General features: G+C 71.7%; 61 protein-coding genes (2 of these 61 cut by a window edge). 37 read left to right on the top strand and 24 right to left on the bottom strand.

Annotation, left to right across the window (positions count from 1 at the left end):
• The 5 genes in view from glgX to ABD285_RS14100 are tightly spaced (at most 52 nt apart) and all read left to right on the top strand, a layout consistent with a single transcriptional unit that may run on beyond the window.
• A protein-coding gene (gene glgX / locus ABD285_RS14080; RefSeq protein WP_284255732.1) for a glycogen debranching protein GlgX crosses the window boundary here: on the top strand, positions 1–684 show its 3' end. 1,515 nt of this gene lie to the left of the window's left edge; 684 of the gene's 2,199 nt are visible here — the last part of the coding sequence; its start codon lies beyond the left edge, outside the window; its stop codon occupies positions 682–684.
• 4 nt (positions 685–688) lie between these two features.
• Positions 689–3,046: a malto-oligosyltrehalose synthase gene (treY, locus tag ABD285_RS14085; RefSeq protein ID WP_344203098.1), complete on the top strand. Its 2,358-nt coding sequence runs from the start codon at positions 689–691 to the stop codon at positions 3,044–3,046.
• Complete coding sequence (gene treZ / locus ABD285_RS14090) at positions 3,043–4,743, top strand: malto-oligosyltrehalose trehalohydrolase (protein WP_425565040.1); 1,701 nt, start codon at positions 3,043–3,045, stop codon at positions 4,741–4,743. The genes treY and treZ overlap by 4 nt, the downstream gene beginning before the upstream one ends.
• A 52-nt stretch (positions 4,744–4,795) precedes the next feature.
• Complete coding sequence (locus ABD285_RS14095; RefSeq protein ID WP_284254988.1) at positions 4,796–5,005, top strand: hypothetical protein; 210 nt, start codon at positions 4,796–4,798, stop codon at positions 5,003–5,005.
• Between the two features lie 19 nt (positions 5,006–5,024).
• Positions 5,025–6,377 (top strand): acyltransferase family protein, encoded by a 1,353-nt coding sequence (locus tag ABD285_RS14100; RefSeq protein WP_284254987.1) that lies wholly within the window; start codon positions 5,025–5,027, stop codon positions 6,375–6,377.
• Here ABD285_RS14100 and ABD285_RS14105 read toward each other — a convergent pair.
• The 5 genes from ABD285_RS14105 to ABD285_RS14125 all read right to left on the bottom strand — a co-directional run bounded on the left by ABD285_RS14105 (position 6,320) and on the right by ABD285_RS14125 (position 10,663).
• Positions 6,320–6,784, bottom strand: coding sequence for a hypothetical protein (locus ABD285_RS14105; RefSeq protein WP_284254986.1), 465 nt, complete (start codon positions 6,782–6,784; stop codon positions 6,320–6,322). The genes ABD285_RS14100 and ABD285_RS14105 overlap by 58 nt on opposite strands.
• A 9-nt stretch (positions 6,785–6,793) precedes the next feature.
• Entirely contained in the window at positions 6,794–7,039 is a 246-nt protein-coding gene (locus tag ABD285_RS14110; protein WP_284254985.1) for a PspC domain-containing protein, read from the bottom strand.
• A gap of 40 nt (positions 7,040–7,079) precedes the next feature.
• Positions 7,080–8,627 (bottom strand): MFS transporter, encoded by a 1,548-nt coding sequence (locus ABD285_RS14115; protein WP_344203101.1) that lies wholly within the window; start codon positions 8,625–8,627, stop codon positions 7,080–7,082.
• Positions 8,628–8,703: 76 nt separating this feature from the next.
• Positions 8,704–10,242: a DUF7059 domain-containing protein gene (locus ABD285_RS14120; RefSeq protein WP_425565041.1), complete on the bottom strand. Its 1,539-nt coding sequence runs from the start codon at positions 10,240–10,242 to the stop codon at positions 8,704–8,706.
• Between the two features lie 43 nt (positions 10,243–10,285).
• Entirely contained in the window at positions 10,286–10,663 is a 378-nt protein-coding gene (locus ABD285_RS14125) for a VOC family protein (RefSeq protein ID WP_284254983.1), read from the bottom strand.
• A gap of 38 nt (positions 10,664–10,701) precedes the next feature.
• Here ABD285_RS14125 and ABD285_RS14130 point away from each other — a divergent pair, with 38 nt between their 5' ends.
• Positions 10,702–11,364, top strand: a complete 663-nt coding sequence (locus ABD285_RS14130) for a TetR/AcrR family transcriptional regulator (protein WP_344203105.1) — start codon at positions 10,702–10,704, stop codon at positions 11,362–11,364.
• Positions 11,365–11,368: 4 nt separating this feature from the next.
• Here ABD285_RS14130 and ABD285_RS14135 read toward each other — a convergent pair whose 3' ends face one another.
• Positions 11,369–12,205: an SDR family oxidoreductase gene (locus tag ABD285_RS14135; protein ID WP_344203107.1), complete on the bottom strand. Its 837-nt coding sequence runs from the start codon at positions 12,203–12,205 to the stop codon at positions 11,369–11,371.
• Between the two features lie 83 nt (positions 12,206–12,288).
• On the opposite strand from ABD285_RS14135, the gene ABD285_RS14140 reads away from it, so the two are divergent.
• Positions 12,289–12,783 carry an FBP domain-containing protein gene (locus ABD285_RS14140; RefSeq protein ID WP_284254979.1) on the top strand — a complete coding sequence of 165 codons (495 nt, stop codon included), beginning with the start codon at positions 12,289–12,291 and terminating at the stop codon, positions 12,781–12,783.
• Here ABD285_RS14140 and ABD285_RS14145 read toward each other — a convergent pair.
• The gene (locus ABD285_RS14145; protein WP_284254978.1) at positions 12,780–13,262 is read right to left on the bottom strand and encodes an SRPBCC family protein; all 483 of its coding nucleotides are present in this window, start codon (positions 13,260–13,262) and stop codon (positions 12,780–12,782) included. The genes ABD285_RS14140 and ABD285_RS14145 overlap by 4 nt on opposite strands.
• A gap of 24 nt (positions 13,263–13,286) precedes the next feature.
• A complete protein-coding gene (locus ABD285_RS14150; protein WP_284254977.1) occupies positions 13,287–13,460 on the bottom strand; it encodes a hypothetical protein in 174 nt (57 codons plus the stop codon).
• A 61-nt stretch (positions 13,461–13,521) separates the two neighbouring features.
• Here ABD285_RS14150 and ABD285_RS14155 point away from each other — a divergent pair, with 61 nt between their 5' ends.
• Genes ABD285_RS14155 through ABD285_RS14170 form a run of 4 tightly spaced genes read left to right on the top strand, consistent with a single transcriptional unit; the run spans position 13,522 to position 15,564 of the window.
• Complete coding sequence (locus ABD285_RS14155; protein WP_284254976.1) at positions 13,522–13,791, top strand: ArsR/SmtB family transcription factor; 270 nt, start codon at positions 13,522–13,524, stop codon at positions 13,789–13,791.
• A gap of 59 nt (positions 13,792–13,850) precedes the next feature.
• On the top strand, positions 13,851–14,315 hold the full coding sequence (locus tag ABD285_RS14160; protein WP_284254975.1) for an SRPBCC family protein: 465 nt from the start codon (positions 13,851–13,853) through the stop codon (positions 14,313–14,315).
• Positions 14,315–15,118, top strand: coding sequence for an alpha/beta fold hydrolase (locus ABD285_RS14165; RefSeq protein WP_284254974.1), 804 nt, complete (start codon positions 14,315–14,317; stop codon positions 15,116–15,118). Before ABD285_RS14160 ends, ABD285_RS14165 begins: the two co-directional genes overlap by 1 nt.
• A gap of 5 nt (positions 15,119–15,123) precedes the next feature.
• On the top strand, positions 15,124–15,564 hold the full coding sequence (locus ABD285_RS14170) for a YdeI/OmpD-associated family protein (RefSeq protein ID WP_284254972.1): 441 nt from the start codon (positions 15,124–15,126) through the stop codon (positions 15,562–15,564).
• Here the strand turns inward: ABD285_RS14170 and ABD285_RS14175 are convergent.
• A complete protein-coding gene (locus tag ABD285_RS14175; protein ID WP_344203111.1) occupies positions 15,561–16,949 on the bottom strand; it encodes a glucose-6-phosphate dehydrogenase in 1,389 nt (462 codons plus the stop codon). The genes ABD285_RS14170 and ABD285_RS14175 overlap by 4 nt on opposite strands.
• A gap of 75 nt (positions 16,950–17,024) precedes the next feature.
• On the opposite strand from ABD285_RS14175, the gene ABD285_RS14180 reads away from it, so the two are divergent.
• The 3 genes from ABD285_RS14180 (at position 17,025) to ABD285_RS14190 (ending at position 19,965) form a co-directional block, all read left to right on the top strand.
• Positions 17,025–17,243, top strand: coding sequence for a KTSC domain-containing protein (locus ABD285_RS14180; protein WP_284254971.1), 219 nt, complete (start codon positions 17,025–17,027; stop codon positions 17,241–17,243).
• A 3-nt stretch (positions 17,244–17,246) separates the two neighbouring features.
• The gene (locus ABD285_RS14185) at positions 17,247–17,750 is read left to right on the top strand and encodes a metallophosphoesterase family protein (protein ID WP_284254970.1); all 504 of its coding nucleotides are present in this window, start codon (positions 17,247–17,249) and stop codon (positions 17,748–17,750) included.
• Between the two features lie 127 nt (positions 17,751–17,877).
• On the top strand, positions 17,878–19,965 hold the full coding sequence (locus ABD285_RS14190; protein WP_344203113.1) for a nuclease-related domain-containing DEAD/DEAH box helicase: 2,088 nt from the start codon (positions 17,878–17,880) through the stop codon (positions 19,963–19,965).
• Positions 19,966–19,983: 18 nt separating this feature from the next.
• Here ABD285_RS14190 and ABD285_RS14195 read toward each other — a convergent pair whose 3' ends face one another.
• Positions 19,984–21,549 (bottom strand): cation:proton antiporter, encoded by a 1,566-nt coding sequence (locus ABD285_RS14195; RefSeq protein ID WP_284254967.1) that lies wholly within the window; start codon positions 21,547–21,549, stop codon positions 19,984–19,986.
• Positions 21,550–21,590: 41 nt separating this feature from the next.
• Here ABD285_RS14195 and ABD285_RS14200 point away from each other — a divergent pair, with 41 nt between their 5' ends.
• Positions 21,591–22,748 (top strand): hypothetical protein, encoded by a 1,158-nt coding sequence (locus tag ABD285_RS14200; RefSeq protein ID WP_344203116.1) that lies wholly within the window; start codon positions 21,591–21,593, stop codon positions 22,746–22,748.
• A gap of 27 nt (positions 22,749–22,775) precedes the next feature.
• On the top strand, positions 22,776–23,642 hold the full coding sequence (locus tag ABD285_RS14205; RefSeq protein ID WP_344203118.1) for a transposase: 867 nt from the start codon (positions 22,776–22,778) through the stop codon (positions 23,640–23,642).
• Positions 23,643–23,671: 29 nt separating this feature from the next.
• Here ABD285_RS14205 and ABD285_RS14210 read toward each other — a convergent pair whose 3' ends face one another.
• Positions 23,672–24,658 carry a zinc-binding dehydrogenase gene (locus tag ABD285_RS14210; RefSeq protein WP_344203120.1) on the bottom strand — a complete coding sequence of 329 codons (987 nt, stop codon included), beginning with the start codon at positions 24,656–24,658 and terminating at the stop codon, positions 23,672–23,674.
• A gap of 59 nt (positions 24,659–24,717) precedes the next feature.
• Here ABD285_RS14210 and ABD285_RS14215 point away from each other — a divergent pair, with 59 nt between their 5' ends.
• From ABD285_RS14215 to ABD285_RS14225, 3 genes are read left to right on the top strand one after another with little or no spacing between them, the layout of a single operon-like run.
• A complete protein-coding gene (locus ABD285_RS14215) occupies positions 24,718–25,623 on the top strand; it encodes an NYN domain-containing protein (protein WP_344203122.1) in 906 nt (301 codons plus the stop codon).
• A gap of 57 nt (positions 25,624–25,680) precedes the next feature.
• On the top strand, positions 25,681–26,694 hold the full coding sequence (locus ABD285_RS14220; RefSeq protein WP_284254963.1) for an aldo/keto reductase: 1,014 nt from the start codon (positions 25,681–25,683) through the stop codon (positions 26,692–26,694).
• Positions 26,695–26,710: 16 nt separating this feature from the next.
• Entirely contained in the window at positions 26,711–27,481 is a 771-nt protein-coding gene (locus tag ABD285_RS14225) for an MBL fold metallo-hydrolase (protein WP_284254962.1), read from the top strand.
• Between the two features lie 40 nt (positions 27,482–27,521).
• Here ABD285_RS14225 and ABD285_RS14230 read toward each other — a convergent pair whose 3' ends face one another.
• Positions 27,522–27,974, bottom strand: a complete 453-nt coding sequence (locus ABD285_RS14230) for a winged helix-turn-helix transcriptional regulator (protein WP_284254961.1) — start codon at positions 27,972–27,974, stop codon at positions 27,522–27,524.
• Positions 27,975–28,027: 53 nt separating this feature from the next.
• Between ABD285_RS14230 and ABD285_RS14235 the strand changes: the two genes are divergently transcribed.
• Positions 28,028–29,227: an MFS transporter gene (locus ABD285_RS14235; protein ID WP_284254960.1), complete on the top strand. Its 1,200-nt coding sequence runs from the start codon at positions 28,028–28,030 to the stop codon at positions 29,225–29,227.
• 224 nt (positions 29,228–29,451) lie between these two features.
• On the opposite strand, the gene ABD285_RS14240 is transcribed toward ABD285_RS14235, so the two are convergent.
• Entirely contained in the window at positions 29,452–30,255 is an 804-nt protein-coding gene (locus tag ABD285_RS14240) for an SDR family NAD(P)-dependent oxidoreductase (RefSeq protein ID WP_344203125.1), read from the bottom strand.
• A 56-nt stretch (positions 30,256–30,311) separates the two neighbouring features.
• Between ABD285_RS14240 and ABD285_RS14245 the strand changes: the two genes are divergently transcribed.
• Entirely contained in the window at positions 30,312–31,091 is a 780-nt protein-coding gene (locus ABD285_RS14245; RefSeq protein WP_284254958.1) for an alpha/beta fold hydrolase, read from the top strand.
• Positions 31,091–31,879, top strand: a complete 789-nt coding sequence (locus ABD285_RS14250) for an alpha/beta fold hydrolase (RefSeq protein WP_344203127.1) — start codon at positions 31,091–31,093, stop codon at positions 31,877–31,879. The genes ABD285_RS14245 and ABD285_RS14250 overlap by 1 nt, the downstream gene beginning before the upstream one ends.
• 16 nt (positions 31,880–31,895) lie before the next feature.
• Here ABD285_RS14250 and ABD285_RS14255 read toward each other — a convergent pair whose 3' ends face one another.
• Positions 31,896–32,474, bottom strand: a complete 579-nt coding sequence (locus tag ABD285_RS14255; RefSeq protein ID WP_344203129.1) for a DUF3558 domain-containing protein — start codon at positions 32,472–32,474, stop codon at positions 31,896–31,898.
• Positions 32,475–32,550: 76 nt separating this feature from the next.
• Entirely contained in the window at positions 32,551–32,895 is a 345-nt protein-coding gene (locus ABD285_RS14260; RefSeq protein WP_284254956.1) for a nuclear transport factor 2 family protein, read from the bottom strand.
• Positions 32,896–33,008: 113 nt separating this feature from the next.
• On the opposite strand from ABD285_RS14260, the gene ABD285_RS14265 reads away from it, so the two are divergent.
• Positions 33,009–33,767, top strand: coding sequence for a GNAT family N-acetyltransferase (locus ABD285_RS14265; protein WP_284254955.1), 759 nt, complete (start codon positions 33,009–33,011; stop codon positions 33,765–33,767).
• A gap of 18 nt (positions 33,768–33,785) precedes the next feature.
• On the opposite strand, the gene ABD285_RS14270 is transcribed toward ABD285_RS14265, so the two are convergent.
• Positions 33,786–33,965: a hypothetical protein gene (locus ABD285_RS14270; protein WP_284254954.1), complete on the bottom strand. Its 180-nt coding sequence runs from the start codon at positions 33,963–33,965 to the stop codon at positions 33,786–33,788.
• 114 nt (positions 33,966–34,079) lie between these two features.
• On the opposite strand from ABD285_RS14270, the gene ABD285_RS14275 reads away from it, so the two are divergent.
• A complete protein-coding gene (locus ABD285_RS14275; protein WP_344203131.1) occupies positions 34,080–35,321 on the top strand; it encodes a hypothetical protein in 1,242 nt (413 codons plus the stop codon).
• A gap of 11 nt (positions 35,322–35,332) precedes the next feature.
• Here ABD285_RS14275 and ABD285_RS14280 read toward each other — a convergent pair whose 3' ends face one another.
• From ABD285_RS14280 to ABD285_RS14295, 4 genes are all read right to left on the bottom strand, one after another.
• Positions 35,333–36,958, bottom strand: coding sequence for an acyl-CoA dehydrogenase family protein (locus ABD285_RS14280; RefSeq protein WP_344203133.1), 1,626 nt, complete (start codon positions 36,956–36,958; stop codon positions 35,333–35,335).
• A 14-nt stretch (positions 36,959–36,972) separates the two neighbouring features.
• Positions 36,973–38,403, bottom strand: coding sequence for a hypothetical protein (locus tag ABD285_RS14285; protein WP_344203135.1), 1,431 nt, complete (start codon positions 38,401–38,403; stop codon positions 36,973–36,975).
• A 93-nt stretch (positions 38,404–38,496) separates the two neighbouring features.
• The gene (locus ABD285_RS14290) at positions 38,497–38,742 is read right to left on the bottom strand and encodes a hypothetical protein (protein WP_284254947.1); all 246 of its coding nucleotides are present in this window, start codon (positions 38,740–38,742) and stop codon (positions 38,497–38,499) included.
• Between the two features lie 58 nt (positions 38,743–38,800).
• On the bottom strand, positions 38,801–39,592 hold the full coding sequence (locus ABD285_RS14295) for an alpha/beta fold hydrolase (RefSeq protein WP_284254946.1): 792 nt from the start codon (positions 39,590–39,592) through the stop codon (positions 38,801–38,803).
• A 63-nt stretch (positions 39,593–39,655) separates the two neighbouring features.
• Here ABD285_RS14295 and ABD285_RS14300 point away from each other — a divergent pair, with 63 nt between their 5' ends.
• On the top strand, positions 39,656–40,066 hold the full coding sequence (locus ABD285_RS14300; protein ID WP_284254945.1) for a MarR family winged helix-turn-helix transcriptional regulator: 411 nt from the start codon (positions 39,656–39,658) through the stop codon (positions 40,064–40,066).
• Here the strand turns inward: ABD285_RS14300 and ABD285_RS14305 are convergent.
• Both ABD285_RS14305 and ABD285_RS14310 read right to left on the bottom strand, forming a co-directional pair.
• Positions 40,063–40,917: an LLM class F420-dependent oxidoreductase gene (locus ABD285_RS14305; RefSeq protein ID WP_284254944.1), complete on the bottom strand. Its 855-nt coding sequence runs from the start codon at positions 40,915–40,917 to the stop codon at positions 40,063–40,065. The two genes, ABD285_RS14300 and ABD285_RS14305, sit on opposite strands and share 4 nt — an antisense overlap.
• A 52-nt stretch (positions 40,918–40,969) precedes the next feature.
• Complete coding sequence (locus tag ABD285_RS14310; RefSeq protein ID WP_284254943.1) at positions 40,970–41,623, bottom strand: FMN-dependent NADH-azoreductase; 654 nt, start codon at positions 41,621–41,623, stop codon at positions 40,970–40,972.
• Between the two features lie 66 nt (positions 41,624–41,689).
• On the opposite strand from ABD285_RS14310, the gene ABD285_RS14315 reads away from it, so the two are divergent.
• A complete protein-coding gene (locus ABD285_RS14315) occupies positions 41,690–42,040 on the top strand; it encodes a winged helix-turn-helix transcriptional regulator (protein WP_284254941.1) in 351 nt (116 codons plus the stop codon).
• A 26-nt stretch (positions 42,041–42,066) separates the two neighbouring features.
• Here the strand turns inward: ABD285_RS14315 and gatB are convergent, their stop codons facing one another.
• The gene (gene gatB, locus ABD285_RS14320; protein ID WP_344203138.1) at positions 42,067–43,596 is read right to left on the bottom strand and encodes an Asp-tRNA(Asn)/Glu-tRNA(Gln) amidotransferase subunit GatB; all 1,530 of its coding nucleotides are present in this window, start codon (positions 43,594–43,596) and stop codon (positions 42,067–42,069) included.
• A gap of 87 nt (positions 43,597–43,683) precedes the next feature.
• Between gatB and ABD285_RS14325 the strand changes: the two genes are divergently transcribed.
• The 11 genes from ABD285_RS14325 (at position 43,684) to ABD285_RS14375 (ending at position 53,497) form a co-directional block, all read left to right on the top strand.
• A complete protein-coding gene (locus tag ABD285_RS14325; RefSeq protein WP_344203140.1) occupies positions 43,684–44,442 on the top strand; it encodes a class I SAM-dependent methyltransferase in 759 nt (252 codons plus the stop codon).
• An 89-nt stretch (positions 44,443–44,531) separates the two neighbouring features.
• The gene (locus ABD285_RS14330; protein WP_284254939.1) at positions 44,532–44,891 is read left to right on the top strand and encodes a YciI family protein; all 360 of its coding nucleotides are present in this window, start codon (positions 44,532–44,534) and stop codon (positions 44,889–44,891) included.
• Positions 44,892–45,007: 116 nt separating this feature from the next.
• A complete protein-coding gene (locus ABD285_RS14335; protein ID WP_344203142.1) occupies positions 45,008–46,219 on the top strand; it encodes an HNH endonuclease signature motif containing protein in 1,212 nt (403 codons plus the stop codon).
• A 129-nt stretch (positions 46,220–46,348) separates the two neighbouring features.
• Complete coding sequence (locus ABD285_RS14340) at positions 46,349–47,380, top strand: LacI family DNA-binding transcriptional regulator (RefSeq protein ID WP_344203144.1); 1,032 nt, start codon at positions 46,349–46,351, stop codon at positions 47,378–47,380.
• Positions 47,381–47,513: 133 nt separating this feature from the next.
• Entirely contained in the window at positions 47,514–48,845 is a 1,332-nt protein-coding gene (locus ABD285_RS14345; RefSeq protein ID WP_284254937.1) for an extracellular solute-binding protein, read from the top strand.
• A 4-nt stretch (positions 48,846–48,849) separates the two neighbouring features.
• On the top strand, positions 48,850–49,779 hold the full coding sequence (locus tag ABD285_RS14350) for a carbohydrate ABC transporter permease (RefSeq protein WP_284254936.1): 930 nt from the start codon (positions 48,850–48,852) through the stop codon (positions 49,777–49,779).
• Positions 49,776–50,663, top strand: coding sequence for a carbohydrate ABC transporter permease (locus ABD285_RS14355; RefSeq protein ID WP_425565069.1), 888 nt, complete (start codon positions 49,776–49,778; stop codon positions 50,661–50,663). Before ABD285_RS14350 ends, ABD285_RS14355 begins: the two co-directional genes overlap by 4 nt.
• 55 nt (positions 50,664–50,718) lie before the next feature.
• Positions 50,719–52,167 (top strand): glycoside hydrolase family 5 protein, encoded by a 1,449-nt coding sequence (locus ABD285_RS14360; protein ID WP_344203145.1) that lies wholly within the window; start codon positions 50,719–50,721, stop codon positions 52,165–52,167.
• A gap of 114 nt (positions 52,168–52,281) precedes the next feature.
• Entirely contained in the window at positions 52,282–52,671 is a 390-nt protein-coding gene (locus tag ABD285_RS14365) for a VOC family protein (protein ID WP_284254932.1), read from the top strand.
• A gap of 2 nt (positions 52,672–52,673) precedes the next feature.
• The gene (locus ABD285_RS14370; RefSeq protein ID WP_344203147.1) at positions 52,674–53,060 is read left to right on the top strand and encodes an ArsR/SmtB family transcription factor; all 387 of its coding nucleotides are present in this window, start codon (positions 52,674–52,676) and stop codon (positions 53,058–53,060) included.
• Positions 53,057–53,497, top strand: a complete 441-nt coding sequence (locus ABD285_RS14375) for an SRPBCC family protein (RefSeq protein WP_284255728.1) — start codon at positions 53,057–53,059, stop codon at positions 53,495–53,497. The genes ABD285_RS14370 and ABD285_RS14375 overlap by 4 nt, the downstream gene beginning before the upstream one ends.
• 21 nt (positions 53,498–53,518) lie before the next feature.
• On the opposite strand, the gene ABD285_RS14380 is transcribed toward ABD285_RS14375, so the two are convergent.
• Positions 53,519–54,437, bottom strand: partial view of a PfkB family carbohydrate kinase gene (locus tag ABD285_RS14380; RefSeq protein WP_344203149.1) — the 3' portion only. It continues 5 nt past the right edge of the window; 919 of the gene's 924 nt are visible here — the last part of the coding sequence; its start codon lies beyond the right edge, outside the window — the gene reads right to left on this strand; it ends in the stop codon at positions 53,519–53,521.

The following is a 54,437-nucleotide window of genomic DNA, read 5'->3' on the forward strand; positions in this document are numbered from 1 at the left end:
AATGCCCTCCGCGGCATGCAGCAGCGCAACTTCCTCGCCACGGTGCTGCTGAGCCAGGGCGTGCCGATGATCCTGCACGGCGACGAGCTCGGACGCACGCAGGGCGGCAACAACAACGGCTACGCGCAGGACAACCCGATCACCTGGGTCGACTGGGCGCACGCCGACCAGGCGCTCATCGAGTTCACCGCGGCCGTCGTGCGGCTGCGGCGGGAGCATCCGACGTTCCGGCGCAGCCGGTTCTTCGACGGACGGCCGGTGCGGCGCGGCGCGGGTGAGCCGGTGCCCGACATCGTGTGGCTGAAGCCGGATGCCGAGATGATGACGCCCGAGGACTGGGAGGCCGGGTTCGGGCGCACGATCGGGGTGTATCTGAACGGGCAGGGCATCCACGGGATGGACGTGCGCGGCCAGCGGATCAGCGACCGGCACTTCCTCGTCTACTTCTCCGCCCACGACGAGGACGTGCAGCTCACGCTGCCCGACGCCGATTACGCCGACGAATGGGACGTCATGATCGACACCTCGGGCGAGCGCGTGGGGGGCGACACGCTCATGGCGGGCGCGCCGTGCGCCGTCGGCGCGCACTCGCTGCTCGTGCTCTGCGAGCACCGACCCGATGCGCCGACCGACGATGCGGTGAGCCCGGAGCTCGCCGTGAGCACCCCGCAGCGCACGGCCTGATCCGATGCCCGGTTCGCCGATCTCCACCTACCGGCTGCAGGTGACCGCCGGGTTCACCCTCGCCGACGCCGCCGATGCCACCGGGTACCTGCGCGACCTCGGGGTGGACTGGGTCTACCTGTCGCCGCTGCTGGAGGCGACGCCGGGGTCGACGCACGGGTACGACGTCGTCGACCCCGCGAGGGTGGATCCGGAGCGCGGGGGCGTCGATGCGCTCGATTCGTTGTCGCGCGCGGCGCACGCGAACCGATTGGGGGTTCTGGTCGACATCGTGCCGAACCACGTGGGCGTGGCGCGGCCGGAGGTGAACGCCGCGTGGTGGGACGTGCTGCAGCACGGAGCGGACGCCGAGCACGCGGCGTGGTTCGACATCGACGGGGATCTCGGGGGCGGCCGGGTGCGCATCCCGGTGCTCGGCGAGTCCCTCGCCGACGCCGCCGCGAGCGGAGCGCTGCGCGTCGAGGACGGCGAGCTGCGCTACCACGAGCATCGCTATCCCCTGGCCCACGGCACCGAGGCGCCGGACGTGCTCGCGGTGCACGCGGCGCAGCACTACGAGCTCGTCGATTGGCGCCGCGCCGACGCCGAGCTCAACTACCGCCGCTTCTTCGCCGTGAGCGACCTCGCCGCCGTCCGCGTCGAGCTGCCGGAGGTCTTCGCGGCGACGCACCGCGAGATCCTGCGCTGGGTGCGCGAGGGGATCGCCGACGGCCTGCGCGTCGACCACCCCGACGGGCTCGCCGATCCGGGCGGGTACCTGGATGCCCTGGCCGCCGCGACGGGCGATGCCTACGTGCTCGTCGAGAAGATCCTCGAGCACGGCGAGCGGTTGCCCCCGTTCTGGGCGACGGCCGGAACCACCGGGTACGACGCGCTCGCCGAGTTCGACCGGGTGCTCGTCGACCCGGAGGGTCTCGCGGCCCTCGACCGGCTCGACCCGCCGGTCGCCTGGGACGACCTCGTGCACGACATGAAGCGCGAGGTCGCCGACGGCATCCTCCGCTCGGAGGTCGCCCGCCTCGCCCGCGAGGCCGCGGCCCGCGAAGCCGCGACTCCCTGGCCAAAAACGCCCAGTGCGGGCGGGAGCCCACTGGGCGTTTTTGGCCAGGAAGGGGATGGCGAGAGGGTCGAAGATGCGACTGCGGAGGTGCTCGCGTGCTTCCCCGTGTACCGGAGCTACCTGCCGTACGGGCGGGAGCACCTCGACGCGGCGATCGCCGAGGCGACGCGACGCCGGCCCGACCTCGCGAGCAGCATCGCTGCGCTCGCGCCGGTGCTGAGCGACCCGGCGCAGCCGGTCGCGATCCGGTTCCAGCAGACCAGCGGCATGGTCATGGCGAAGGGCGTCGAGGACCGCGCCTTCTACCGCGTCTCCCGGCTCGCGAGTCTCACCGAGGTCGGCGCCGACCCCTCGGAGTTCGCGATCGACGTCGATGAGTTCCACGCGCGCCAGGAGCGGCGGCTCGCCGAGCATCCGCTCGCGATGACGACGCTCTCCACGCACGACACCAAGCGCGGCGAGGACACCCGCGCGCGGATCACCGCGATCGCCGAGGCGCCGGGCGAGTGGGCGGCGTTCGTGGCGGGGATGCGGCAGCGCCATCCCCTCGGCGATCCGGTGTTCGAGAACCTGCTCTGGCAGTCCGTCGCGGGGTCGTGGCCGCGGGAGCGCGCGGCCCTGCACGGCTACGCCGAGAAGGCTGCGCGCGAGGCGGGCGCCCACACGAGCTGGCAGCACCCCGACGAGGAGTTCGAGCGGCGCATGCACGCGCTCGTCGACGCCTGCTTCGACGACGCCAGCACCGCGGCGGCCCTCGACGGGATCGTCGCCCTGCTCGAGCCGGCCGGGTGGTCCAACGGCCTCGCCGCCAAGCTCCTGCAGCTCACCGGCCCCGGTGTGCCCGACGTCTACCAGGGCAGCGAGCTCTGGGAGCGATCCCTCGTCGACCCCGACAACCGCCGGCCCGTCGACCTCGGCGAGCGCCGCGCACTGCTCGCCCGCCTCGACGCCGGATGGCGCCCCCCGCTGGACGCGACCGGCGCCGCGAAGCTCCTGGTCACCAGCCGCGCGCTGCGACTGCGCCGCGACCATCCGGAGCTCTTCGGCCGCTACCTGCCGATCCCCGCGATCGGCGCGGCTTCCCGCCACATCGTCGCGGTCGACCGCGGCGGCGTGACCGTGCTGGCGACCCGCCTGCCGCTGGGCCTCGCCCGCGCCGGCGGCTGGGGCGCCACGACGGTGCTGCTGCCGCACCGGCCTGTCGTCGACGAGCTGACCGGCGCCGAGCACGCCGGCGGCGAGACCCGCGTCGCCGACCTCCTCGACCGCTATCCCGTCGCGCTTCTCCGGAGTTCCTCGTGATCCCCGAGGTCTGGGCCCCGCGCCCCGGTCGAGTGCGGCTGTGGACTCCGGAGAAGCTGCACGAGATGCGCCGCGATCCGGATGCCTGGTGGCGCGCCGACGTCGACCTCGCGCCCGGCAGCCGCTACGGCTTCGTGCTCGACGACGACCCGGCCCCGGTCCCCGACCCGCGCGGCCGTGCGCTGCCCGACGGCGTCGACGGCCCGAGCGCCGTCGTCGACCCCGCGGTCTTCGAGAGCGCCGGCCGCTGGCCCGGGCGCGCTCTGCCGGGCTCGGTCGTCTACGAGCTGCACCTCGGCACCTTCACGCCCGGCGGCACCGCCGACTCCGCGATCGAGCGTCTCGACGACCTCGTCGCCCTCGGCATCGACCTCGTCGAGCTGCTGCCGGTCAACGCCTTCGACGGCGACTGGAACTGGGGCTACGACGGCGTCGCCTGGTTCACGGTCGACGAGAGCTACGGCGGCCCGAGCGCGTACCGCCGCCTCGTCGACGCGTGCCACGCGCGGGGGCTGGGCGTCATCCAGGACGTCGTCTACAACCACCTCGGCCCGGCGGGCAACCACCTGCCCCGGTTCGCGCCGTACCTGCGCACCGAGGGCGGCAACACCTGGGGCGACACGGTCGCGATCGAGGAGCCGGAGGTCTTCCGGTACGCGCTCGACAACGCCCGGATGTGGCTGGAGGACTACGGCGTCGACGGCCTGCGCCTGGATGCCGTGCACGCCCTCGCCGACGACCGTCGCGACGCGCTGCTGACCGCCCTCGCCGCGCAGGCCGACGAGCGCAGCGCCGCGCTCGGCCGTCCCCTCACGCTCATCGCCGAGTCGGACATGAACGACGCGCGGCTGATCACCCCGCGCGAGGCCGGCGGCGACGGGCTCACCGCGCAGTGGTGCGACGACTACCACCACGCCGTGCACGTCGCGCTGACCCGCGAGACGCAGGGCTATTACGCCGACTTCGACTCGCTCGCGGCGCTCGCGAAGGCCGCCACCCGCGGCTTCTTCCACGACGGCACGTACTCGTCGTTCCGGGGACGCCCCCACGGCGCTCCCATCCCGCCCGAGCTCGAGCCGTGGCGGCTCGTCACCTTCGCCCAGGATCACGACCAGATCGGCAACCGCGCCACCGGCGACCGGCTCGGGGCCACGCTCTCGCCCGACCGGCTCGCCATCGCGGCGGTGCTGACCCTGTGCTCGCCGTTCACCCCGATGCTGTTCATGGGCGAGGAGTGGGGCGCCTCGAGCCCCTGGCAGTTCTTCACCGCGCATCCCGACCCCGACCTCGGGCGGGCGACCGCCGAGGGGCGGATCGCCGAGTTCGAGCGGATGGGCTGGGATCCGGATGCCGTGCCGGATCCGCAGGACCCCGCCACCTTCGAGCGCTCGCACCTCGAGTGGGCCGAGCGCGAGCGCGACCCGCACGCCCGGCTGCTGCGCCTGCACCGGGACCTCATCGCCCTGCGTCGGCGCGAGAGCGCGTTCCGGGAGGCGACCTTCGACGAGCTGGCCGCGGACGTCGACGACGACGCGGGCCGGTTCCGGCTGCGCATCCGCGACCTCGAGCTGCGGGTGAACCTCGGCCGCGAGGCGTGGGCCGCGGGCACCGGCGAGCTGCTGCTCGGCACCCGCGCCGATGTCGCCGCCGACGCCATCCCGCCCGAGACGGCGGCGGTCGTGCGGATGCACACCTGACGCTCAGCGGCAACCCCTGGTACCCCCGATGAGGGGGTGGGATCATACACGCATGATCACTACCGCCGATGTCATCCACGCGGATGTCGTCGAAGCGCTGCCCGGGGTCTGGCGGGTGGTGAAGGCCGACATCGTCGTGGGCTACGTGATCGAGGCGGGCGACCGCTTCGTGAGTCTGTACGGGACCGTCTACAACACCTCGGTGGAGATCGCGCAGACCCGCGACCGCGACACCGCGGTGCGCATCCTCCTCGCGCACTGACGCCCGCTAGTGTCGGCGCGTGAGTGCGCGCCCGTCCTCGATCGACCTCTCGAAAAGGGACCTGACCCTCGACCTGGCGCGCGTGTTCTGCGTGCTGCTCGTGGTGGTGATCCACCTGCTCGAGGTCGGCGTCGGCGCGGGTCCGCACGGCATCGTCGTCACGCGGCCCCTCGAGCACCAATGGTGGTTCGACGGCGTCACCTGGGTGATGCAGATCATGCCGCTGTTCTTCGTCGTCGGCGGATTCGCCGGGATGACGGCCTGGCGCAACCTGCGTCGCCGCGGGGGAACGGCGGCCGACTTCGTGCGCAACCGCGTGCTGAGGTTGGCGCAGCCCGCCCTGCCGCTCTTCGTGTTCTACGTCGCCGCGCTCGGGATCGCGACACTGGTGGGGGCTCCGCCCGCCCTCGTCGCGAGCGTCGCGGTCGGCGCCGGGTCGCCGCTCTGGTTCATCGCCGCCTACACGCTCTGCCAGGCGCTCCTCCCGGCGCTCGCGACCTGGCACGAACGCAACCGCTGGGCGCCGCTGGCGGTGCTGCTGGCGGGCGTGATCATCGTCGACGTGCTGCGTTACACCGTGCCCGGTCACCTCGATTTCAGCTACGCCTATGCGGACGTGCACGTGACTCTCGACGGCGACACGATCGGCCTGCTCGACATGCTCTTCGTCTGGCCGCTCGTGCAGCAGCTGGGGTTCTGGTACGCCGACGGCTGGTTCGATCGGCGCCGCTGGTGGCAGCTCGCGCTGCTCGGTCTCGGCGCGTGGGCGACGCTCTTCCCGATGGTCTTCGCGGGTCCGTACTCCGCCGACATGCTGACGAATCTCAACCCGCCGACCCTGCCGCTGGTGGCGCTCGGCCTCGCGCAGGCCTGCACGCTGCGGCTGCTGAAGCCGGCGCTGACCGGCCTCATGCGCACCCGTGGCGCCCGCGGCATCGTCTTCCTGGCCGGCACCCGCCTCATGACGATCTACCTGTGGCACCTGCCGATCATCATCGCGCTCGCCGGGCTCGCCCTGCTGATCCCCGGCGCGAGCCCGACGCCCGGCTCGGCGGCGTGGTGGTGGTCGCGGATCGCGGTCTACGTGCTCGTGCTCGGCCTGCTGTTCGCGCTGTCGCTGCTCGTCGGGCGGTGGGAGGCGCCTCGTGAGCTCGGGCCGACGCCGCCGATCGGGGTGGTCGCGGTGTGCGCCGCTCTGACCTTCCTGCCGACGTTCCTGGAGATCGAGCTGTTCCTGAGCCTGCCGCTCGCGGTCTTCGGCGCCGTGTGCTTCGGGATCGCCGTGCTGCTGCTCGGCCGGTGGCGCGGCGCGCGTCAGACCGCCGCGTCGCCCCGGTCGTCGGCCGCGGTGGCGCCGGATCCCGCGTCCTGAGTCGCGGAGCCGCCCCACGGCAGGAACGCGCTCACGAGCGGAGACGCGACCACGTATCCGGCGACCGCGCCCAGGAGGGCCGGGCCCCCGGCGCCGACGACGCGCTCGAGCGCATCCGGGGTGCGGGACTGCGCCCGTGAGACCGACCGGGCGAGCGTCGCGGGCTCGCTCGAGAGCGGACGCTCCCCGGTGCCGGCGCCCCGGCTGAGCTCCTCGTAGATGACCGCGCGCTGCGCGTCGGTGAGTCGCGCGAAGGCCTCGGCGTGCACCTGCTCGATCGTCGCCGACGGCGCGGTGCGCACCACGAAGCGATAGCGCTCGATCGCCGCCGCGTCCTCCGGCGGCTCGGCGCCGCCGGCATCCGGCGACGCTCCGGAGAATCCGAAGAGGCGACCGAGGAATCCCACGCCCCGAAGCTAGGCGCTCGTGCTGGAGGGCTCCTGGGGCGAACCCGGGAACGGGCTCCGCGCGACCTCCGGATCCGACGGGATGACGATCCAGCAGATCGCGTAGGCCAGCAGCTGCGAGCCGGGCAGCACGAACGACAGCACGGCCAGCACGCGCACGACGGTGACGTTCCAGCCGAACCGTCGCGCCAGCCCGGCGCACACGCCGGCGATGATGCGCCCCTGACGGGGACGGGAGAGGGTGGGTCGGTTCATGACTCCACGCTCGCCCGTCGGTGCCCGGCGCGACAGGGGGTCAGCCCCCGGATCGTGATCCGGACGACCCCTTCTCGCCGGCGTTCGCCCCGGTGTCGCCCTTCGGGTCGGTCCAGCCCTCCCGGCGCTGCTGGCGGTTGGCGAGGCTCAGCGGGTCGGCGACCTCCTCGAGCGGCTTGCGCTCCGCGTTGACCCCCAGCACGAACGTGATGATGCCGCCCAGGATCATGACGCCGGCACCGATGTAGTAGCCGACGGCCATGCCGGTGCGGTTGTGGCCGTCGCCGATGAGGCCGCCGTAGATCACCGGGCCGAGGGCGCCGAAGATCTGCGCGATCGAGAAGAAGAACGAGATGCCGCGGCTGCGCACCTCGAGCGGGAACAGCTCGCTGACCGTCAGGTACGCGCTCGAGGCGCCCGCCGACGCGAGGAAGAAGGCCGCGCTCCAGAAGATCGCCTGCACGATCGCGGTGATGGCGTTCGCCTGGAACAGCAGCGACGACGCGAGCAGGATGACGCCTGCACCGCCGTAGGTGAGCAGCACCATCTTGCGCCGACCCCACGTGTCGAACAGGTGCCCGAGCAGGATGGGGCCGAGCAGGTTGCCGATCGCGAACGGGAAGAAGTACCACGAGGTCTGCTCCTTGGGCACGTGGTAGAAGTTCGTGAGCGCCAGCGCGTAGGTGAAGAAGATCGCGTTGTACAGGAACGACTGCGTGATCATCATCGTGAGACCGACGATCGTGCGCTTCGGGTACTCGAGCACGAACACCCGCAGCAGCTGCAGGATCGGCACCTTCGTCAGCGGCGAGATCTCGATCGCCTTCGAGTCGGGCACGGTCTTCACCGGTCCCGTGGTGCGCTCGACGCGATCCTCGATGCCCTGCACCGTGGATTCCGCCTCCTCCTGGCGGCCGTGCGTCATGAGCCAGCGCGGGCTCTCGGGCACCCCGCGCCGCAGGAAGATGATGATGATGCCGAGCACCGGCCCGACGAAGAAGCCGAGCCGCCAGCCGATGCCTTCGGCGAAGATGTGGTTGTCGAGGAAGAACAGGTTGCCGAAGGCGCCGAGCGCCGCGCCCGCCCAGTAGGTCCCGTTGATCGCGATGTCGACCCGCCCGCGGTAATGCGACGGGATCAGCTCGTCGATCGCCGAGTTGATGGCGGCGTACTCGCCCCCGATGCCCGACCCGGCGATGAACCGGAAGACGAAGAAGAACCAGATCCACTGCTCGCCCGGAGGGGTGAGGCCGGCGACGAGCGTGCCGCCGAGGTAGATCAGGAGCGTGAGGAAGAACAGCTTGCGGCGTCCGAGCCGGTCGGAGAGCCATCCGAACACCAGGGCGCCGGCGACCTGACCGATGAGGTAGATCGTGCCGGCCCAGCCGATGAGCGCGGCGTTCATGTGCAGCGTGGTCGCGTAGCCGTTCTGCGACACGATCTGCGCCTCGAGCCCGTCGAGGATCCACGAGACCCCGAGCCCCACGACGATGAGGGTGTGGAAGCGCGACCACGGCAGGCGGTCCATCCGGGCGGGAACGAGGCTGCGGACGTTCTGCCGGTTCGCGGGCGCGGTCGTCGATGACATGCCCCGGACGTTACGCCCGCGACGATTCCTCGCCGGTGGCTTGCAGCCCGCGTTCAGGAGGGTCGCGCCGGATGCCTCAGGCGAGGGTCAGGAGGCCGCCGACGAGCAGCTCGCGCAGCTGCGGAACGAGTTCCGCGCGCAGCGCGACGGCATCGACCTCGAGCAGGTGGGCGACCGCGTCGACGATGACGCCGAGGCTCAGTTCGCCATCGCAGGCCCCGACCACGGCGGCCAGGCCCGTGTCCGCGCGTACCTCGCGCCGGAACCCGCCGCCCTGCCGCAGCACGATCACGCTCGGGTCCGCATCCCCCGGCCAGTGGCTGCGCTCCTCGGTGACGTCCGGCGCGACGACGGCGCGGGATGCCAGCAGCGCCTCGTCGTCGAGCGCGGCCTGCGCGTCGAACGCGGCCAGCGTCGCCGCGAGGTGCCCGCCGAGGCCGGCCGCGCTCTGCCCGTCGGCCGAGCCGCCGCCGAGGGGAGCCGCCAGGCGTTCGAGGCGGCGCAGCTTCGCCCCGGCGTCCGGACGGCGCAGCAGGATGTAGCCGAACCCGACGCCCGCGACCCGGCGTTCGGCGAAGTCGTCGAGCCACGCCGCGACGAGCTCCTCGTATCCGGGGTCGGAGTCGCGCGTGCCGCCGTCCCGGATCCAGGTCTCCGCATAGCGCGCCGGGTCGAGCGTCTCGCGCTCGACGATCCACGCCTCGAGTCCCGCCGCATCGGCCCAGCCCGTCGCGCGCTCGAGTCCCGCGACACCGGGGCGCTCCTCCCAGTTGCCGAGCAGCTGCGCGACGCCCCCGGGTGCGAGATGCCCGGCCGCTCCCGTGACGACCGCCTCGACGATCGCGTCGCCGACCATCCCGCCGTCGCGGTATTCGTAGGCGGGCACGCCCGCCGTGCGCGGGGTGATGACGAACGGCGGGTTGGAGACGATCCGGTCGAACCGCTCCCCCGCGACCGGATCGTAGAGACTGCCGAGCCGGAACTCGATGTTCGCGACGCCGTTCAGAGCGGCGTTGAAGCGGGCATATCCGAGCGCCCGCTCCGAGATGTCGGTGGCGACCACCCGGCGGCTGCGGCGGGCCGCGTGCAGGGCCTGGATGCCGCATCCGGTGCCGAGATCGAGCGTCGCGTCGACGACGTCGGGCAGCTGCAGTCCCGCGAGCGTGGCCGACGCACCGCCGATCCCGAGCACGTGGTCGGTGCGCAGCGCCCCGCCGGTCGCGAGCTCGCCGCGGTCGCTCGCGATCCACCACGAGCCGGCGCCGTGCGCGTCGAGGAACGCGTACGGGCGAAGGTCCATCGCCGGCCGGCCCGCGGCGTCGAGGAGGCCGAGCCCGCGAGCGCCGTCGAGGCCGAGGGCGGGCAACGCGGCGGACAGCTCCGGGCCGGGCACCGGCATCCCGAGCAGGAACGCGGTCGCGAGAGTCGCCGCCGGCCGGCCTGCCTGGGCGGCGAGCGCCCGGAGCGCGGGCACGCGGTCGCCGCGCTCGAGCGCCGCCTCGGCCTCGGCGCCCCACAGCGCCTCGAGCTCGTCGACGGTGTACCGCGCGGCCCTCAGATCGCGTCGCAGGCGCTCGACGAGGTCCGGATCGGGGGTGGCGAGCACGCCTCCCATCCAACCCTGTCCGCGCGCGAGCACCCGACCCGACGCACGCGGGTCAGCTCTGCGTGATCGCCACCACGTTGCCCGACGGGTCGAGCACCCACGCGATGTCGGGCCCGCGGTCGGCGGCCCGTCCGCGCACCACGCCCCTCTCGTCCTGCGGGAATCCTTCGTAGCGCTCGGGTTCGATCCCGGCGGCCGCGAGCTCGTCCATCGCGCGGTCGATGTCGTCGACCTCGAGGTAGAACACCGAGAAGCCCGCGGGCTCGTGGTCGGGCTTCGAGTACACGAACGCGTGTCCTCCGCCGGGGAACGGGAGCAGGAGTCCCTGCGGCGTATCGACGACCTCGATGCCCAGGCGGCGGTAGAAGTCGGCGGTGGCCGTAAGGTCCTTCGCCGCGAATCCGGAGTACGCCCCGCTGATGGTGACCATGCCGATCCTCTCGCCCTGCAATGTGTACGCTGTCCACAATGGCACAGCAGGATGCGTCGGTCCAGGGCGGGCGGCCCGGTGCCGCGCGCGCCGGCTATCGGCACGGCGATCTCCGACAGGCGCTCATCGACGCGGGGCTCGAGATGGCCCGCGAGGGCGGCCCGGATGCGGTGGTGCTGCGCGAGGCGACGCGCCGCGCCGGCGTCTCACCGAACGCCGCGTACCGGCACTTCGCCGATCGCTCCGCGCTCGTGACGGCCGTGAGCGACGCGGCCTCCGGCGAGGTGGCGGCGGCCATCGAACGCGAGTGGGATGCCGTCCCCCCCGCCCTGGACCCGGTCGCCACCGCGCAGGAGCACCTCCGCGCCGTCGGCCGCGGCTACCTGGGCTTCGCGCGCGACGAGCCCGGGCTGTTCCGCGCCGCGTTCACGGTGCCCGCCGACCTCGACGAGGCGTTCGGCCGCTCCAAGGCCGGGCCGGGCGGCCGGACGCCGTTCGAGCTGCTCGCGTCGGCGCTCGACGAGCTCGTCGCCGCCGGGGCGCTGCCCGAGGAGCGCCGGCCGCTCTCCGAGGTCGCGTGCTGGTCGGCGGTGCACGGGCTCGCCATGCTCGTGCTCGAGGGCCCGCTGCGCGGCCTCCCGCGCGAACTGGGCCGGGTGGCGGCCCAGCGCGTCATCGAGATGGCGGTGCGCGGGGTCTGACCCGCTACGCGGGCGACTGTCGCCCGCTGGCCTTGATCGCGAGCGGCTGATACGCGTCCCAGTTGGCCAGGCGCGCCTCGTAGTCGGGCTTGACGATGTCGAGCGCGTTGATGCCGAAGAAGACACGCAGCGGCGGCTCGGCCATGTCGACGAGCTCGAGCAGGACCGCCGCCGTCGCCGCCGGGTCGCCGGACATCGAGGCCTGGAGGCCGCGCTGGCGGGCGCGCTCCTCTCGGATCTCGTCGTACGCGGCGATGGGCGTGGCGTGCCGCGACGACGGCCCCGCCCAGTCGGTGTCGAAACCGCCCGGCTCGACGAGGGTCACGTGGATGCCGAACCGGGCGACCTCGAGCGCGAGGGACTGGCTGAATCCCTCCAGCGCCCACTTCGAGGCGTGGTAAGCGCCGATGTTCATGAAGGCCGAGACCCCGCCGATGGACGACACCTGCAGGATCCGGCCGTGGCCCTGCTCGCGCATGATCGGCAGTGCGGCCTGGGTCACCCAGAAGGCGCCGAAGAAGTTGGTCTCGAGCTGGGCGCGGATCTCCTGTTCGCTGAGCTCCTCGATCATGCCGAACTGCCCGTAGCCCGCGTTGTTGATCACGACGTCGAGCGAGCCGAAGGCGGCCGCCGCCTGCTGCACGGCGGCGACGTCCGCATCGCGGTCGGTGACGTCGAGGGCGAGGGGCAGGATCGCGTCGCCGAAGCGGGCGACGAGGTCGTCGAGGCTCGAGACGTCGCGAGCGGTGGCCGCGACCCGATCGCCGCGCTCGAGGGCGGCGATCGTCCACTCGCGCCCGAATCCGCGGCTGGTGCCGGTGATGAACCAGTTCTGTGCCATGCGCGGCAGTCTACCGGAGGGCGCCTCCGGATGTGTGATCGCGTGAGCGATCCGCCGCGACGCCTGCGTAGGCTGTCGGCAGCATGAGACCGCTCACCATCCCCGAGATCCGCGACTCGATGGTCAACGCGACCGAGGCGGAGATCGAGCACATGCCGATGCCCGGTCTGCACGAGATGGTGTGGGAGGAGCGCGAGTACCTCGGCTGGCGCGACCCGTCGTCGGCCCACCGCGGGTATCTCGTCTACTGGCGCGGCGATCGCGCGGTCGGTCTCGTGCTGCGCGCGGCGACGTCGCCGCTGAGGGCCGGCGCCGCCATCTGCTCGCTGTGCAGCACGGGCCAGCCGGGCGGACAGGTCACCCTCTTCTCGGCACCGCGCGCGGGAGAGGCCGGCCGGCGCGGCGACTCGGTCGGCACGTACATCTGCGCCGATCTGTCGTGCTCGCTGCTGATCCGGATCGCGCCCCGCTCCTACGAGCAGCTGGGCCGGCCCGGCGAGGTGCTGGCCCGCAAGTCGCGGCAACTCGAGACGCGGCTCGATGCGTTCGTGAGCCGGGTGCTGGAGGACGCGCGCTAACCGTCGCGGCGGCGCACCTCGGCGGCGATGCCGGGGAGCACGCGCCGCATGTACGGCCCCCAGAACAGCCGCACGACGGCGGCGACGATCGCCCCGCGCGCGGGCTTCGCGAAGAACGTGTACGTCCATCGCACGCGGGTGCCGCCTGCCTCGGCGTCGAAGGTCCACTCGGCCCGCGCGCGATCGACGAGCACGCCGAAGACCTTGCGGAAGTCGGTGAGCTCGTAGGCGAACCGGCTCGGCCGCTGCACCGATGTGAGCGTCTCGACGACCGACCCGCCGTCGGAGAGCAGGAGTCGCCGGGAGCGGCCCTCGGCATCCCAGTCACCGGTCTGATCGCGCACGCCGACGGTGGCGGGGATCACGCCGTGCCGCGGATAGAACCGCGCCGGATCGACGGGCGTCATGATCGCGAACGCCCGGGAGGGCGGACCGGGCACGAGGGCACTGATCGTCGCGCCGGATCCGCGGATGCCCATGGCGACGCTCGGAGCCGGATGCCGTCAGTCGGTCTTACGCAGCAGGTGGAAGGGGATCGCGAGCGAGATGCAGATGGTCAGGATGCCGCCGAAGAACATCCAGGGCGCGATCTGCACCGGCGCCGAGAAGGCGTATCCGAACAGCACGAACGACGCGAGGAACACGACCAGCGCGATCAGGAAGACGACCACCTTCATGCCGCACAGCCTACCCTGAGCCCGGCTTGCATAACCCACAGGTTTTGATAACCTACGGGTTATGAAGGACGCGCTGAGCCCGATCTTCGCCGCGCTCGCCGATCCCACGCGCCGCGCGATCCTGGCCTCCCTCACGCACGGCGACGCGACCGTGGCCGAGCTCGCGCGCCCGTTCGCGATGAGTCAGCCCGCGATCTCCAAGCACCTGCGGGTGCTCGAGGCGGCCGGACTCATCTCGCGCTCCCGGGTCGCGACCGCCCGCTACAGCCACCTCGAGGCCGCCGGATTGCAGAAGGCGAGCGAGTGGATGACCGCATACCAGCGCTACTGAAGCGAGGGATTCGACAAGCTCGACACCGCCCTCGCCCGCTATCAGGAGGAGACGCCGTCATGACCGCCGAGATCCCCGTCGCCACCGAGCGCGACGTGCTCATCACCCGCGTCTTCGCGGCGCCCCGCGAAGTGGTGTGGCGCTTCTTCACCCAGAGCCCGCGCATCGCCGAGTGGTTCGGGCCGACCGGCGTGCACGTCGATCCGGCGTCGGTGCACGTCGACCTGCGGCTCGGCGGGCGGTGGGAGCTCGACATGATCGTCGACGAGGACTGCAAGCACTCCCCCATCGCGGGCGTCATCACCGCACTCGACCCGCCCGAGCATCTCGAGATCCGGATGAGGGCGCGGCCCGACCCGGGCATGGAGCTCGACGACATCGTGCTGCGGCTGTGGTTCCACGACCACGGCGACCGCACCCGGCTCACCCTGCACCAGGGTCCGTTCGAACCGGGGTTCCGGGATCGCACCGCCGATGGCTGGGAGCTGTCGTTCGGCAAGATCGATGCGCTGGTGGCCCGCTGATGGCCGCGACGATCACCCCCGCGACCGAGTTCGCGACCTCCTCCGACGGCACCCGCATCGCCTTCGACCGGGCGGGGACGGGTCCCGTGCTGGTCCTCACCGACGGCGCCCTCTGCTCGCGCGACTTCGGGCCCGCGCGAGCGCTGCAGCAGGCGATGAGTGCGCGCTTCACGGCGATCGCCTGGGATCGCCGAGGGCGCGGCGAGAGCGGGGACACCGCCGCGTACGCCGTGGAGCGCGAGCTGGAGGACCTGCATGCCGTGATCGACGCGTGCGGCGGCGACGCGTTCGTGTTCGGCCAGTCGTCCGGCGCGGCGCTCGCCTATCGTGCCGCCGCCGCCGGCATCCCGATGCGCAAGGTGGCCGGATTCGAGGCCCCGTGGGTCGGCCGGAAGCCCGGCGAGGACTACCTCGCGACGCTCGGCGACCTGATCGGCCGCGACGAGCGGGGCAAGGCGGTCGGCTACTTCCTCACGACGATGGTCGGCGGCCCCGCGTTCCTGCCGTTCATGCTGCGGCTCATGGGCAAGCCCTGGCGCGCGATGCGGGACGCGGCGCCGACGCTCGCGTACGACGCGCGCATCATCGGAGCCGCCTTCACGCCGCCGCTCGACGAGCTCGCACGCATCGGCGTTCCGGCCCTCGTGCTCGCGGGCGGCAAGAGCCCGGCGCGGATGACCGCGGCGCAGGAGGCGGTCGCCGCCGCCATCCCGGGCGCGCAGTACCGCGTGCTCGAGCGCCAGACGCACCAGGTCGGCGAACAGGCGCTGGAACCCGTTCTGACCGCGTTCTTCGGAGGATAGGACCGGTGCCCACCTTCACCTGGACGCTCGAATCGCAGGGCGGCAACAACACCGGCTTCATCGTCCCGGATGACGTGGTGCGGGGATTCGGACGCGGCCGTCGCGTGCCGATCGCCGTCCGGATCGGCGACTACCGCTACCGCACGACGATCGTCTCGATGGGCGGCCGGTTCCTGTTCGGGGTGAACGCGCAGCAGCGCAACGACACCGGACTGCGGGCGGGCGACGTCGTCGAGGTGACCATCGAGGTCGACGACGCACCGCGGGAGGTCGAGGTGCCGCCGGCGCTGCAGGCGGCGCTGGATGCCGATCCGGCTGCGAAGGCGGCCTGGGACCGGCTCTCGTACACCAACCGCAAGGAGCACGCCCGGTCGATCGCCGAGGCGAAGGCCGACCAGACCCGGGCACGCCGCCTCGAGAAGACGCTCGCGGCGCTGCGGTCCTAGCGGCGGACCTGCACGATGTCGGTGCTGCGCCAGCTGCGCGGACCATCGGTGCCGGCCGGGTAGCTGTCCAGCGGCACGGCGTTCTTGCGCCACGCGGAGAGCACCGGGGCGACGATGCGCCAGCAGTCCTCGGCGATGTCGCCGCGCACCGAGAGCGTCGGGTCGCCGGAGCACAGCTCCGCCAGCACCTCGCCGTAGGCCGTCATGCTGCTCGGCGCGAACTCGGCGGTCATCGTGTCCCACTCCAGGTCGAAGGGGTCGCCGCGCCCGTTCGTCACGACGTCGAGCGAGAGGACGGCGGGGTTGATCCCGATCCGCAGCTGCGCCTTGCGCGAGGGACCGCTGAAGCCGATCGGCAGGTGCGGCACGTCACGGAACGTCACCACGATCTCCTGACGTGCGTCGCCGATCGCCTTGCCGGAGCGCAGGGTGAACGGCACGCCCGCCCAGCGCCACGTGTCGATCGCGACCGTCATCTCGGCGAGCGTCTCGGTCTGCAGCTTCGGGTCCACCCCGCCCTCCGAGGCGTAGGACGGGAGGCTGCGGCGGCCGACCTTGCCGGCCGTGTAGCGCGCGCGGCGGCTCGCCGTGCCGTTGCGCAGCCACGGCCGCGTCGCCCGCAGCACCTGCGCCATCGCGCCGCGCAGGTCGTCCGATCCCACCGACGACGGGGCCTCCATCGCGGTGAGCGCGAGGATCTGGAGCAGGTGGCTCTGGATCATGTCGACGAGCGCGCCCGCCTTGTCGTAGTACCCGGCCCGGTTCTCGAGCCCGAGCGCCTCCTCGACGACGATCTCGACGCTCTCCACGTTCTCGTTGGAGAACAGCGGCTCGAAGATCCGGTTCGCGAAGCGCAGCCCGATGATGTCGAGCACGGTCGACTTGCCGAGGAAGTGGTCGACGCGGAAGATCTGCTCCTCCGGCACGAACTTCTGCAGCAGCCGGTTCAGGGCGCGGGCGGAGGCGAGGTCGGTGCCGAACGGCTTCTCGAGCGCGAGCACGATGCCCTTCGGAAGCTCGAGCTTCGCGAGCTGCTTGCACAGCAGCATGGTGATCGCCGGCGGGAGGGCGAAGTAGAGCGCGACACGACCCTGCGTGGCGGCGAGCACGCGCGCCAGCTCCTCGGCCTGCGTGGCATCCGCCTGGAGGTAGAGCGACTTCTCGACGACCGCCGTGCCGAGCGCCGACGGCGATGCCGAGAACGCCTTCGTGACCTGCGCACGCCAGCGCGCGTCGCTGATCGGGCGGCGGTCGACCCCGATGAGCAGCAACCGCTGCCCGCGGTCGGAGGCGAGGAACGACGCGAGCCCGGGCAGCAGCAGCCGCGACGTCAGGTCACCCCCCGCACCGAAGATGACGAGCGTTTCGATGGGGGCCCCGGGCATGATGCGAGGCTAGCGCGCGCCCACTGCCGGTACGCTCGGCCCATGACCGACCGCGTCGTCGTCCTGGGATGACCCATGGACCGCCGGCCCGTCACCTCCTCCGTCATCCGGTCGATCGGCTACGACCTCAGCACGGCTGAGCTCGAGATCGAGTTCCGCAGCGGCGACATCTACCGCTATTACGCCGTCCCGCCCTCCGTGCACCGCGAGCTGATGGCGGCCGAGAGCCCGGGCGCGTTCTTCAACCGGCACGTCAGCGACCGCTACCCCACCCGGCAGCAGTACGAGCGCTGAGCGATGCCGACGCGCCTGGTCATCGTCAGCGACACGCACGTGCCGCAGCGGGCGCGGGCGATCCCGGATGCGCTGTGGCGCGCGATCGAGGCCGCCGACGTCGTCGTGCACGCCGGGGACTGGAACGCCGTCCCGCTGCTGGACGAGGTCGAGGCCCGCGCGGCCCGCCTCATCGCGGTGCGCGGCAACAACGACGGGCCGGATTTCGCGGACCGACTCCCCGAGGTCGCCACCGCCGACCTCGACGGCGTCGCGCTCGCGCTCGTGCACGACAGCGGGCAGGCGGCCGGTCGCGAGCGGCGCATGGACGCGCGCTTCCCGAGCATGGATGTCGTGGTGTTCGGGCACTCGCACATCCCGTGGGACAGCACCACGGCATCCGGCACGCGCCTGCTGAATCCCGGATCGCCGACCGACAAGCGCCGCCAGCCCACCGGCACCTACCTCACCGCCGTCGCGGATGCGGGCGTGCTGCGCGACGTCGAGCTCGTCCCGCTGCCGCGCTGACCCGCGGATCCCGCCGCTGCGCACCGGCACCCGAAGGGGTGCCACCCGAAGACGCGCTAGAACGACACGGGGCCGCCCCCGCACACTGGCCTCAGGGCACGGGGGGTGCCCGTGAAGGGGGTGCATCGTGGCTGGCGGGGAATCCGCGGCCCACGAGGCCGATCGCCAGCGGGCGCTCGCGGACGAGCGCGCACGACTCGAGGGCATCGCCCATCAGCTCGTGCGCACCTTCGGCGCCGCGGCCCGCGACGAACGGCGGCTGGCCCGCACGCTCATCGAACTCGAACCGCTCGGCTGGACGCTGCTCGCCGACCGGCGGTGGCCGGGGTCGGCGCAGAACGTCGACCTCGTGCTCGTCGGCCCGGCGGGCGTGGTCATCGTCGACGCCCAGGACGGGCGCGACGTGCGCGTCGACGCGGACTCCGTGCGCCGCGGCGACGTCGACGTCACCGACGAGATCGCCCGCATCGCCGATCTCGTCTACCGGCTGCAGAAGCTGCTCGCCGAGGTGGGGCTCGCGCCGGGCGAGGTCTCCGGGGTGGTCGCCTTCTCCGGGGCACCCGTGCCGACCGCGCGGCTGTTCGGCCTCACCCTGCTCGGCGAGGCCGCGGCCGTCACCGAGATCGCACGCCGCGGGCGGCGCCTCGACGCGCGACGCGTGGCCGAGCTCCGGACCGTGGTCGAGCGACTGCTGCCCCCCGCCGAGGCGCCGGGGGATCTTCTTGCCGGGGTCGAAGCGGAGGAGCCCGACGCGGACGCAATCGACGCGGAGGAGTCCGAGGCGGGGCAGCCCGAAGCGCAGGAGCTCGACGTCGCCGAGCTCGAGGCGGCGCTGACCGAGGCGACCCACGAGCAGCCCATCGAGGACTGGATGACGCTCCTGTCCCCCGACCAGGCCCGCCTCGCGCGGCGCTCCTTCTCCGGCCCCGCCCGCGTGCGCGGCGCCGCCGGCACCGGCAAGACCGCGGTCGCCCTGCACCGGGCCGCCTACCTGGCCCGCACGACCCCCGGCCGGGTGCTCGTCACGAGCTACGTGCGCACCCTCCCCCGCGTGATGGCGGGCCTCATGCAGCGCCTCGCGCCCGACGTCGCCGACCGCATCGAGTTCGCCAGCGTGCACGCGATCGCGCGCCGCCTGCTCACCGAGCGGCGCGGTCCGGTGCCGGTCGATGCGCCCGCCGCCGACGACGTGTTCCGCGACCTCTGGGTCAAGCTCGGCGGCGCGACCCCGCTCGCCGCGATCGACCCCGCACCGCAGTACTGGCTCGAGGAGCTGCACCACGTCATCAAGGGGCGCGGGCTGACCGCCTTCGACGCCTACGAGACGCTCCCCCGCGCCGGGCGGCGGCGTCCGCTGAACCGCGACCAGCGTGCGGCGATGTGGCGGCTCTACGTCGCGTACGAGCAGGAGCTGCGCCGGCGCGGCATCCTCGACTGGGACGACCTCGTGCTCGAGGCGGAGGCGAGCCTGCAGGCCGAGCCGCTCGACCGCTACGACGCCGTCATCGTCGACGAGGCGCAGGACCTGTCGTGCGCCATGCTCCGGATGCTGCACCTGCTCGTCGGCGACCGTCCCGACGGCCTGCTGCTGGTCGCCGACGGCCGCCAGAGCATCTACCCCGGCGGCTACACGCTCGCCGAGGCCGGCATCTCCGTCGCGGGACGCGGGGCGGTGCTCACGACGAACTACCGCACGACCGCCGAGATCGCGGAGTTCGCGGCGACGATCCTGCAGGGCGAGACCTCGCTGGACATCGAGGGGGCGCCCGACGAGATCGCGGCGGCGACGCTGCGGCACGGACCCGAGCCGGTGCGCCAGAGTTTCGAGTCGAGGGCGCTGCACGACGAGTCCTTCGTGGAGCACGTGCGCGGCATCCGGGCGGCCGGCGGGCGGCTCGGGGACATCGGCGTGCTCGCACTGTCGAACCTGGTCGCGCAGGAGGCGGCGGCCGCGCTCGAGGAGGCGGGCATCCCGACCGTCGAGCTGGAGCGCTACGACGGGATGCCGGTCGACGCCGTCAAGGTCGGAACGATCAAGCGCGCCAAGGGCCTCGAGTTCACCGACGTGCTCGTCGTGCGCGCACCGCTGCACCTCGTGCGCCCGCTCTCGAGCGACGCGGATCCCGCCGTCATCGAGCGCCGCGACCTGCAGCGCCGCGAGCTCTACGTCGCCATGACCCGCGCCCGCGAGCACCTCTGGGTCGGCGTCGCGTAGCCTCCCGCGCCGGGGGCGCTACTTCTCGCCCATCCGCAGCGCCGTCTCCTCCGCGTCGATCGACGCGAGCACGGCGAGCACCGCGGGCTCCTGATAGCGGTTCTCGCGGCGGGCATCCAGCACCGCGGCGCGCTCCGCCTGGATCATCGCCATGCGCAGCCGCCGGTACGCCGTCGTCGGATGCTCAACCTCCGGCTCCACCGGCATCGCGTCGACCGCGCCGTGGAACTGCGCCACGCGCCGCAGGTGGTCCACGACCTCGTCCGGGTCGTTCTCCGCGACGACCCGGTCGAGCTCGGCCTCGCCCGCCGACCGCACCTCCGCCAGGAGGTTGCCGCGCTCCGCGAGCTCCTGCGCGATGTTGGGCGGCGGCAGCTTGAGCATGCGCAGGATCGGCGCGAGCGCCAGGCCCTCGAGCAGTGTGCCGAGCACGACGACGAACGCGAGGAACTGCAGGAAGGGTCGCTGCGGGATGTCGGGCAGCAGGAACGCGGCGACGAGCGTCACGACCCCGCGGATCCCCGCCGCCGACACCCCGGCCGCGTTGCGCCAGCTCCAGCTGCGGGCCCGGATGAACCGCGGCCCGTGCCGGTAGACGAGCGTGAGCGCGAAGACCCACACGACCCGCGCCACGACGAGGGAGAGCAGGATGCCGAGGCACGCCGCGATGGTGCCCCAGAGGCCAGGCCCGTGGTCCCATGCGGCGACCACGATGTGCCGGAGGCTGAGCCCGATGAACAGGAACACGGCGTTCTCGAGCAGGTACTCGATGGTGCGCCAGTTGATCCGCTCCGCGACCCGGGCCTCCGCCGACTGCACCGTGGGCGACCGGTAGCCGAGCAGCAACCCGGCGATGACGACGGCGAGCACGCCGGAGCCGAACAGCAGCTGCGCCGCGATGAAGGCGAGATACGGCGTGATGAGCGACAGGCTCGTGTCGAGCACGGGGGCCCGCAGCTGCCGGCGCACGAGCGAGACGAGCCAGCCGACGAGCAGGCCGACGCCGACCCCGACGACGATCTCGAGCGCGAACTCGCCGACCACGAGTCCGGGGTTGAGCACCGTCACGGTCGCCGCGATCGCCGCGTTGAGGGTGACGAGCGCGCTCGCGTCGTTGAGCAGGCTCTCCCCCTGCAGGATCGTCACGAGCCGCCGGGGCAGCGACGTCGAGCCGGTCACCGACGACACCGCCACGGCATCCGTCGGGGCGATGACGGCGCCGAACGCGACCGCCGCGGCCAGACCGAGCCCCGGGACGAGCAGCCAGGTCGCGACGCCGGCGACGAACGCCGTGAACACCACGAGACCCACCGACAGGGCCAGGATGCTGTCGCGTCTCGCGCGGACATCCCGGAACGAGGTCTGGATGGCGGCCGCGAACAGCAGCGGCGGCAGCACGCCGTAGAGGATCGCCTCCGGATCGATGGTGATGTCGGGCACGCCCGGCACGAACGAGGTGCCGGCGCCGACGACGACGAGTGCGATCGGGGCCGACCAGTTCACCCGCCCGGAGAGTCCGGTGACCGTGACCGTCAGCAGCACGAAGCCGACGATCCAGACGATCGTCGCGACGGTGGCGCTCACGGCCTTCACGGTAGCGGAGCCGGGCGTGTCAGGATCGGACCGTGCGCGTGCTGGGGCGGACGCTGCCGCTGGGTGCGGCGCTGGTCATCATGTACGCCCTCTCGCGCGTGCTGTCGACCGGATTCCTGCTGCTCGCGTGGGCGATTCCGCACCACCAGCCGCACGCCTACCTGGAGCCGGGCCCCGGTTTTTCGGGGTTCCTCACCTCGTGGGATGCGCTGTGGTACCGGCAGATTGCGTTGCACGGGTATCCGCCGCACCTGCCGCTCTTCCCGAACGGCGACGTCTCGTACAACGCGTGGGCGTTCTTCCCGGTGTACCCCGCGATCGTGCGCGGCGTGATGACCGTGACCACGCTGCCGTTCGAGATCGCGGGGCCGCTGGTCTCGACGATCGCGGGCGGTGCGGCCGTGTTCGCGGTGCACCGCGTCGTCCGGATGCGGTTCGGCACGCGGGCCGCGTGGTGGGCCGCGGTGTTCTTCGCATTCGGGCCGATGTCGTGGATCCTGCAACTGGCCTACGCCGAGTCGCTGTTCCTGTTCCTGCTGTTCTGGGCGATCGCCGCGATGATGCGGCGCCGGTACCTGGTCATGATCCCGTTCGCGGTGCTCGCGTCGTTCACGCATCCGGGGGCGCTCGCCCTCGGCGCGGCGCTCGTCATCAAGGCGATCGTGCGGCTCGCCCGACGGCAGCCGATCGGCGCGCGGCACTGGGCGGGCGCGCTCTCGGCGATCGTGGTCGTGCTCGCGGCGGGCATCGCGTGGCCGCTGATCGCCGCGGGCGTCACGGGCGACCCGAGCGCGTACTTCGACACCGAGTTCGCCTGGTGGCAGGACTTCATCGGACGCACCCTGCTGATCCCGTTCACCCCCGCGTTCGTGCTGTATCAGCGCCTGCTCGGGGTGTGGGGCGTCGTGCTCGTGGCGGCGGTGCTCATCGGGTTCGCGGCGCTCATGGTCAGCCGGACCGGGCGCCGGCTCGGCACCGACCTCTGGGCGTTCGTGTTCGGCTACGTCGGGTACCTGGCCGCGGTGTTCCTGCCGACGCAGAGCCTCATCCGGCTGCTCATGCCGCTCTCGCCGCTGTTCGGGCATCCGTTCTTCACGGGGTCGCCGCGCCGCCGCTGGATCTCGTTCGCCCTCGGCGTCGCCCTCCAGCTGCCCGCGATCGAACTGCTCTGGGTCGCCTTCCCCCCGTAGGCGCCCTCGCTGCGAGAACATGGGGGCATGGAGCTCGGCGACGTCGCGGACGAGCTCTACGCGCTCGCCCCGCAGGACTTCATCGCGGCGCGCGACGCCCGGGCGAAGGACCTGCGTGCTGACGACCGGGCGCTCGCGGATGCCGTGAAGGCGCTGCGCCGGCCCGCTCCCGTCGCGTGGGCGGTGAACCTCCTCGCGCGCGACGACGACCTCGACGAGCTCGAGGCCCTCGGCGAGAAGCTGCGTGCGGCGCAGCAGTCCGCCGACCGGCAGGCGATCACCACGCTCGGCAGGCAGCGCCGGGAGCTCGTGCGCACGCTCGCCGCGCGCGCGGGCGAGCTCGCCGACGCGGCCGGGCACGCCGTGTCGCAGACCGTGCTCGACGAGGTCGCCGAGACCCTGCAGGCGGCGATGGCCGATCCGGATGCCGCGGCCGCCGTGCGCTCCGGCCGCCTGCTGCGGGCGCTCGAGAGCGTCGGCTTCGAGCCGGTCGAGCTCGAGGGGGCGCTCGCGGTGCCCGAGGGCGTGGCGAGCGCGCCGAAGCCGGGGCGCAGAAAGGGCCCGCGAGCGGTCACCGACCCGGATGCCGAACTCCGGCGGGCGCGCGCCGACGCGGACGCCGCCGTGGCCGACGCGCGCCGCGCGGTCGAGCGGGCCGAGCAGGGCACGCACGAGCTGGCCGACCGGGCCGCCGAGGTCGACCGGCGGCGCGAGGAGCTGGAGACCGAGATCGACGATCTCGAGCGCAACCTCCGCGACGCGAAGAAGGGGCTCGCCCAGGCGGAGCGCGAGCTGCAGCGACTCGACCGCGACCGTGGTGGCGCCGAGCGCCGGGCCGACCAGGCGCGCACGGCGCTGCGCCGCGCCCAGGAGCGCCGCGACAGCCTCGACTGACCGGGCGTCAGGTCAGGGGGTCAGGGGGGTCAGGGGGTCAGGACGATGCGACCGATCGTGCCGTATCGCGTGCGCGGCAGGGCGCCCGCGTCGAGCAGCTCGTGGGCGCGGCGGGCGTCGGCGAAGGCCAGCACCTCCCCGATGTCGCAGGTGAGCGGGCGCGCGCGGTGCATCCCGTCGATCCAGGCGGCCGCCGCCGCGAGCTCCGGCGCGGTCATCGCGCTCATGATGAAGCCGGCGATGACGAGCTCCCGGGTCTCGACCTCCCACAGGTCGAGGTCGGCGCGGCTGCGCCCGGCCACGAGCACGACCCGTCCGCGCGGCGCGAGGTGCGCGAGCGCGGCGGCGGTGTCGATGCGGCCGGTGGTGTCGACGAGCACGTCGAGGGGGCCATCCGCGGCGGCGGCCGCCACGGCATCCGGAGCTCCGGCGACCACGACCGTGTGGGCGCCGAGCTCGCGCAGCCGGTCACTCGCCGCGTCGTCGCGCACCGTCGCCACCACGCGCGCGCCGACGGCCGCCCCGACCTGGATGAGCGCCTGCCCGATCGCGCCGGTGCCGCCGATCACCGTCAGCTTCTCGCCCGGCTGCAGCGCCGCGCGGCCCACGAGCACGCCGTGCGCGGTCGCCCCCGCATGCACGGCCGCCACGAACGCGACCGGATCGGCGCCCTCCGGCAGTGGATAGAGCCGGTCCTGTTCGACGGGCACGAGCTCCGCCGTCGCGCCGGCCCGTCCGCCGTAGCCGGCCGAGTTGGTCCAGACCGCATCGCCGACCGCGAACCCCGCCGCCCCCTCGCCGAGCGCGATCACCGTGCCGACGAGGTCGCGCCCGAGCACGGCGGGCGAACGCAGGGGCGTGGCCCAGCGTCCGGAGCGGACGATCGCGTCGACGGCATCGACGCCGACCGCCTCGGGGCGCACGAGGATCTCGCCGGGGCCGGCCACGGCATCCGGGATCTCGCCGTACCGGATGACGTCGGGCCCGCCCGTCGTCTCGAAGAACGCCGCACGCATGGCCTCATCCTGCCCCGCCGCGTCCGGCCGCTCCACGGGCGGGCCAGTAGGCTCGCCCCATGGCCGAACCCTCCGAAGGGCGCGTCGGCGTCTACCTCGACTTCGACAACGTCGTCATCTCCCGTTACGACCAGCTGTTCGGGCGCGGCGAGTTCTTCCGCGACGGCGCACGGCACGCGGCGAACGAGACGGCGACGAAGCGGCTCGCGGAGGCCACGGTCGACATCGGCGCGATCCTCGACTACGCGGCGTCGTTCGGCACGATCGTGGTCAGCCGCGCCTACGCCGACTGGTCCGACCCGGCGAACGCCGGCTACCGCACGCAGCTGATCAACCGCGCCGTGGATCTCGTGCAACTGTTCCGGGTGACGGCCGCGGGCAAGAACGGCGCCGACATCCGGCTCGCGGTCGACGTGCTGGAGGACCTGTTCCGGCTCGAGGATCTGACCCACGTCGTCATCATCGCGGGCGACTCCGACTACATCGCCCTCGCGCAGCGCAGCCGCAAGCTCGGCCGCTCGGTCATCGGCGTCGGGGTCGCGGGCTCCACGAGTCGCGCGCTCATCGCGGCGTGCGACGAGTTCACCGACTACGACGCGCTGCCCGGCGTCGAACCGCGCCCCCCGGCACCGAAGCGCACCCGGCGATCGGGGTCGGCCGCCGCGACCGAGGCGGCCGCGGCCGACGCCGCCACACCGGAGGAGGACGACGACGACACCGATGTCCACTCCCCGCAGGGGGCGACCGACCTGCTGCTGCGGGCGCTGCGCGTGGTCGAGTCGCGCGGCGATGAGGAGTGGATCAGCAACTCGCAGCTGAAGAACCAGATGCTGCGCATGGACCCCTCGTTCAAGGAGAAGTCGCTCGGCTTCAAGTCGTTCACCGACTTCCTGTCGTCGCGCACCGATGTGATCGAGATCAAGAAGGGCGCCGCGGCGAACGCGCCGCGCATCCGCACGCGTTAACCGGAGGCTGTCTCCTATAAGGTGGAGGTGCCCTCCACTTCTCGATAGGAGACCCCCATGACCTCGCCCCGCACCCTCGGCACGACCGGCATCTCGGTCGGCGACACCGCCCTCGGCACCATGATGTTCGGCCAATGGGGCAACCCGGATCACGCCGAGGCGGTGCGCATGATCCACCGCGCGATCGATGCCGGCGTGAACCTCATCGACACGGCCGACGTCTACGCGAACGGCGAGACCGAGGAGATCGTCGGCGAGGCGCTCGAGGGCCGGCGCGACGAGGTCGTGCTCGCCACCAAGTTCGGCATCCCCAACGCCGGCGACCCGAATCGGCAGGGCGCCTCGCCGCGCTGGATCCGGCTCGCCGTGGAGGCCAGCCTGCGTCGGCTCCGCACCGACTGGATCGACCTCTACCAGCTGCACCGCTACGACTGGACGACCGGCCTCGACGAGACGCTCGGCGCCCTGACCGACCTGCAGCGTGAGGGCAAGATCCGCGCGTTCGGGCACTCGTCGTTCCCCGCCGAGAAGATCGTCGAGGCGCAGTGGGTGTCCGAACGTCGCGGCCATGCCCGGTTCCAGACCGAGCAGCCGCGCTACTCGATCGTCAACCGGGCGATCGAGAACGCGGTGCTGCCCACCGTGCAGCGCTACGGGATGGGCGCCCTCAGCTACGGCCCGCTCGCCGCCGGCTGGCTGAGCGGGCGCCCGCTCGCCGAGAGCAACCGCGCCAAGCGCACCCCGCACGTCTTCGACACCGCCACGCCCGAGAACACACGCCGTGCCGAGATCGTCGAGCGGCTGCAGGCGGTCGCCGACGGGGCCGGGATGCCGCTCCCGCACCTCGCGACGGCGTTCGTGCGTGCGCACCCGGCGATCACCGCCGTGATCATCGGGCCGCGCACCCCCGAGCAGCTCGAGGACTCGCTCGCCGCGTCCGACGTCGTGCTCGGCGATGACGTGCTGGATGCGATCGACGCGATCGTGGCGCCGGGCACCGATGTCAACCCGGGCGACATGTACCACACCACGCCGCCGTCGATCGCCGACCCGCGCGCGCGGCGCCGCTGACCGCCAGACTGGATCGGTGAGCACCGACACCGTCACCGTCACCCTTATCGGCGGTCCCACCCTCCTCATCGAGGTCGCCGGCATCCGGATCCTCACCGATCCGACCTTCGACCCGCCCGGCGAGTACCCGAGCGGGCCGAGCGTGCTGGTGAAGACGACCGGGCCGGCGCTGACCCCCGAGCAGGTCGGGGCGGTCGACGTGGTGCTGCTCTCGCACGACCAGCATCCCGACAACCTCGACGCCGCCGGACGGGCGTTCCTCGCGACGGTGCCGCTCGTCGTCACGACCACGGCGGCGGCCGAGCGCCTCGGCGGCAGCGCGGTCGGCGTCGAACCGTGGCGGCGCACCGAGACGAGCCTGCCCGACGGGCGCACCCTCACGATCGGCGCGGTGCCCGCGCAGCACGGGCCCGATGGCTTCGCCGCGAGCTCCGGGCCCGTGATCGGGTTCGTGCTCTCGGGCGAGGGCATCCCGACGACGTACGTCAGCGGCGACAACGCCGCGGTGCGGGTCGTCGAGGAGGTCGTCGACAACCAGGGTCCGATCGAGGTGGCCGTGCTGTTCGGCGGGGGCGCCCGCACGAGGCGGCTGGACGCCTACCTCACCCTGCGCGCGGACCAGGCGGTGCGCGCCGCCCGGCTGCTCGACGCGCGGGCGATCGTGCTCGTGCATGCCGAGGGCTGGCGGCACTTCAGCCAGGGCCAGGCCGACTTCGCCGACGCGTTCGCGGCCGCGGGTCGCTCGGAGCTCGTGGTGCTGGCGCCCGGCGAGCGCCGGGTGCTGTAGCCCGCGGCGCTCCGACGGGGGCGCTCCCGCCCTGGATGCCCTAGCCGGCTTCGCTCGGCAGCACCGCGACGGCGGCGATGTCGACGCTCCGGCCGTCGTCGTCGACGAACGCGACGTGCAGCGGGCGACCCGTGGCGGCCTCCACGTATCGCGAGGCCGGCGACAGGTCAGTCGGCAGGTGCCGCGTGCCCCACTGGTGGAGGCCCGCGAGCACGGGGGCGAGGTCCTCGCCGGCGGGCGTCAGCACGTACTCCTCGCGCTCGCGCGCGCCGCCCTCGCGGTAGGTGCGGCGCTCGAGCACGCCGAGGTCGACGAGCTTGCCGAGCCGGTCCGCGAGCACATCGGGCGCGACGCCGAGCCGGCTCCGGATGTCGCTGAAGCGCGTGTGGCCGAGCCGCACGTCGCGCACGACGAGCAGCGTCCACTTCTCCCCCAGCACGACGAGCGACCGCGCGATCGAGCAGCGCTGGTTGACGAGAGTGGGCGACTTCATGGGTTCATGATAGCTCAGTTGTTTTTTCCTAGCCAGGGTGTATCGTCGTCCGCATGCCCACGCTCTCGCCCCGCGCCTCGTTCTGGACCGCCGCCGCCGTGGCGGGTCTCGCCCTCTGGGCGAGCGGTGCGCCGTCGATCGTCTACCCGCTCTACGAGTCGCAGTGGCACCTCAGCCCCGCCGTCGGCACGCTGATCTTCGCCGCCTACCCGATCGCACTCATCCCGACGCTGCTCCTGTTCGGCAACCTCTCCGACCACGTCGGCCGCCGGATCGCGATCCTCCTCGGGCTCGTCGCCCTCGGTCTCGGCTCGGTCGCCTTCGGGCTCGCGACCGGCCTGCCGGAGGTGCTCGTCGGCCGGGCGCTCATGGGCGTCGGCGTGGGGCTCTCGCTCGGCCCCGCCACCGCCGCGATGATCGAGTTCGGTGGACCGTCGCGCGCCCCGCGTGCCAGCTCCGTGACGACCGCGTCGACGGCGACCGGACTCGCCCTGGCCACCCTCGTCGGCGGCGCCCTCGTGCAGTACGCGCCCCTCCCCCTGCATCTGTCCTTCTGGGTTCTCGTGGCGGCGGTGCTCGTCGTGGGCGTGCTCGCGCTCTTCCTGCCGCGGGTGCGCGCCGCGGATGCCGGCCCCTGGCGCCCGCGCGCCCCGTACGTCCCGGCGGGTCTGGGTCGCATGTTCGCCGCCGGTGCTCTCGGCATCTCGGCCGCGTACGTGGTCGGTTCGGTCTTCCTCGCCCTCGGCGCGCAGGTCGCGCGAGAGCTGATCCAGTCGTCCGACGCGTTCGTCGACGGCGCGGTGCTCGCGGTCTCGGCGGTCTCGATCGGCGTCGTCGCGATCCTGGCCCGGCGGCTGCGACCGCGCCGCGCGCTCGGCGCCGCGCCGTTCGTGCTGCTGGTCGGCGTCGCCGCCCTCGTCGCGTCGGGCGCGACGCACTCGCTGATCCTGTTCGTCGCATCGTCGGTCGTCACGGGAGCCGGCTACAGCCTGCTGTTCGCGGGCGGCCTGGGCGTGATCGCCCGCTACGCCCCCGCGCACCACCGCGCCGCCATGATCTCGGCCGTCTACGCGATCGGCTACCTCGTGCAGGCCGGGTCGGCGGTCGCCCTCGGGTTCATCGCCACGGCATCCGGGCTCCTCGTCGCGATCGAGCTCGGCTCCATCGCCGTCGTGGCGCTCGGGGCCGCGGCCGCCATCGTCGCGAACGCCGGCCCGCGGGGTGCGCTCACCCGTCCCGTCACCATCCCCTGACCCGGCCCGGTCGCGGGCGCCCGGCCGGGCCTTGTCACCAGCCCGGCCCCGTCACCGGCTCGGTGCCGGGAGGCGCTGACTCCCACTTCGCCCCGTCGCGCACCGCGGAGGCTCGCGGGCGGGTGCCCTCCGAACGCCATGTGAACTGCGCCTCACTGTGAGGCGCAGTTCACATCGCGTTTCGAGTACGCACCACCCCCGGAGCGCCCCGCACTCCCGGCGGGCTATCGGCCGAGCGACGCCGCCTGCGCCTCGAGGGCGGCCCAGAGCCGGTCGCCCGCGGCGTCATCCAGGGCCTGGCGCGCGAGCCCCCGGTCCCAGTGCCGGCCCGCGAAGTAGGTGCCGGAGGGCGCGGTGACGTCGCTCGACGCCAGCATGACGAGAAGCCGCGCACCCTGCTCCGGGGTCAGGATCGCGCGCCGGATGAGCGGGGCGAGCGGTCCGCGGTCCAGCCCGCCGAACCGGGTGGCCACCGGCCCGGGATGGAACGAGAACGAGCGCAGCTCCGGCTCCCGCTTCGCGTACTGCCGGGCCAGCATGATGTCGGCGCGCTTGGCGGTGCCGTAGGCCGGCAGCCCCCGCAGCCAGGGCCGGCCGTCGCGGTTCGGATCGTCGGGAACGACGACGCCCCACCGGTTCGCGTTGCTGCCGGTGAAGATGACACGCGACCGCGACGCGCGCAGCCGCGGCAGCAGGGCATTGGTGAGCACGAACGGCGCGAGCACGTTGCTCTGCCAGGTGCGCTCGACGCCGTCCGCCGTCAGCTCGCGCCGCGCGACGACGCCGCCCGCGTTGTTGGCGAGCACGTCGATGCGCGGGTAGGCGTCGGTGAGCCTCGCCGCCAGCTCGCGCACGTCATCCAGCCGATCGAAGTCGGCCACGAACGACTCGCCACCGACCTCCGTCGCGACCGCGGCGGTGCGGGCGGGATCCCGCCCGACGACGACCACGTCGTGACCGAGCTCGTGCAGCATGACGGCGCCCGCGCGGCCGATGCCGGAGCTCGCTCCGGTGATGACGATGAGCACATCGTCCAGTCTGGCGCGCGGGAGACGCGCCGCGGCACACCGGCTACCGTCGAGGCATGGACTCGGCGTACGCCCCGAGCGGCGACCTCGGCATCTACTACGAACGCCATGGATCTCCGACCGCGCGACGCCCGCTGCTGCTCATCCACGGCGGCGGGTCGACGATCGACACCAACTGGGCCGCCCTCCTCCCGCACCTCGCCGCCACACGCGAGGTCGTGGCGCTCGAGGAGGAGGGCCACGGACGCACCCGCCCGACCGAGCGCCCGCTCACGGCCGAGAACGCGGCCGGCGACGCCCTGGCCGTGCTCGAGCACGCGGGCCTCGACCGGGTCGACATCCTGGCCTTCAGCGCCGGATGCCAGACCGCGATCGCGTTCGCCGTCGGGTTCCCGGACCGCGTCGGTCGCCTCATCCTCGCGTCGCCGCCCTGGCGCCGCGATGCCCTGATCCCCGGGTTCTGGGACGGCATGGCCGCCGCCTCGCTCGCCACCATGCCGCCGCTGTTCGTCGAGGAGCACCGCCGCCACAACGGTGACGAGCCGGCGCTGCTGCAACGCTTCTTCGACCTCGACCGGCAGCGGATGCTGACCTTCGAGGACTGGCCCGACGCCGCGATCGCCGGCATCGGGGCGCCCACGCTCGTCGTGGCGGCCGATCGCGACGTCGTGACCGTCGAGAGCGCGACCCTCCTGGCGCGCACCCTCGCCGACGGCCGGCTGCTCGTCGTACCGGGCATCCACGGCGACTACCTCGGCGAGGCGTTCGCGTCGGGCGGCGACACCCGCCTCATGGACCGCACCCTCCCCTTCCTGCTCGCGCACCTGGACGCCTGATGGCCCTGCTCACCGACGTCCCCGACCCGCAATGGGTCATGGCCGGCGACGGCGTGCGCATCGCGACGTACGCCTTCGGCGAGCCGTCCGCGCCGGTCGTGGTGGCGGTGCACGGGTTCTCGTCGAGCGCGGCCGACAACTGGGTCATCACCGGATGGGTGCGCGACCTGACCAACGCCGGATTCCGGGTGCTCGCCTACGACCAGCGCGGCCACGGCGCGAGCGGCAAGCCGCACGATCCCTCGGCCTACTCGATGGATCAGCTCGTGGCCGACCTCGAGACCGTCGTCGACACCTGGCTGCTCGACGACGTCGGGTACCTCGGCTACTCGCTCGGCGGGCGGGTCGGCTGGTTCGGCGCGATCGAGCTGCCGCACCACATCACCCGGGCCGTGCTCGGCGGGATCTCCGACGGCGACCGGCTCGCCGGCTTCGACCTGGATGCCGCCCGCCTCCACGCCGCCACCGGCGCCCCGATCGCCGATCGCCTCACGCACGCGTACGTGTCGGTCGCCGAACGCAACCCCGCCAACGACGTCGAGGCCCTCATCGCCCTCGTCGAGGGGATGCGCGGCGGCGCGCAGCCCGATCCCGCCGAGGCTCCGCAGCAGCCGGTGCTGTTCGCGACCGGCACCGAGGACTCGATCATCGACATCTCGCGCGAGCTTGCCGCCGCCACCCCGCACGGGCGGTTCCTGGAGATCCCGGGGCGCACCCACTTCAACGCGCCGCCGTCGCGCGAGTTCCGCCGCGCCGGCGTCGAGTTCCTCCGCGAGGGGCTCGAGTAGCCGGCCGACGGCATGCTCACCCGAGCAGGGCATCCACCGCCTTCGCCGCGTCGATGAGCGGCTGATCGAACTGGTGGTCGTCGTCGACGAGCCGCAGCATGTTGATCTCGGCCCAGACGCCGTGCGACTTCCAGAAGATGGCCTGCGGCTCGAGGTGCGCCTCGTCGCCGAGACCCGGCACGTCGACGAAGGCGTGCCCCTGGTTGACATCGATGGTGTAGAAGTTCTCCGCCCCGGGCCCGAGGCTCAGGGTCGCCTGCGCGGTCTCGCCGCCGTTCGGGTCGGGGTTGTAGGTGCAGCTCGGCTGCGACTGGTCTTTGGCGTCGATCGGCTCGGACAGCGTGGCGCCCACGAGCTTCTCGGCGGCATCCTTCGGGAACAGCACGCACGGGTCGAGCTTCGAGACGTCGACGCCGGCCGCGTCGCCGGAGCCGGCCTTCGGGGTCGAGCCGGAGCCGGCGGCCGGACTCCCGGATCGGGATGCGGCCGGGGGCTGAACGCCGGACGGAGTCCCGATTCCGAGTGAGCATCCACTCAGGAGGGCGAGGACGACGATCGTCCCGCCGGCGGCGGCACGGGTGCGGTTGGCGGACATCGCGGCTCCTGGGTCGGGGAACGAGCGGATCAGGCTCGTCCAGCTTCGGGGAGGCGCGTAACGCCGACGTAACGGGCTACTCGATGCGCCCGCCGAAGTAGACCTCGACCTCGTGCACCTGCCCGTCGTGCACGAGCGCGGCCTCCATATTGCGCCAGTGCGTGCCGTCGGCGAGCGTGTAGTCGTAGCGGCTGAAGACCAGGTCGCCGTGCGCACCCAGCTCGCTCAGGTGGCTCTGCACGAAGTGGCCGGCGCTGGGAAAGCAGGTGCGCATCCACGCCTCGCGATCGATGTGGTCGTCCTGCGGACTCGTGAAGCGGAAGTCGTCGGCGAGCAGGCGGCGGGCGGTGGCGGCATCCTGCTCGTCGAAGGCGGTGCGCAGCCGCCGGACGGTCTGAACGTTGTCGGTCGCGGTGCTCATGCCTGTGACCGTAGGCAGAGCGCGCGCGTGTCAGGACGCGCTGCCAGGAGGCTCCAAGGCCGGAAGGCTCCGGATGCCGTGAACCGTTCGCTGCTCCGCTGCGTATGCAGGGGGTGGCCATCACCGACCGAGACCTCGCCGCGCGCAACCGGCGCACGCTGCTCGCCTGCTTCGACCAGGACGCACGCGGATCCCGCGGCGCGCGGGTCGTGCGCGCGCCCGGCATCGCCGTGGCGGTCTTCGTCACGCCGCCCGAGGGCGCGTACCTCAACAACGCCGTGCTCGAGTCGAGCGTGAGCGACGCCGAGCGGGCGGCGGCCGTCGCGTTCGCCGAGCACGAGTACGCGAGCGCCGGGATCGCCGAGTTCGCGATCTGGATCGATGAGCACGACGATGCCGGCCAGCGCTTCCTCACCGATCGCGGCTACCGGCAGACCGAGAGCACGCTCGCGATGAGCATGGACCTGGGCGAGGTGCCGGCCCCGCCCGCCGGCCCAGCGGGGGTCGAGCTGGTATGGGACGACTGGGACGCCTACTGCGAGCTGCTCGAGCTGCCCGGATTCCTCGCCGACGCCGACCCCGCCGCCTACCGCGTCGTGACCGCGCGCGTCGAGGGCGGCGGCGCCGAGGCGATGGCGTTCCACCACGATGGCGACTGCGGCATCTTCAACGTGGGCACGACCGAGGCCGTGCGACGCCGGGGGCTCGGGGCGATGGTGACCCGCGCGTTGCTCGATGATGCGGTCGCGCGGGGGTGCGGCACGGCATCCCTGCAGTCGACGCCGGAGGCCGAGCGGCTCTACGCCCGGCTCGGGTTCCGGGCGCTGGGGCGCATCCGGGAGTTCTCGCGCAGCCGGCCCGAGCGCTCCTGACTCAGGGTCGCGGGCGCGTTACTCGGACGAGCGCCGACGCCGGCGCACGACGCCGGTCACGACGACCGCGACGATCCCGAGCACCACGACGGCGAGCGCGGGCCAGATGAGCCATGCGCTGTCGACTCCGGTCGCGGCGAGCCGACCGTCGTCCGAGCCGATGGGGCCCAGAGTCGCCGTCACGAGCACAGCTGTCACGAGATGCCTCCCTGCAGGTCTCCCGGAACTCTAGTCGCGAGCCGCGGCATCGCCGGCGCGGTCGCCACGACCGATAGGGTGCGGATACCCCTTGTCCGCTCCTGGAGGAGACCTGTGCGAAAGACAGCCCTGCTGACGATGGTCGGATTGGCCGCGGCAGCGGCCACGCTGATCCCCGCGATGTCGGCGACCGCCGCTCCGACCTGCGACACCGGCTGCGTGGTCAGCTTCACGCCGGGTGCGCAGACGACCTGGACCGTGCCCTCCGACGCGACGGACGTCACCGTGGTCGTCGCCGGCGGCGCGGGAGGCGCCAGTGTGTACGCCAGCACCCCCGGCGGCGCCGGAGGCAAGGTGACGGTCGATCTCGGAACGAGCTACAACGGCGAAACCCTCCACGTCCTCGCGGGCGACAAGGGCGCGGACATCGCGGTCGAGGGCCCCGGAGGCGGAGGCGGCGGAAGCTACGTCGCCGACGCGTCCGGGTTCATCGCCGTCGCGGGAGGCGGCGGCGGGACCGGTGCTCTCAGCACCCCGCCCGCTGCCGTTCCGGGTGGGATGGGCGGATACGCGAGCGCATCGGCGAACGGCGCCGACGGGGCGAGCGTCAACGGGTACGACATCAGTGGGCTCGGCGCCGTGGGCGCCACCCCGGGCGGCCCGACCAGCCAGGTGGGTCTTGTCGCGTACGGCGGAACGGGCGGCGTCGCGTCCGTCGCGGGCGACGGCACGATCACCCCCGGGGCGGGCGGCGAGCCGGCTTTGTACCTGAACTTCCCGGTTGCTCAAGGCGGCGGCGGCTACGCCGGCGGCGGCGGCGGCTCGGCGATGGAAGGCGGGTCCAGCCTCGCCGCCGCCGGAGCGGGAGGCGGAGGCTCCGGCTTCCTCCGTGCGGGCCTCACCGCCTCCGCGGTGGAGCCCAACACCGGCGCCGGGTCGATCACCTTCACCTACACGATGGACCCCAGCATCTCGGCGCCCACCGCGAGCGTGCCGGCCGGCTCGACCGCGTCGACCATCATCGATGGCGTAGCACCGTCGACGGCGTTCTCCGTGCTGCTGGACGGCACGACCGTCGTCGCCTCGGGCACGACTCCGGTGACCGGCGGCCCGGTCACCCAGTCCTTCACCGTTCCCGCCGACACGTCCGGAGGCACGCACACGCTGACCCTGCAGGTCGGCGGCATCCGGGCTGCGACGAGTGCGGCGTTCACCGTGACCGCCGCCATCGCCCTCGCGGCGACCGGCGTCAGCACTCCGTGGTGGGTCGCACCCGGTGTGGCGATGCTGATCGCGGTCGGGACGCTGCTGCTCTGGTGGACCTCACGACGGAGCCGCGCCCGCCTGGTGCGCTGAGCGGGCGGCGCCTAGCTTCGCTCGAGGATCGCCGCGAGGTCTCCCCCGGCCGGCAGCGCCCCGTAGAGGTGCCCGTACCGCGCCCCCTCGCCGAGCCGCGACTCGACGAACAGGTCCGCGACCGCGGCGGGCGCGTGCCGGATGAGCAGGGATGCCTCCAGTGCGAGCGCGAGATCGGCCATGAGGCCCCGCGCATTCGCGGCCGCGGTGATCGGATCGAGGTCCGCTGCCTCCCGCGCGCGCTGCTCCGTGATCGCGAGGTGCTCGTCGAACACCGGGTTCTGCCCCGCCGCCAGGGCGACCTCGTCGATGAACGCGGTGACGGCATCCGGCTCGGTGTTCAGGGCCCGGATCAGGTCGAGCGCGATGACGTTGCCCGACCCCTCCCAGATCGCCATCACCGGCTGCTCGCGGTAGCGCCGCGCGAGCGGGAACGCCTCCGTGTACCCGTTGCCGCCGAGGCACTCGAGCGCCTCGTAGGCGTGGCCCGGTCCGCGCTTGCAGATCCAGTACTTGGAGACCGCGGTCGCGATCCGCCGGAAGGCCTGCTCCTCGGCCCCGGCATCCGCGTCGTACGCGCGCGCCACCCGCATCGCCGTGGCGGTGGCCGCCTCGGTCTCGAGCGCGAGGTCCGCGACGACCGCCGTCATCGCCGGCTGGTCGATCAGAGTTCTTCCGAAGGCGGCGCGGTGGCGCACGTGCCAGACGGCCTCCGCGGTCGCCTGCCGCATGCCGGCGGTGCTCCCGAGCATCGAGTCGAGCCGCGTGCCGGAGACCATGTCGATGATCGTGCGGACGCCGCGCCCCTCCTCCCCCACCAGGAACCCGACCGTGCCGTCGAACTCGACCTCGGAACTCGCGTTCGACTTGTTGCCGAGCTTGTCCTTGAGCCGCTGGATCGCGAACGCGTTGCGGCTGTTGTCGGGCAGGACCCGCGGGACGAGGAAGCAGGTCACCCCCTTGTCCGTCTGCGCGAGCACCAGGAACCCGTCGGACATCGGGGCGCTGCAGAACCACTTGTGGCCGGTGAGCACGTAGTGGTCCTGCGCCTTCACGGCCTGCGTCGTGTTGGCGCGGATGTCGCTGCCGCCCTGCTTCTCGGTCATCGCCATCCCGAACAGCGCCGACTTCTTGCCCAGGCGGAGGTCGGGGGCGTAGTCGGTGCTGAGGAGCCTTGGCACCCAGGTCTCCGCCAGTTCGCTGTTGTGCCGGATGCTGGCCACCGCCGAGTGCGTCATGCTCACGGGGCACGCGTGGCCGGGCTCCACCTGCGCGAAGAGCATGAACGTCGCGGCGCGCGCCACCTCCGCGCCCGGTCCGGGGCTGTTGTATGCGCTCGCGTGGGCGCCGCGCTTCAGGGCCGCCGCGATGACGCGGTGGTAAGACTCGTCGTACTCGACCTCGTCGATGCGGGTGCCGTAGCGGTCGAATTGGTGGAGCTGCGGGGTGTTGATGTTCGCGCGCTCGGCGTCGTCTTGGAAGGCCTGGGTGCCGACGTAGCGACCCGTCTCGTGGAGGCGGTCCTCGGCCCAGGCGGCGTCGTGGCGGTAGACGGCTTCGACGAGGGGGATGTTGGTGCCGTACTCGTCGACGTCGACGCGTGGTCGGGGCTGGTTGGTTACCTCGTGGGTCGCCATGGGGATGAGGGTAGTCAGTGCATAAGCCCGATGGCCTTCGCATAGTTCCGAAGCTTTCCAAGCACATAGTTCGCGATGGTTGCCTGACGTGTCTCGGTTCGCCACATCATTTCAAGCCGAATGCGCTCCGAACCTCTATGAAGCAGGACATCGCTCTTGAATCGAAAGTCTGTCCCGATTTCGACCTCAACTTCGTAAGAATCGGCCATACCAGCGGCGACAAAGGCTTCGCCGACCGCGCGGTTCAGTAGACCGTCATTCGTCTGCGCGATAGATGCGAGGCTTGCGTAGGCCGACTGAGTGTTCGTCCCTGCTCGGCCCCCTCTGCGGCGTGGCCCCAACTGACCACCTCCCAGGATCACGCCGATCGCACTGGAACGCAGCCGATCGACTGCGTCTCGCTTGTTGCCACGCGTCGACATCCCGAGCCCCGTCATTCGCGTCTTCAGATCAGCACTCGCAAACGAACGCGCTATCTCGAGCGCGGCGAGAATCTCGAGGTGAAAGATCTTTGCGTCCAACACCGTTCCGAGGATGCCGATCGTGTCCGGCTGGGCTCGAATGTCGTTGACCACGTTGGCGTTGGTCGCCGTTAGTAGTCTGTCGATGTCCGCTGCGGAGAGAGCACCTCGAGTGAGCGCAGCAACATCTCCTTCCGGATCATTCCCTGCGACAACCACGGTCCAAACTCGCGGCTGCTCGGTCGCCATCAGGCGCCGAACCGCAGCACCATTCTGTAAGAGAGCGGCACGGATCGAACCCATGTAGTCGCCCACCGTCGGCGCTTGAGCAGCTAGATCGGTAGCCGCGTCTTCGGTAAGGCCCAGCGCAGTGAGCGACGCGCCTTCATTAAGCGCCGCAATGGTGTTTGCGGCGATCCGCACATAGTCCGATTTCGGAGGTCCACTGAAGCGGACCACAGGCATCCCCGACATGAGAGCTGCTCCGCCAAGCCGGGTCCCGAGACCGACCAGCGCTTCAGTTAGCTCATCCGTATTTGTCGGCCACACGACGAGTGTGTTTTGACCGTTGGCCGCGCGCACAAAGCCATTGATGCCGTGCAGAGACGCCTCCAGAGCCGACTCGCTCACGTCAGTCAAAGCCTCGCGGCCCTCGATCACAATGACCCGAGCGTTGGACGTCGGCGGCAGCGCTTGGAGTTCTGAAGGTATGTCCGCATCCAGCGGGATCCGAACCGTAGAGACGCCCGCCCTGAAGATTCCGACCGTGTCGAGAAAAGTCGACTTCCCCGATCCAGCTTCACCACGGATGATCCAGAATCCTCCACGGCGGGCCGCCCGAAGATCGGCGAACCTTTCGGAGAACTGCGCCAACGTTTCCTCCACCGGTACCACGACCGATTGAAGAGTGCCCTCTCCGGCGTCCCTAAGCTGCTCGAATCGATCAGGGACGTATAAATCTTCTCGTTCCACCAAGTCGGACACACTTGCATTGTGTCCGTGGATCGCTCATCTTCGCGGCGCCACGCGACGAGTCTCGGAATTGTGCGCGGCACCGCGAGCTCTTTGTCGCCTCGATCACCGCGAACTGGCGGCCCGCGCCTTGCCGTGGCGGACGTTCTCCAGCACGCGCTTGCGGCTCCAACCGGTCAATCGCCACAATTGGCGCCAGTCGTCCGAGAGGACCTTCAGCCTCCCGGCCGCGACCATCTCTGGAAGTGTCCTCTCCTCCACCATGAGGCCCTTCGCTGCCTGACGCACCATCCGATCGGGCGAGTCAGCAGACTTCGCGAGCGCCGCAGTTCTGATCGGAATGGCCGGCACCGTGTCCCTTCGCGTTCGCGGAGCGATCAGTCTCCGGTGCTCGAATCAGGCTTTGGCCTCAACCCGCGTCCGTGTCTGCGGATCGAGCCACCGTTGTCAAGAGCACCTCCGGCCCCTCCATCTGCGGCACATGCCCGACGCCCGCGAGCACCTCGAACCGCGCCCTCGGAATCCCCGCCGCATACGCCCGCCCATACGCGACATCCACGATCCGATCCGCCTCACCCCACAGCACCAGTGCCGGCACCTCGTCCCCGCCCAGCCGCCCGAGCAGCGACGCATCCGCCATCGACCCGCCGTACAGCGCCAGTGACGCCCGATTGCCCGCGAACACCTCCCGCGCCGCCGGCGGCAGCGCCGACGGGTCGAGCGACGGCGCCTTCGACGGGTCGTACCAGCTGCGCTCGGCGATCTGCGCGGGGGTGAGGGCGAAGAAGTCGGCGACCGGGTGGTCCGTGACCTCGATGCCCACGGCATCCACGAGCACGATGCGACCGAGGCGCGACGGATGGCGCAGTGCCAGCTCGGCTGTGATCCAGCCGCCCATCGAGTTGCCGATGACGGTGACGTCGTCGAGGTCGAGCGCGTCGAGCATGCCCTCGATCAGCTCTGCCAGGCCGGCAATCGTGGTGAGCGCCTCGGGGCGCGGTGTGCCGCCGAAGCCCGGGTAGCTCGGCGCGATGACGCGCGATCCGGTCTGCTCGGCCAGCAGATCGGCGAAGCCGGTGACGGATGCCGGGCCGGCCCCGCCGTGCAGGATCACGATCGCGCGCCCCTCCCCGCGCTCGTCGGCGGTCAGCGGGACGTCTCCGAACGACGTCGGGATGGTGAGGGAGAGCGGAGTCGTCATGCCAGTCACGCTATATCAACATATTTATATAAACAAGCTGTCTCGTTCGCCTAGGATCGAGCCATGGCGATGTCCCTCTCCGAGCTCGGACTCACGATCAAGCGCGTCCAGGCACGGCAGCACCGCACGGCGACCGAGGCGCTCAAGCCGATCGACGTGACGCTCGTCCAGTGGGACGCCCTGCGGCACCTGCACGCCAACCCGGGCGCCTCGCTGCACGACCTCGCCGTGCTGACCTTCCAGACCGACCAGGCCTTCGGCACGCTCGCCGCACGGCTCGAGGCGCGTGGGCTGATCCGGCGAGTGACGGGAGCCGGGCGCGCGATCCGTCCCGAGCTGACGCCCGAGGGCGAGCGGGTGCGCGCCGCGGGGCAGAAGATCCTCGACGGCATGCTGCGGCAGCACTTCGCGCCGCTCGGCGAGAACGAGCGCGAAGTGCTCGGCGGGATGCTGCAGCGGTTGCTCGTCGACTAGCGCAGCCGGCCGGCGGCCTCCCCCATCACGTCGATGATCGACCGCGGCGCCCTGATGCCGGTCGCATATACGTACAACGTCGTGTACCCGAGCTCCGCCAGCTCCTCGCCGGTGCGCACCACGTCATCCGGAGTCGACGACGGGTCGATGCCCATCATCGCCGTCTTCTCGATCGTGTCGTAGTCGCGACCCAGGTCGTCGCAGTGCGCGCGCAGCACGTCGAGCTTGTGGGCGGCATCCGGACCGGCCCCGATGTTGCAGGCGTCGGCGTACTGCGCGACGAGCTTGAGCGTGCGCTTCTCGCCGCCCCCGCCGATCATCAGGTAGGGCTTTCCGCTCAGCGGCTGTGGCGAGTTGAGGGTGCGGCCGAGGTGGTAGTACTCGCCGTCGAACGGCTCCTCCGACCCCGACCACATCTGCAGGCAGATCCGGATCGCCTCCTCCAGGCGGTCCATGCGCTCCTTCGTCGGCGGGAAGCGGAAGCCGAGCCCCGCCGACTCCTCGTCGTTCCACGCCGCACCGATGCCGAGGCCGGCACGGCCTCCGGAGATCACGTCGAGGGTGCTGACCGCCTTCGCCAGCAGCGCCGGCTCGCGGTAGATCACGCCCGTGACGAGCGTGTGCAGCTTCACCGTCTTCGTGTGCGCGGCGAGGTAGCCGAGCAGCGTGTAGGCCTCGAGCATCTCGTGCTCGACCGGTCCGATGCCGGGCAGTTGCCAGAAGTGGTCCATGACCGTGATGCGGGTGATTCCCGCATCCTCCGCCGCACGCGCGTGCGCGGCGAGGTCGGCACCCAGCGCGGCGGGGCCGCCGGTCCAGGTGAAGTCGGCGATGTGCAGTCCGAGTTCCATGGATGCCATATTCCCCGGTGCGGATCGCCCGCGCTGGCCGGCGGCGCGCTTGTTACGCCGCCGAGCGCGCGTTCCGCTTCGACGCGAGCGTGCGCCCGTGCTCGACGGCGAGCTGCTGCGCGGCGGCGTGCACCTCGACCGCGTCGTCGGCCAGGCCATCCATCGCCGGATTGACGCCCACCAGGGTCAGCTGGCGCTGCACGACGAGCAGGTCGGCCTTCCAGATGTTCTCGATCACGTGACGCAGCCACGGCGTCGAGTGGTCCCAGTCGGTCTTGCCCGACTCGGGACGGTAGTCGCCGCCGAGAACGCTCGCGAGCACCACCGGCTTGCCGGTGAGGGCGCCGGACTTGATGCGGTCATCCGTGTAGGTGATGTCGTACCAGCTCTTCACGTGGGCGGCGACGCCCCAGTTGTACAGCGGGATCGCGAGCAGGATGGCGTCGGCGTCGACCAGCTCGTCGACGAGGGTGGTGGCGAGCTTGCGGGCGCCCTTCTGCTCCTCGGTGAGGTCGGCATCCGGAGTCATGCCGCTCAGCACGAGCGTGCGCCAGGTCGTGGCCGGCAGCGGATCGGTGCCGATGTCGCGGCGGGTGATCGCGGAATCCGGGTGCTCGCCGGTCCACTCCGCCTCGACGAGATCCGCCAGGGCGCGACTGTGCGAGGTCGCGGGGTTGATGCTGGCATCGAGACGGTAGAGCGACACGGTAGAACTCCCTAACTAAGAAAAACAAAGTGACTAGGGAGAACGTAGCACGACTATCATGAGGGGATGGCGCAGCACGACGACGAGGTGGGGATCTGCGACGCCGCGATCACCCTCGCCTTCTCGGTGCTCGGCAAGCGCTGGAACGGCATGATCCTGAGCGTCCTGGGCTCCGGTGTGAATTCGTTCGTCGGCCTGCGCAAGGCGGTCAGCGGCATCAGCGACACCGTGCTGTCGGAACGCCTGCTCGAGCTGACCGACACGGGACTCGTCACCCGGGCCGTCGTCGAAGGGCCACCGATCACCGTGCGCTACGAGCTGACGACCGCGGGCGCGGAGTTGGTGCCGACGATCTCCCAGCTGGGGCTGTGGGCGCAGCGGAACCTCGGGAAGCCCGCGGAGCAGCCCGCGCGCTGAGCGAAACGTGGGAGGTGCGTCCCGCCTCAGGCCTGCGCGCGCTCCAGCACCAGCTCCCGCACGCGGGCCGCGTCGGCCTGACCCTTCATCGCCTTCATCACGGCGCCGATGACCGCGCCGGCGGCCTGCACCTTGCCGTCGCGGATCTTCTCGAGCACGTCGGGCTGGGCCGCGAGCGCCTCGTCGATCGCGGCGATCAGCGCGCCGTCATCCGAGACGACCTTGAGGCCGCGCGCCGCGACGATCTCGGCGGGCGTGCCCTCCCCCGCGGCGACCCCTTCGACGACCTGACGCGCCATCCGGTCGGTCAGCTCTCCCGACTCCACCAGCGCCACGATCTCCGACACCGCCAGCGGGGTGATCAGCGCGGCCGGCTCGGCATTCTGCGCGTTCGCCAGGCGGGCGATCTCGCCGGTCCACCACTTGCGGGCTTGGGCGGGGGCGGCACCGGCCGCGACGGTCTCCTCCACCTCGACCAGGAGCCCGGAGTTCTGCACGTCTTGGAACTCCAGCTCCGTGAAGCCCCACGATTCGCGCAATCGTCGACGTCGGACGGCCGGCGCCTCCGGAAGCGCCGCCCGCAGCGACTCGATGAGCTTCGGGTCGGGTTCGATCGGAAGGAGGTCCGGCTCGGGAAAGTACCGGTAATCGTCCGCGTCCGACTTGGGACGCCCCGGCGACGTCGTGCCGGTGTCCTCGTGCCAGTGGCGGGTCTCCTGCGTGATCGACCCGCCGGCGGCGAGGATCGCGGCCTGTCGCTGAATCTCGTAACGCACCGCGCGCTCGACCGAGCGCATCGAGTTGACGTTTTTGGTCTCCGTGCGGGTGCCGAGCGGCGCCGGCGGCTCTCCCGCCCGTGCGCGCGGGCGGAGCGAGACGTTCGCGTCGCAGCGGAGGTTGCCGCGCTCCATCCGCGCCTCGCTGATGCCGAGGCTGCGCACGATGTCGCGGATCGTCGAGACGTACGCCTTGCCGACCGCGGGCGCGTTGTGCTCCGCGCCGAAGATCGGCTTCGTCACGATCTCGACGAGCGGCACGCCCGCACGGTTGTAGTCGACGAGCGAGTACTCGGCGCCCTGGATGCGACCGGTCGCGCCGCCGACGTGCGTGAGCTTGCCGGCGTCCTCCTCCATGTGGGCACGCTCGATCGGCACGGTGAAGACGGTGCCGTCCTCCAGCTCCACCTCGACCGAGCCCTCGAACGCGATCGGCTCGTCGTACTGGCTGATCTGGTAGTCCTTGGCGAGGTCCGGGTAGAAGTAGTTCTTCCGCGCGAACCGGGAGCTCGCCGCGATCGAGCAGCCGAGGGCGAGGCCGAGCGAGATCGAGTACTCGACCGCGGTCCGGTTGACGACGGGCAGGCTGCCGGGCAGGCCCAGATCGACGGGCGTAATCTGCGTGTTCGGGCCGGCCGTCACGTTCTCGCTGTTGGCCGGATTCGGCGCGTCGGAGAACATCTTGGTCTTCGTCGACAGCTCGACATGCACCTCGAACCCGAGCACCGGCTCGAACAGTTCGAGGGCCTTGTCGAAGTCCATGAGATCGGCTTTGGCCATGGGTTCGATCCTACGGATCGCGGAGCACCTCGTCCGCGGGGCCAGGACGGGGCTGACATCCGGATCACGGAGCGGCAGGATCAAACCATGACCTTCGAGGTCGGCGCCGATGCCTACCAGCGGTTCATGGGGCGGTACGCCGACGAGCTGGCGCGAGAACTGCTGGCAGAGCTGCGGCCGCATCCGCCGGAACGGGCCCTCGATGTGGGCGCCGGCACCGGGGCACTGACGGCGCAGCTGGTCGAAGCCCTGGGTCCGGATGCCGTGGTCGCCATCGACCCGTCCGCCGCGTTCGTCACGGCGCTCCGGGCCAGCCTGCCCGGCGTGGAAACCCGACGGGGCACCGCCGAGTCGCTCCCCTACCCCGACGCGTCGTTCGATCTGACGCTCGCGCAGCTCGTCATCCACTTCATGACCGACCCCGTCACGGGCGTCGCGGAGATGGCGCGGGTCACGCGTCCGGGCGGCACCGTGGCGGCATCCACCTGGGACTTCGCCGGCGAACGCGCCCCGCTCTCGCTCTTCTGGCGCGTCGCGCGGGAGCTCGATCCGAGCGTGCACGACGAGTCGGACGAGGCCGGCGCACGCGAGGGCGATCTCGAGCGGATCTTCCGCGCCGCCGGGCTGCCGAACGTCCGCGCCGGCGAACTCACGGTGCTCCTGCCGTATCGCGACGTCGACGACTGGTGGCAGCCGTACACGCTCGGGGTCGGGCCGGCCGGCGCCTACGTCGCCGGTCTCGACGACGCGCGAAGGGGCGAGCTGCAGCGCCAGTGCACTGCGGCGCTCGGCGACGGACCCGGCGTCGTCGAGGCGACCGCCTGGGTCGCGATCGCGGAGCGGTGAGGAGGCCGGCTCGGCCGTCGCGCGTCGGATGTGCGGAGCAACCCGATGCGACCCTCGCGGCGCGCGCGGACCGCTGCGATGCTGACCGCATGAGCGCGAGCGAGCTCCCGCAGATCACCGACGACGACATGCACCGGATGATGGCGGCGGCCCAGCCGTACACCGTCGTCGTCTTCCACCGCGGCCCGCATTACCGAGACGAGGGCGCGCGCGCCATCATCTGGGAGCACGGGCGGCGCAACTTCGCCCTGCGGGCCGCGGGCAAGCTCGCGGTGGTCTGCCCGATCCCCGACGAGTCGGAGCTGGCGGGCATCGGCGTCTTCGCCGCGAACCTCGCCGAGACCGAGGCGCTCATGGCCGACGATCCGGCGGTTCAGGCCGGTGTGCTCGTATCGGAGGCGCACGCCGGTCGGAGCTTTGCCGGGGATGCCCTGCCCGCCTGGGGCTGATCGCGCGGTTCCGCGCATTCCCTCGCTTCTCCTTCACAGGGTGGGGGGTGGGGGAAGTTATCCAAGCCACGCTCGGTCTACTACCGAACAGACTTTCGGACCTCGACAATAGAGGGATGGACCTCTCCCGCCTCGGTGATGCGCAGCTGCTGGATCGGCAGCGTGTGCTCGCGGCGGATCGGCGGCGGGTGGATGGGGAGTTGGCGGCGGTGGCGGCGGAGATCGCCTACCGCTCGCGTCCCGAGCTCGGCGGTGCGGGGTTGGCGCAGCGGCTCGGCCTGCGCACCCCGGCCAAACTCGTCGAACAGGTCGGGCAGCTGTCACCGCACGATGCCAACGTCATGGTGCGCGTCGGCGAGTTGACCGGGCCGATCGCCGACGCCGTCGCCGCCGGAGACCTGTCCCTGGATGCGGCGGATGCGATCCGCGCGATCGAGTCCCCGGAACTGGAGGGACAGTTGATCGCGGAGGCGGCGGCCTTGCCGCCACGGCGATTGGCGGTGCGGGCGCGGCAGTTGCGCGACGAAGCCGATGCCGATGGGGTCGCAGACCGGGAGGCGCTGCTGCGCTCGCGCCGCTACCTGCACCTGGTCCCGCAACCCGACGGAATGACCCGGCTCTCCGGCCTGTTGGATCCGGAATCCGCGGCGATCGTGACCGCCGCCTATGACGGGGTCACCTCACCCCGGCGTGGTGGGGTCCGGTTCGTCGACCCGGATGCCGCTCCCGACCTCACCCAGGACGACCGCACCATCGAGCAACTCGCCCTGGACGGGCTGGCCGAGTTGATCCGCATCGGCTCGACCGCCGGCAGCGACGAGATCCTCGGAGCCAGCCGGCCCGCGGTGCGGGTGCATGTCACCGCCGCCGACCTGGACCGCCGCAGTGGGTCCGGAGCCCTCGAAGGACAAACCAGCGCCATCTCCATCGCGACGGTGGAACGGCACGTGTGCGCCACCGGATACCTCCCCATCCTCTTCGACGAGGATCAGCCTCTGGACGTGGGGCGCAGCCAACGCCTGTTCACCACAAGGCAACGCATCGCCCTCGCCGCCCGCGATGGCGGATGCCTCTTCCCCCGATGCGACCGACCACCCACCTGGTGCGAAGCCCACCACATCACCCCCTGGCACCGCGGCGGCACCACCGACGTCGCCGACGGGGTCCTCCTGTGCCGACACCACCACCTGCTCATCCACAACAACGGCTGGCACATCACCCGCACCGGCAACACCTACTCCCTCGTGCCGCCACGATCCATCGACCCCACCCGGACACCCATCCCCCTGCACACGAAGGCACCCGTCCGCACCCGACGCGCCGCATGACCCGAGCGCGGAGTCGGTGGCGCCCCGGCCGCCTCTTTCTGCCGGGCAGCCCCAGGATCGACACGCCGCGTCCTGGATCGGTCGACCAGAAACGTTTCTCGGCTGTTTCGAGATCGCTACAGTGATCGCATGCCCACCGACCCTGCGTTGCCGGTGCCGCGCTCGACGCTCGCTCGCGTAGCGGCCGAGGCCGCCGTCTCGGTCCCCACCGTCTCCAAAGTGTTGAACGGCCGCAGCGGCGTCGCGCCGGAGACGCGTGAGCGGGTCGAGGGCGCACTGCGCGCGCATGGCTACAGCCGCCGCGTGAGCGCCGCGTCGTCCGTGCGCCTGATCGAGCTCGTCATGCCGGCGATCGCCAGCATCACCGGCCTCGAGATCATCACCGGCGTCGAGCGCGCGGCCCGGTCGAGTGGACGCAGCATGGTGCTGACCCAGAGCGGCGATCGCCGCTCGCCCGGTCGAGATTGGATCGACGGCGCTCTCCGGCGTCGTCCGGAGGGCGTCGTCCTCGTCTTCTCCGACCTCGCCCCCGACGACAAGCGGCGGCTGCGCACCCGCGGGATCCCGTTCGTCGTCATCGATCCGAGCGGCGATCCCGCACCGGACGTCCCGTCCGTCGGCTCGGCTAACTGGAGCGGCGGCTACTCCGCGACTCGACACCTCATCGACCTCGGCCACGTGCGGATCGCCGCGATCACGGGCCCGGAGGGGGTTCTCTCGTCGACGGCCCGGCTGTCCGGGTATCGCGCCGCGCTGGAGTCGGCGGGGATCCCACTCGACGAGTCGCTGGTGCTGCGGGGCAACTACCAATACGGCGACGGCCTCGCTCGCGGACTCGAACTGCTCGAACGGCGGGACCGACCGACCGCCGTGTTCGCCGGCACCGACGTCCAGGCCATGGGCGTGTACGAGGCGGCGCGGCGACGCGGCGTCGCGATCCCTGCCGAGCTCTCGGTGGTCGGGTACGACGACATCCGGGTGGCCGCCTGGGCGAATCCGCCCCTGACCACCGTGCTGCAGCCTCTCGCGCAGATGGGCGAGGAGGCGACGCGGCTGGTGATCCGGCTCAGTGAGGGCGAGCCGGCTGAGGCCTCGCGGGTCGACCTCAGCACCACCCTCGTCGTGCGCGACAGCACGACGGCGCCCTCCACGACGCCATGATCGCCGTTAGAAACTTTCTAATTATGGACAGAATGTTGCCTTAGCGATTTCGCGTCAGTAGCGTGCCTGTGTCGGTGGAGCTGCCGCCGACCGGACGGCACCGGTCGTCCGCCTTCCTGAGACGAGGACGTCCATGCCCAAGATGACCACCAGGACGCGGCGATCGTTGATCGCCGCCGCAGCGATCGCCGCCACCGCCGTGCTGAGCGCGTGCGGGACAGCGGGACCGGCACCGAGCGGTGCAGCAGGAAAAGGCACCGCGGGCGGTGCCTCGAGCGTCTGGGTGCTGAGCGGGGCGACCGAGGTCGCATTCGACAAGTCGTTCGCAAGCTGGAACGACGCGCACCCTTCGCAGAAGTTCACGGTCCAGGCGTTCGCCAACGACCCCTACAAGCAGAAGATCCGCACCGCGGTCGGTGCCGATCAGGCCCCGACACTCATCTACGGCTGGGGCGGCGGAACGCTGGCCTCATACGTCGACGCGGGCAAGGTCGTCGACATCAGCGACCTGGTCGCGGACCCCGCGCTGAAGGGCCGCTTCATCCCCTCGATCGCGGCGGTCGGCCAGGTCGATGGCAAGACCTACGCCGTGCCCAACAACGGCCTGAAGCCCGTGCAGCTGTACCTCAACAAGGACGCTTTCACGACCGCGGGAGTGAAGCCTCCGAAGACCTGGGACGACCTGATCTCGTCGATCCCGAAGTTCAAGGCCAAGGGCATCGCGCCGATCACCGTGGCCGGTGCGGCCAAGTGGCCCCTCCTGATGTGGGAGGAGTACCTGGTCGATCGGATCGGGGGCCCGCAGGTCATGAAGGACATCGTCGCGGGCAAGAAGGACGCGTGGAGCGATCCGGCCGTCATCAAGGCCAACACGATGATCCAGCAGCTCGTCGACGCGGGCGGCTTCGTCAACGGCTTCGGCTCGATCTCGACCGACAGCGGAGCCGACATCGCGCTCATGTACACGGGCAAGGCAGCCATGACGCTGGCGCTTCCCAGCGCTTACCAAGCGGTGCAGTCCGGCGATCCCGGCTTCCTGACGTCGCACAAGCTCGGCTACGCCGACTTCCCGACCGTCGCGGGCGGCAAGGGCGACCCGAAGGACGTCGTCGGCAACCCCAGCAACTACTGGTCCGTCTCGGCGAGCGCCACGAAGGCCCAGAAGAAGACGGCCGAGGAGTACATCGCGAAGAACCTGCTGAACGACTCCTACGTCACCGACCTCCTCGGCACCGCCAACGTGCCGCCGGTGCGGGGCATCGAGCCGCAGCTGAAGAAGACCAGCGACCCCGAGTTCTACAACAGGATCTACAAGCTCGCCGACCTGGCGCCGAGCTTCCAGCTGTCGTGGGACCAGGCGCTCCGGCCGGATCAGGCCGACGCGCTGCTGACCAACCTCCAGCAGATCTTCCTGAAGCAGATCACGCCGAAGCAGTTCTCCGCGGCCATGAACAAGACCCTCTGAGTTCATGACCGGATACACCCTCACCACCCCGCGCTCCGGGCGCGCCGAGCGGCCACGCCGCCGGCGCGCCCGGAGCGCGGCGCCCTGGCTGGCGCTGCCCGCGCTGCTCATGTACGTGGCCTTCGCGATCGTCCCGCTCGGCGGCGCGGTCGTGCTGAGCTTCGTGCACTGGGACGGCCTGGGCCCGATGAGCTGGACGGGCCTGTCCAACTGGACCTCGGTGCTCGCCGACCCGATCACGGGCAACGCGCTCGCCCTGACCGGCAAGATCATGCTGATCTCCGTCATCGTGCAGACCCCGATCAGCCTGCTCCTCGGCGTCTTCACGGCCGGCCGCCATCGCTACCGCGAGGTGCTCGCGGTGCTCTACTTCCTGCCGCTGCTGCTCTCGTCCGCCGCCGTCGCCATCGCCTTCAAGGCGATCCTCGACCCCAACTTCGGCGTCGGCGCCGGGTTCGGCCTGCCGTTCCTCAAACAGGACTGGCTGGGACGACCCGACCTCGTGCTGTTCGTCGTGATCTTCGTGATCGCCTGGCAGTTCGTCCCGTTCCACACCCTCCTCTACCAGGCCGGCGTCCGGCAGATCCCGGTCTCGCTCTACGAGGCGGCCACGATCGACGGCGCGAACCGGATCCAGCAGTTCTTCTTCATCACGCTGCCGCAGCTGCGCAACACGATCATCACCTCGGGCACCCTCATGGTGACGGGATCGCTTACGTACTTCGACGTCGTGTTCGTACTGACCGGCGGGGGTCCCGGGTACGCGACCCGGCTCCTGCCGCTGCAGATGTACCTGACCGGCTTCACCGCCAACCAGATGGGTCCCGCGAGCGTGCTCGCCGTGATCCTCGTCGTGATCGGGCTCGCCCTCGCCTTGGTGCTCACCCGCTTCACGGGGTTCGCGAAGATGCAGAGCGACCAGGAGGGCGTCTGATGACCGCCGCTGCGAGCAGTCCCCCGGCATCCCGTACCGGCGCCACGGCGGGACGACGCCGACGCCCCGGCGTTCGCCGCAATTGGCTGGGTGGATTCGGCGGGTTCGTCTGGCTGGCCGTGATCGTCGTGCCGATCTACTACGTCGTGATCACGAGCCTGCGCAGTCAAGCCGGCTTCTTCGCGACCAACCCGCTGCTGCCGCCGCTCACGCCGACGCTCGACAATTACGCGACCGTCGTGCAGAACCAGTTCGGCATCTACCTCATGAACAGCGTGATCATCACGCTCGGGTCAGTGCTCGTCACGGTGGCGATCTCGCTGGGGGCGGCCTATGCGATCGTCCGCACCCGCGGACGCTTCGTGCGGGGCAGCTTTTCGCTGTTCCTGCTCGGGCTGGCGATCCCGACGCACGCCACGATCATCCCGCTGTACTGGTTCATCACCCGGGTGCACCTCTACGACAGCCTGATCGGCCTGATCCTCCCGTCGATCGGATTCGCGGTGCCCATCACCGTGCTGATCCTCGCGAACTTCCTGCGCGACATCCCGGCGGAGCTGTTCGAGTCGATGCGTGTCGATGGCGCTGGCGACCTGCGGATGCTGTGGAGCCTCGCGCTGCCGCTCGCACGCCCGGCCCTCGTGACCGTGGCGATCTACGACGCGCTGCACGTCTGGAACGGTTTCCTGTTCCCGCTGATCCTGACCCAGAGCCCCGACAAGCGAGTACTGCCGATGGCGCTGTGGACCTTCCAGGGCGAGTACAACGTCAACGTCCCGGGGGTGCTGGCGGCCGTCGTGCTGTCGACGCTGCCCATGCTCGCGGCGTACGTCGTCGGACGGCGCTATCTCGTCAGCGGACTGACAGCCGGATTCGGCAAGTGACAACCGCCGCCCCGGCGAACTTGAGAACCGCCACACGGCGGAGTGAGGACAACACGTGAGCGAGGATCCCCTGCTGCAGGTCGACGGGACGCACCTGGTCGACGGATCGGGACGGTCGGTGCGCCTGCTCGGCTTCGGCCTGGGCGGCTGGATGAACATGGAGAACTTCATCACCGGCTACCCCGGAACCGAGACCGCCCACCGGCAGGCGCTCCGGCGGGAGATGGGGGACGAGGCCTACGACGCGTTCTTCGCGGAGTTCCTCGACGTGTTCTTCACTGACGACGACGCGCGGTACGTCGCTTCGCTCGGGCTGAACTGCGTGCGGATCGCCGTCAACTACCGCCACTTCGAGAGCGATGACGCCCCGGGTGTCTTCCTCGAGTCGGGATTCGCGCTGCTCGACCGGGCGATCCGAACGTGCGCGCGCCACGGCCTCTACACGGTCATCGATCTGCACGCCACTCCTGGCGGCCACAACCAGCGCTGGCACAGCGACAACCCGACGCATCTCGCGGGCTTCTGGACGCAGGCGTCGTTCCAAGACCGAGTGGTGGTGCTCTGGGAGGAGCTCGCGCGGCGCTATCGCGACGAGCCGTGGGTAGCCGGCTACAACCTGCTCAACGAGCCGGGCGATGCGACCGGGCGGTTCCTCGGTCCGTTCTACCGCCGACTCTCGGCCGCCATCCGTGCCATCGATCCGCACCACGTGCTGTTCCTCGATGGCAATCGGCACGGCACCGAGTTCGACGCCTTCGACGAGCCCGCGCCGAACACGGTGTACACGCTGCACGACTACGCCCTCTCGGGCTTCGCCGACAGCGGCGAGTACCCGGGGGTGAGCCGAGGCCGCTACGTCGACCGCGATTACCTGCGCGAGCGCTTCCTCGACCGGTCGGCGTACATGCGCCGCACGGGCACACCGATCTGGGTGGGCGAGTTCGGTCCGGTCTACAGCGGTGATCCAGCCATCGATGAATACCGATACGCGACCCTGCAGGACCAGCTCGAGATCTTCGAGGAATTCGACGCGGGATGGAGCCTCTGGACGTACAAGGACATCGGCCTCCAAGGTGTCGTCACGGTCGCGCCCGACGCCGACTACCTGCGACTCATCGCGCCCGTCCTGCGCAAGAAGGCGCGACTGGGGGTCGACGTGTGGGGCTCGACGGACGCCGGCATCCGCGATGTGTTGGCGCCGATCGAGGACCTGGTCCAGCGCGAGTTCCCCGAATTCGACCCGGCGCCGTTCGGACAGCGGCAGTGGATCGCGACGATGGTGCGGCACATCCTGCTCGCGGAACCGCTCGTCGAGGAGTTCGCGGGGCTGTTCCGCGGCATCGACACCGAGCGAGCGCGCGAGGTCGCGGGCGCCTTCGCGTTCGACCGCTGCCGCGAGCGCACGCGCCTGAGCGAGGTGCTCCGCGTTGCGTCCAGCGCGGTAATCCGCGAGCTGGAGCCGACGGCGGACGGCGCAGTGGGGCTCGGCCAGACCCCGCCCTAGAAGACCGTGACCGCCGCCGGGTCCTGCACGACCTGGTCGCTCCGGCCTTCCTGGGGCAGGACACCTCGCGCCGCTCGCTTGACGCGTAGGTTTTTTCCTACATAAAGTCACCCCATGACCATCCCCGCCCTGCGCATCTCGACCGTCACCATCCCCGTCGCCGATCAGGATCGCGCGCTCGCCTTCTATCGCGACGTGCTCGGATTCGAGGTGCGCGCCGACAACGCCTACGGCGACCAGCGCTGGCTCTCGGTCGCCCCCGTCGGCAGCACAGTCGACTTCACGTTGCATCCGCCGTTCCCGGGCCGCGGAGAGCCCGGCTGGCAGCAGGGCCTCGTGCTGCAGACCGACGACATCGCGGGCGTGGTCGCCGCGCTCCGCGCCGCCGGCGTCGAGCTCACCGAGCCCGAGCAGGCGGGCTGGGGCACGCAGGCGCAGTTCAGCGACCCCGACGGCAACGGCTTCGTGCTGCTGCAGCAGGGGCAGCCCGGCGTCCAGGGCTAGCCGTGCCGGTCCGCGCCAAGGAGACGCCCACCGACCGGCTGTTCGGTGCGCTCGCCAACCCGACGCGCCGCGAGATCCTCGACCTGCTGCTGCGGGGCGAGCGCAGCGCCGGCGACATCGCGGCGCACTTCGAGATGAGCCGGCCCTCGGTCTCCGAGCACCTGCGCGCCTTGCGGGATGCCGGTCTCGTCACGGAGCGCGCCGCGGGCCGCCGCGTGCTGTACTCCCCCTCCCCCGAACCGCTCCTCGCCGTGCGGGATTGGCTCACCCCGCACGAGCGGTTCTGGCGGGAGCGCCTGACGCGCATGCGCGGCGTGCTCGACGCCCTGCCCGACGACGCCCAGCCCGACCCCGCCCAGCCCGCCCGGCACCAGGATGGGGACTCGTGAGCACCGCCACCCTCGAGGCCGACGAGTTCCTGCCGCATCCGCCCGCGAAGGTCTGGCGCGCCCTGACCGAGCCCGACCTCCTCGACGCCTGGCTCATGCCCACCGAGGGATTCGTGCCCGTCGCCGGCACGCGGTTCCGGTTCGTCACCTCCCCGGTGCCGCAGACCGGGTTCTCCGGCGTGGTCGACTGCGAGGTGCTCGAGATCGAGCCGGTCCGCCTGCTGCGCATCTCGTGGCGCAGCGCCGGCACGGGCCTCGACAGCGTCGTCACCTGGGAGCTCGTGCCCGAGGGCAGCGGCACCCGCCTGCTGCTGACCCACGCCGGCTTCGACCTCGACGACCCCGAGCAGGCCCGCGCCTTCGAGATCATGAACGGCGGATGGCGCTCCCACGTGCTGCGCCGCATGGCCGCCGCCCTCGACGACATGCCCGGCTGAACAACCCGCTGAAACCCCGGCTCAGCCCGCGAGCGCCGCCTCGATCTCGCCGCGCGTCGGCGGTTCCGGCCCCGCGTGCGACACCGTGATCCCGGATGCCGTGCTCGCGAAGCGCGCGTACTCCGCCAGCCGTTCGCGGTCCGGTTCCCAATCGCCCACGGAGCCCGCGCCCCGGCCCTCCGCGCTCGACACCGCCGACACCAGCGCGGCCATGAAGCTGTCGCCGGCCCCGACCGTGTCGACCACGTGCGTCGCGAGCGCCGGCATCGCGACCCGGTCGCGCGCGGTCGCCAGCACCGCGCCCTCCGGCCCGAGCGTCATCGCCGCGATCGAGGGCCCCAGCGCGAGCAGCCGATCCAGCACCGCATCGACGCCGAGCCCCGGGTACAGGTGCTCGGCATCCACGTCGCTCAGTTTGACCAGGTCGGCGAGCGCGAAGAACGGCTCCAGCCGCTCGGCCGCCCCCTCGCGCGGCAGGAAGGCCGGTCGCACGTTCGGGTCGATCGTGACGCGCACTCCCGCGGGGCGCCCCTGCAGCAGCTCGAGCACGTGGTCGGCACCCGGCGACAGCGCGAGCGCGATCGAGCCGGCGTGCACGACCCGGATGCCGTCCCAGTCGATCGAGGTCGGCACGTCCCACAGCACCGAGAACTCGTACTCCGCGTCGCCCGCCGCCGTCAGCCGCACGTCGGCGACCGAGCTGGCCGGGGCGGTGAGCGCTCCCGGCTGTTCGGCGATCCCCTCGTCGCGCAGCTTGGCGTGCAGCACCTCGCCGTACGCGTCGTCGCCGATGTAGCAGAGCTCGCTCACGACGTGACCGAGGCGGGTCAGCCCCATCGCGACGTTGGTCGGGCTTCCGCCCGGCCACACGGTGGTGGTGCCGTCATCGTGCTGGAAGACGTCGACCAGCGCCTCGCCGATGACGAGGGAGCGCGGCGAC

This window comes from Pseudolysinimonas kribbensis (genome assembly GCF_039531715.1).
GTDB classification, from domain to species: Bacteria; Actinomycetota; Actinomycetes; order Actinomycetales; family Microbacteriaceae; genus Pseudolysinimonas; species Pseudolysinimonas kribbensis.

What these genes read in the sequence shown, in the direction of transcription:
- ABD285_RS14245 (WP_284254958.1), top strand. Translation starts at nt 30,312, where the DNA reads ATGGACTCGGCGTACGCCCCGAGCGGCGACCTCGGCATCTACTACGAA.
- treY (WP_344203098.1), top strand. Translation starts at nt 689, where the DNA reads ATGCCCGGTTCGCCGATCTCCACCTACCGGCTGCAGGTGACCGCCGGG.
- ABD285_RS14220 (WP_284254963.1), top strand. Translation starts at nt 25,681, where the DNA reads ATGACCTCGCCCCGCACCCTCGGCACGACCGGCATCTCGGTCGGCGAC.
- ABD285_RS14250 (WP_344203127.1), top strand. Translation starts at nt 31,091, where the DNA reads ATGGCCCTGCTCACCGACGTCCCCGACCCGCAATGGGTCATGGCCGGC.
- ABD285_RS14150 (WP_284254977.1), bottom strand. Translation starts at nt 13,460, where the DNA reads ATGAAGGTGGTCGTCTTCCTGATCGCGCTGGTCGTGTTCCTCGCGTCG.
- gatB (WP_344203138.1), bottom strand. Translation starts at nt 43,596, where the DNA reads ATGGCCAAAGCCGATCTCATGGACTTCGACAAGGCCCTCGAACTGTTC.
- ABD285_RS14120 (WP_425565041.1), bottom strand. Translation starts at nt 10,242, where the DNA reads ATGGGAGGCGTGCTCGCCACCCCCGATCCGGACCTCGTCGAGCGCCTG.
- ABD285_RS14305 (WP_284254944.1), bottom strand. Translation starts at nt 40,917, where the DNA reads ATGGAACTCGGACTGCACATCGCCGACTTCACCTGGACCGGCGGCCCC.
- ABD285_RS14315 (WP_284254941.1), top strand. Translation starts at nt 41,690, where the DNA reads ATGGCGCAGCACGACGACGAGGTGGGGATCTGCGACGCCGCGATCACC.
- ABD285_RS14095 (WP_284254988.1), top strand. Translation starts at nt 4,796, where the DNA reads ATGATCACTACCGCCGATGTCATCCACGCGGATGTCGTCGAAGCGCTG.
- ABD285_RS14185 (WP_284254970.1), top strand. Translation starts at nt 17,247, where the DNA reads ATGCCGACGCGCCTGGTCATCGTCAGCGACACGCACGTGCCGCAGCGG.
- ABD285_RS14345 (WP_284254937.1), top strand. Translation starts at nt 47,514, where the DNA reads ATGCCCAAGATGACCACCAGGACGCGGCGATCGTTGATCGCCGCCGCA.
- ABD285_RS14110 (WP_284254985.1), bottom strand. Translation starts at nt 7,039, where the DNA reads ATGAACCGACCCACCCTCTCCCGTCCCCGTCAGGGGCGCATCATCGCC.
- ABD285_RS14365 (WP_284254932.1), top strand. Translation starts at nt 52,282, where the DNA reads ATGACCATCCCCGCCCTGCGCATCTCGACCGTCACCATCCCCGTCGCC.
- ABD285_RS14180 (WP_284254971.1), top strand. Translation starts at nt 17,025, where the DNA reads ATGGACCGCCGGCCCGTCACCTCCTCCGTCATCCGGTCGATCGGCTAC.
- ABD285_RS14155 (WP_284254976.1), top strand. Translation starts at nt 13,522, where the DNA reads ATGAAGGACGCGCTGAGCCCGATCTTCGCCGCGCTCGCCGATCCCACG.
- ABD285_RS14135 (WP_344203107.1), bottom strand. Translation starts at nt 12,205, where the DNA reads ATGGCACAGAACTGGTTCATCACCGGCACCAGCCGCGGATTCGGGCGC.
- ABD285_RS14235 (WP_284254960.1), top strand. Translation starts at nt 28,028, where the DNA reads ATGCCCACGCTCTCGCCCCGCGCCTCGTTCTGGACCGCCGCCGCCGTG.
- ABD285_RS14255 (WP_344203129.1), bottom strand. Translation starts at nt 32,474, where the DNA reads ATGTCCGCCAACCGCACCCGTGCCGCCGCCGGCGGGACGATCGTCGTC.
- ABD285_RS14175 (WP_344203111.1), bottom strand. Translation starts at nt 16,949, where the DNA reads ATGCCCGGGGCCCCCATCGAAACGCTCGTCATCTTCGGTGCGGGGGGT.
- ABD285_RS14215 (WP_344203122.1), top strand. Translation starts at nt 24,718, where the DNA reads ATGGCCGAACCCTCCGAAGGGCGCGTCGGCGTCTACCTCGACTTCGAC.
- ABD285_RS14210 (WP_344203120.1), bottom strand. Translation starts at nt 24,658, where the DNA reads ATGCGTGCGGCGTTCTTCGAGACGACGGGCGGGCCCGACGTCATCCGG.
- ABD285_RS14205 (WP_344203118.1), top strand. Translation starts at nt 22,776, where the DNA reads ATGGAGCTCGGCGACGTCGCGGACGAGCTCTACGCGCTCGCCCCGCAG.
- ABD285_RS14130 (WP_344203105.1), top strand. Translation starts at nt 10,702, where the DNA reads ATGGCACAGCAGGATGCGTCGGTCCAGGGCGGGCGGCCCGGTGCCGCG.
- ABD285_RS14295 (WP_284254946.1), bottom strand. Translation starts at nt 39,592, where the DNA reads ATGACGACTCCGCTCTCCCTCACCATCCCGACGTCGTTCGGAGACGTC.
- ABD285_RS14140 (WP_284254979.1), top strand. Translation starts at nt 12,289, where the DNA reads ATGAGACCGCTCACCATCCCCGAGATCCGCGACTCGATGGTCAACGCG.
- ABD285_RS14160 (WP_284254975.1), top strand. Translation starts at nt 13,851, where the DNA reads ATGACCGCCGAGATCCCCGTCGCCACCGAGCGCGACGTGCTCATCACC.
- ABD285_RS14125 (WP_284254983.1), bottom strand. Translation starts at nt 10,663, where the DNA reads ATGGTCACCATCAGCGGGGCGTACTCCGGATTCGCGGCGAAGGACCTT.
- ABD285_RS14145 (WP_284254978.1), bottom strand. Translation starts at nt 13,262, where the DNA reads ATGGGCATCCGCGGATCCGGCGCGACGATCAGTGCCCTCGTGCCCGGT.
- ABD285_RS14350 (WP_284254936.1), top strand. Translation starts at nt 48,850, where the DNA reads ATGACCGGATACACCCTCACCACCCCGCGCTCCGGGCGCGCCGAGCGG.
- ABD285_RS14115 (WP_344203101.1), bottom strand. Translation starts at nt 8,627, where the DNA reads ATGTCATCGACGACCGCGCCCGCGAACCGGCAGAACGTCCGCAGCCTC.
- ABD285_RS14165 (WP_284254974.1), top strand. Translation starts at nt 14,315, where the DNA reads ATGGCCGCGACGATCACCCCCGCGACCGAGTTCGCGACCTCCTCCGAC.
- ABD285_RS14230 (WP_284254961.1), bottom strand. Translation starts at nt 27,974, where the DNA reads ATGAAGTCGCCCACTCTCGTCAACCAGCGCTGCTCGATCGCGCGGTCG.
- ABD285_RS14340 (WP_344203144.1), top strand. Translation starts at nt 46,349, where the DNA reads ATGCCCACCGACCCTGCGTTGCCGGTGCCGCGCTCGACGCTCGCTCGC.
- ABD285_RS14325 (WP_344203140.1), top strand. Translation starts at nt 43,684, where the DNA reads ATGACCTTCGAGGTCGGCGCCGATGCCTACCAGCGGTTCATGGGGCGG.
- ABD285_RS14260 (WP_284254956.1), bottom strand. Translation starts at nt 32,895, where the DNA reads ATGAGCACCGCGACCGACAACGTTCAGACCGTCCGGCGGCTGCGCACC.
- ABD285_RS14280 (WP_344203133.1), bottom strand. Translation starts at nt 36,958, where the DNA reads ATGGCGACCCACGAGGTAACCAACCAGCCCCGACCACGCGTCGACGTC.
- ABD285_RS14335 (WP_344203142.1), top strand. Translation starts at nt 45,008, where the DNA reads ATGGACCTCTCCCGCCTCGGTGATGCGCAGCTGCTGGATCGGCAGCGT.
- ABD285_RS14330 (WP_284254939.1), top strand. Translation starts at nt 44,532, where the DNA reads ATGAGCGCGAGCGAGCTCCCGCAGATCACCGACGACGACATGCACCGG.
- ABD285_RS14300 (WP_284254945.1), top strand. Translation starts at nt 39,656, where the DNA reads ATGGCGATGTCCCTCTCCGAGCTCGGACTCACGATCAAGCGCGTCCAG.